General features: G+C 60.5%; 58 protein-coding genes, 1 tRNA gene, 1 pseudogene and 1 riboswitch (1 of these 61 only partly in view). Of the genes and pseudogenes, 26 read left to right on the forward strand and 34 right to left on the reverse strand.

Going from position 1 to position 55,160, the window contains the following annotated elements; genetic code table 11:
* The 6 genes from purQ to H4W29_RS33410 form a co-directional block, all read right to left on the reverse strand.
* Nucleotides 1-620 carry the 5' portion of a phosphoribosylformylglycinamidine synthase subunit PurQ gene (gene purQ, locus H4W29_RS33385; RefSeq protein WP_192733127.1) on the reverse strand. The gene continues 52 nt to the left of window position 1, outside the view, so the window shows 620 of its 672 coding nt (coding positions 1-620); the start codon lies at nt 618-620; its stop codon lies off the left edge, out of view.
* Nucleotides 617-1,171, reverse strand: a complete 555-nt coding sequence (locus H4W29_RS33390) for an RNA 2'-phosphotransferase (RefSeq protein WP_192733128.1) — start codon at nt 1,169-1,171, stop codon at nt 617-619. Before H4W29_RS33390 ends, purQ begins: the two co-directional genes overlap by 4 nt.
* Nucleotides 1,172-1,216: 45 nt before the next feature.
* Nucleotides 1,217-1,459: a phosphoribosylformylglycinamidine synthase subunit PurS gene (gene purS / locus H4W29_RS33395; RefSeq protein WP_192733129.1), complete on the reverse strand. Its 243-nt coding sequence runs from the start codon at nt 1,457-1,459 to the stop codon at nt 1,217-1,219.
* Nucleotides 1,460-1,475: 16 nt separating this feature from the next.
* A complete protein-coding gene (gene purC / locus H4W29_RS33400) occupies nt 1,476-2,240 on the reverse strand; it encodes a phosphoribosylaminoimidazolesuccinocarboxamide synthase (protein WP_007826228.1) in 765 nt (254 codons plus the stop codon).
* A 231-nt stretch (nt 2,241-2,471) separates the two neighbouring features.
* Complete coding sequence (locus H4W29_RS33405) at nt 2,472-4,826, reverse strand: putative bifunctional diguanylate cyclase/phosphodiesterase (protein WP_192733130.1); 2,355 nt, start codon at nt 4,824-4,826, stop codon at nt 2,472-2,474.
* 60 nt (nt 4,827-4,886) lie between these two features.
* Nucleotides 4,887-5,441 carry an RBBP9/YdeN family alpha/beta hydrolase gene (locus tag H4W29_RS33410; protein ID WP_192733131.1) on the reverse strand — a complete coding sequence of 185 codons (555 nt, stop codon included), beginning with the start codon at nt 5,439-5,441 and terminating at the stop codon, nt 4,887-4,889.
* Between the two features lie 160 nt (nt 5,442-5,601).
* On the opposite strand from H4W29_RS33410, the gene H4W29_RS33415 reads away from it, so the two are divergent.
* Both H4W29_RS33415 and H4W29_RS33420 read left to right on the forward strand, forming a co-directional pair.
* Nucleotides 5,602-6,405, forward strand: a complete 804-nt coding sequence (locus H4W29_RS33415; protein ID WP_192733132.1) for a DUF2189 domain-containing protein — start codon at nt 5,602-5,604, stop codon at nt 6,403-6,405.
* Nucleotides 6,406-6,523: 118 nt separating this feature from the next.
* Nucleotides 6,524-6,991, forward strand: coding sequence for a low affinity iron permease family protein (locus H4W29_RS33420; RefSeq protein WP_192733133.1), 468 nt, complete (start codon nt 6,524-6,526; stop codon nt 6,989-6,991).
* A gap of 44 nt (nt 6,992-7,035) precedes the next feature.
* Here the strand turns inward: H4W29_RS33420 and purB are convergent, their stop codons facing one another.
* The 5 genes from purB to H4W29_RS33445 form a co-directional block, all read right to left on the reverse strand.
* A complete protein-coding gene (gene purB / locus H4W29_RS33425; RefSeq protein ID WP_192733134.1) occupies nt 7,036-8,343 on the reverse strand; it encodes an adenylosuccinate lyase in 1,308 nt (435 codons plus the stop codon).
* A gap of 62 nt (nt 8,344-8,405) precedes the next feature.
* Nucleotides 8,406-8,891: a hypothetical protein gene (locus H4W29_RS33430; RefSeq protein WP_192733135.1), complete on the reverse strand. Its 486-nt coding sequence runs from the start codon at nt 8,889-8,891 to the stop codon at nt 8,406-8,408.
* Between the two features lie 2 nt (nt 8,892-8,893).
* On the reverse strand, nt 8,894-9,622 hold the full coding sequence (locus tag H4W29_RS33435) for a DUF2259 domain-containing protein (protein WP_192733136.1): 729 nt from the start codon (nt 9,620-9,622) through the stop codon (nt 8,894-8,896).
* Nucleotides 9,622-10,299 carry a ribulose-phosphate 3-epimerase gene (gene rpe / locus H4W29_RS33440; protein ID WP_192733137.1) on the reverse strand — a complete coding sequence of 226 codons (678 nt, stop codon included), beginning with the start codon at nt 10,297-10,299 and terminating at the stop codon, nt 9,622-9,624. The genes H4W29_RS33435 and rpe overlap by 1 nt, the downstream gene beginning before the upstream one ends.
* A 60-nt stretch (nt 10,300-10,359) precedes the next feature.
* Complete coding sequence (locus tag H4W29_RS33445) at nt 10,360-11,442, reverse strand: branched-chain amino acid ABC transporter substrate-binding protein (RefSeq protein ID WP_192733138.1); 1,083 nt, start codon at nt 11,440-11,442, stop codon at nt 10,360-10,362.
* A gap of 172 nt (nt 11,443-11,614) precedes the next feature.
* Here H4W29_RS33445 and H4W29_RS33450 point away from each other — a divergent pair, with 172 nt between their 5' ends.
* Nucleotides 11,615-12,109, forward strand: a complete 495-nt coding sequence (locus H4W29_RS33450; RefSeq protein WP_025668869.1) for a flavin reductase — start codon at nt 11,615-11,617, stop codon at nt 12,107-12,109.
* A gap of 10 nt (nt 12,110-12,119) precedes the next feature.
* On the forward strand, nt 12,120-12,437 hold the full coding sequence (locus H4W29_RS33455) for a TfoX/Sxy family protein (RefSeq protein ID WP_112547728.1): 318 nt from the start codon (nt 12,120-12,122) through the stop codon (nt 12,435-12,437).
* Here H4W29_RS33455 and H4W29_RS33460 read toward each other — a convergent pair whose 3' ends face one another.
* The 5 genes from H4W29_RS33460 to H4W29_RS33480 all read right to left on the reverse strand — a co-directional run bounded on the left by H4W29_RS33460 (nt 12,438) and on the right by H4W29_RS33480 (nt 17,228).
* Nucleotides 12,438-12,860 (reverse strand): NUDIX domain-containing protein, encoded by a 423-nt coding sequence (locus H4W29_RS33460; protein WP_192733139.1) that lies wholly within the window; start codon nt 12,858-12,860, stop codon nt 12,438-12,440.
* An 8-nt stretch (nt 12,861-12,868) separates the two neighbouring features.
* The gene (locus H4W29_RS33465) at nt 12,869-14,359 is read right to left on the reverse strand and encodes a DEAD/DEAH box helicase (protein ID WP_192733140.1); all 1,491 of its coding nucleotides are present in this window, start codon (nt 14,357-14,359) and stop codon (nt 12,869-12,871) included.
* 155 nt (nt 14,360-14,514) lie between these two features.
* Complete coding sequence (locus H4W29_RS33470) at nt 14,515-15,834, reverse strand: peptidoglycan DD-metalloendopeptidase family protein (protein ID WP_192733141.1); 1,320 nt, start codon at nt 15,832-15,834, stop codon at nt 14,515-14,517.
* Between the two features lie 105 nt (nt 15,835-15,939).
* Entirely contained in the window at nt 15,940-16,758 is an 819-nt protein-coding gene (locus H4W29_RS33475) for a ferritin-like domain-containing protein (protein ID WP_192733142.1), read from the reverse strand.
* Nucleotides 16,755-17,228, reverse strand: coding sequence for a peroxiredoxin (locus tag H4W29_RS33480; protein ID WP_192733143.1), 474 nt, complete (start codon nt 17,226-17,228; stop codon nt 16,755-16,757). The genes H4W29_RS33475 and H4W29_RS33480 overlap by 4 nt, the downstream gene beginning before the upstream one ends.
* A 118-nt stretch (nt 17,229-17,346) precedes the next feature.
* Between H4W29_RS33480 and H4W29_RS33485 the strand changes: the two genes are divergently transcribed.
* Both H4W29_RS33485 and H4W29_RS33490 read left to right on the forward strand, forming a co-directional pair.
* On the forward strand, nt 17,347-20,739 hold the full coding sequence (locus H4W29_RS33485; protein WP_192733144.1) for a hypothetical protein: 3,393 nt from the start codon (nt 17,347-17,349) through the stop codon (nt 20,737-20,739).
* A 16-nt stretch (nt 20,740-20,755) separates the two neighbouring features.
* Nucleotides 20,756-21,238: a GNAT family N-acetyltransferase gene (locus H4W29_RS33490; protein ID WP_192733145.1), complete on the forward strand. Its 483-nt coding sequence runs from the start codon at nt 20,756-20,758 to the stop codon at nt 21,236-21,238.
* Between the two features lie 59 nt (nt 21,239-21,297).
* Here the strand turns inward: H4W29_RS33490 and tyrS are convergent, their stop codons facing one another.
* A complete protein-coding gene (tyrS, locus tag H4W29_RS33495) occupies nt 21,298-22,554 on the reverse strand; it encodes a tyrosine--tRNA ligase (RefSeq protein WP_192733146.1) in 1,257 nt (418 codons plus the stop codon).
* 120 nt (nt 22,555-22,674) lie between these two features.
* Between tyrS and H4W29_RS33500 the strand changes: the two genes are divergently transcribed.
* Both H4W29_RS33500 and H4W29_RS33505 read left to right on the forward strand, forming a co-directional pair.
* A complete protein-coding gene (locus tag H4W29_RS33500) occupies nt 22,675-23,799 on the forward strand; it encodes an anhydro-N-acetylmuramic acid kinase (RefSeq protein WP_192733147.1) in 1,125 nt (374 codons plus the stop codon).
* On the forward strand, nt 23,796-24,323 hold the full coding sequence (locus H4W29_RS33505) for a GNAT family N-acetyltransferase (RefSeq protein ID WP_192733148.1): 528 nt from the start codon (nt 23,796-23,798) through the stop codon (nt 24,321-24,323). Before H4W29_RS33500 ends, H4W29_RS33505 begins: the two co-directional genes overlap by 4 nt.
* Here H4W29_RS33505 and H4W29_RS33510 read toward each other — a convergent pair.
* Entirely contained in the window at nt 24,316-24,993 is a 678-nt protein-coding gene (locus H4W29_RS33510) for an alpha/beta hydrolase (RefSeq protein WP_025668882.1), read from the reverse strand. The two genes, H4W29_RS33505 and H4W29_RS33510, sit on opposite strands and share 8 nt — an antisense overlap.
* A 216-nt stretch (nt 24,994-25,209) precedes the next feature.
* On the opposite strand from H4W29_RS33510, the gene H4W29_RS33515 reads away from it, so the two are divergent.
* The 9 genes from H4W29_RS33515 to H4W29_RS33555 all read left to right on the forward strand — a co-directional run bounded on the left by H4W29_RS33515 (nt 25,210) and on the right by H4W29_RS33555 (nt 33,394).
* Complete coding sequence (locus H4W29_RS33515; RefSeq protein ID WP_192733149.1) at nt 25,210-26,376, forward strand: cysteine desulfurase family protein; 1,167 nt, start codon at nt 25,210-25,212, stop codon at nt 26,374-26,376.
* A gap of 142 nt (nt 26,377-26,518) precedes the next feature.
* A complete protein-coding gene (gene sufB, locus H4W29_RS33520; RefSeq protein WP_192733150.1) occupies nt 26,519-27,988 on the forward strand; it encodes a Fe-S cluster assembly protein SufB in 1,470 nt (489 codons plus the stop codon).
* 57 nt (nt 27,989-28,045) lie between these two features.
* The gene (locus tag H4W29_RS33525) at nt 28,046-28,387 is read left to right on the forward strand and encodes a GIY-YIG nuclease family protein (protein WP_192733151.1); all 342 of its coding nucleotides are present in this window, start codon (nt 28,046-28,048) and stop codon (nt 28,385-28,387) included.
* Between the two features lie 102 nt (nt 28,388-28,489).
* Nucleotides 28,490-29,245 (forward strand): Fe-S cluster assembly ATPase SufC, encoded by a 756-nt coding sequence (sufC, locus tag H4W29_RS33530; protein WP_192733152.1) that lies wholly within the window; start codon nt 28,490-28,492, stop codon nt 29,243-29,245.
* Between the two features lie 23 nt (nt 29,246-29,268).
* Nucleotides 29,269-30,543, forward strand: coding sequence for a Fe-S cluster assembly protein SufD (gene sufD, locus H4W29_RS33535; RefSeq protein ID WP_192733153.1), 1,275 nt, complete (start codon nt 29,269-29,271; stop codon nt 30,541-30,543).
* A 12-nt stretch (nt 30,544-30,555) separates the two neighbouring features.
* Nucleotides 30,556-31,797: a cysteine desulfurase gene (locus H4W29_RS33540; protein WP_192733154.1), complete on the forward strand. Its 1,242-nt coding sequence runs from the start codon at nt 30,556-30,558 to the stop codon at nt 31,795-31,797.
* 10 nt (nt 31,798-31,807) lie between these two features.
* Nucleotides 31,808-32,182, forward strand: coding sequence for an SUF system Fe-S cluster assembly protein (locus tag H4W29_RS33545; RefSeq protein WP_007826160.1), 375 nt, complete (start codon nt 31,808-31,810; stop codon nt 32,180-32,182).
* Between the two features lie 90 nt (nt 32,183-32,272).
* Complete coding sequence (sufA, locus tag H4W29_RS33550; RefSeq protein ID WP_007826159.1) at nt 32,273-32,668, forward strand: Fe-S cluster assembly scaffold SufA; 396 nt, start codon at nt 32,273-32,275, stop codon at nt 32,666-32,668.
* A gap of 105 nt (nt 32,669-32,773) precedes the next feature.
* Nucleotides 32,774-33,394 carry a LysE family translocator gene (locus tag H4W29_RS33555; RefSeq protein ID WP_192733155.1) on the forward strand — a complete coding sequence of 207 codons (621 nt, stop codon included), beginning with the start codon at nt 32,774-32,776 and terminating at the stop codon, nt 33,392-33,394.
* A 14-nt stretch (nt 33,395-33,408) separates the two neighbouring features.
* Here the strand turns inward: H4W29_RS33555 and H4W29_RS33560 are convergent, their stop codons facing one another.
* Both H4W29_RS33560 and H4W29_RS33565 read right to left on the reverse strand, forming a co-directional pair.
* Nucleotides 33,409-33,714, reverse strand: a complete 306-nt coding sequence (locus H4W29_RS33560) for a flagellar basal body protein (protein ID WP_192733156.1) — start codon at nt 33,712-33,714, stop codon at nt 33,409-33,411.
* 124 nt (nt 33,715-33,838) lie between these two features.
* Nucleotides 33,839-34,423 carry a TetR/AcrR family transcriptional regulator gene (locus H4W29_RS33565; RefSeq protein ID WP_192733157.1) on the reverse strand — a complete coding sequence of 195 codons (585 nt, stop codon included), beginning with the start codon at nt 34,421-34,423 and terminating at the stop codon, nt 33,839-33,841.
* Between the two features lie 135 nt (nt 34,424-34,558).
* Here H4W29_RS33565 and H4W29_RS33570 point away from each other — a divergent pair, with 135 nt between their 5' ends.
* Nucleotides 34,559-35,527 (forward strand): SDR family NAD(P)-dependent oxidoreductase, encoded by a 969-nt coding sequence (locus tag H4W29_RS33570; protein WP_192733158.1) that lies wholly within the window; start codon nt 34,559-34,561, stop codon nt 35,525-35,527.
* A gap of 67 nt (nt 35,528-35,594) precedes the next feature.
* Here the strand turns inward: H4W29_RS33570 and H4W29_RS33575 are convergent.
* From H4W29_RS33575 to gcvT, 5 genes are all read right to left on the reverse strand, one after another.
* Nucleotides 35,595-35,670, reverse strand: a tRNA-Thr gene (locus H4W29_RS33575).
* A 292-nt stretch (nt 35,671-35,962) separates the two neighbouring features.
* Entirely contained in the window at nt 35,963-36,208 is a 246-nt protein-coding gene (locus H4W29_RS33580; protein WP_192733287.1) for a DUF982 domain-containing protein, read from the reverse strand.
* Nucleotides 36,209-36,349: 141 nt separating this feature from the next.
* Nucleotides 36,350-39,214, reverse strand: coding sequence for an aminomethyl-transferring glycine dehydrogenase (gcvP, locus tag H4W29_RS33585; RefSeq protein ID WP_192733159.1), 2,865 nt, complete (start codon nt 39,212-39,214; stop codon nt 36,350-36,352).
* On the reverse strand, nt 39,214-39,576 hold the full coding sequence (gene gcvH, locus H4W29_RS33590; RefSeq protein WP_029868842.1) for a glycine cleavage system protein GcvH: 363 nt from the start codon (nt 39,574-39,576) through the stop codon (nt 39,214-39,216). Before gcvH ends, gcvP begins: the two co-directional genes overlap by 1 nt.
* A gap of 23 nt (nt 39,577-39,599) precedes the next feature.
* Nucleotides 39,600-40,736, reverse strand: a complete 1,137-nt coding sequence (gcvT, locus tag H4W29_RS33595) for a glycine cleavage system aminomethyltransferase GcvT (RefSeq protein ID WP_192733160.1) — start codon at nt 40,734-40,736, stop codon at nt 39,600-39,602.
* A gap of 155 nt (nt 40,737-40,891) precedes the next feature.
* Nucleotides 40,892-40,983, reverse strand: a riboswitch (glycine riboswitch).
* 259 nt (nt 40,984-41,242) lie between these two features.
* On the opposite strand from gcvT, the pseudogene H4W29_RS33600 reads away from it, so the two are divergent.
* A pseudogene (locus H4W29_RS33600) lies at nt 41,243-41,710 on the forward strand (copper chaperone PCu(A)C); the annotation flags it as partial.
* A gap of 65 nt (nt 41,711-41,775) precedes the next feature.
* On the opposite strand, the gene H4W29_RS33605 reads toward H4W29_RS33600, so the two are convergent.
* Entirely contained in the window at nt 41,776-42,039 is a 264-nt protein-coding gene (locus tag H4W29_RS33605; protein ID WP_192733162.1) for a hypothetical protein, read from the reverse strand.
* Nucleotides 42,040-42,160: 121 nt separating this feature from the next.
* On the opposite strand from H4W29_RS33605, the gene crcB reads away from it, so the two are divergent.
* The 7 genes from crcB (at nt 42,161) to H4W29_RS33640 (ending at nt 47,791) form a co-directional block, all read left to right on the forward strand.
* The gene (crcB, locus tag H4W29_RS33610) at nt 42,161-42,538 is read left to right on the forward strand and encodes a fluoride efflux transporter CrcB (protein WP_192733163.1); all 378 of its coding nucleotides are present in this window, start codon (nt 42,161-42,163) and stop codon (nt 42,536-42,538) included.
* Nucleotides 42,539-42,631: 93 nt separating this feature from the next.
* Nucleotides 42,632-43,630: an RluA family pseudouridine synthase gene (locus tag H4W29_RS33615; RefSeq protein ID WP_183747028.1), complete on the forward strand. Its 999-nt coding sequence runs from the start codon at nt 42,632-42,634 to the stop codon at nt 43,628-43,630.
* A complete protein-coding gene (locus tag H4W29_RS33620; protein ID WP_192733164.1) occupies nt 43,627-44,280 on the forward strand; it encodes an HAD-IA family hydrolase in 654 nt (217 codons plus the stop codon). Before H4W29_RS33615 ends, H4W29_RS33620 begins: the two co-directional genes overlap by 4 nt.
* A 9-nt stretch (nt 44,281-44,289) precedes the next feature.
* Nucleotides 44,290-45,075 (forward strand): ATP12 family chaperone protein, encoded by a 786-nt coding sequence (locus H4W29_RS33625; RefSeq protein ID WP_192733165.1) that lies wholly within the window; start codon nt 44,290-44,292, stop codon nt 45,073-45,075.
* A 68-nt stretch (nt 45,076-45,143) separates the two neighbouring features.
* Nucleotides 45,144-45,596, forward strand: coding sequence for a calponin homology domain-containing protein (locus H4W29_RS33630; protein ID WP_192733166.1), 453 nt, complete (start codon nt 45,144-45,146; stop codon nt 45,594-45,596).
* Between the two features lie 138 nt (nt 45,597-45,734).
* On the forward strand, nt 45,735-47,267 hold the full coding sequence (locus H4W29_RS33635; RefSeq protein WP_192733167.1) for an acyl-CoA carboxylase subunit beta: 1,533 nt from the start codon (nt 45,735-45,737) through the stop codon (nt 47,265-47,267).
* 128 nt (nt 47,268-47,395) lie between these two features.
* Nucleotides 47,396-47,791 carry a DoxX family protein gene (locus H4W29_RS33640; RefSeq protein WP_192733168.1) on the forward strand — a complete coding sequence of 132 codons (396 nt, stop codon included), beginning with the start codon at nt 47,396-47,398 and terminating at the stop codon, nt 47,789-47,791.
* A gap of 57 nt (nt 47,792-47,848) precedes the next feature.
* On the opposite strand, the gene sugE is transcribed toward H4W29_RS33640, so the two are convergent.
* The 8 genes from sugE to lipB form a co-directional block, all read right to left on the reverse strand.
* The gene (sugE, locus tag H4W29_RS33645) at nt 47,849-48,163 is read right to left on the reverse strand and encodes a quaternary ammonium compound efflux SMR transporter SugE (RefSeq protein WP_192733288.1); all 315 of its coding nucleotides are present in this window, start codon (nt 48,161-48,163) and stop codon (nt 47,849-47,851) included.
* A 158-nt stretch (nt 48,164-48,321) separates the two neighbouring features.
* Nucleotides 48,322-48,765 (reverse strand): YaiI/YqxD family protein, encoded by a 444-nt coding sequence (locus H4W29_RS33650; protein ID WP_007826122.1) that lies wholly within the window; start codon nt 48,763-48,765, stop codon nt 48,322-48,324.
* A 10-nt stretch (nt 48,766-48,775) separates the two neighbouring features.
* On the reverse strand, nt 48,776-49,249 hold the full coding sequence (locus H4W29_RS33655) for a GNAT family N-acetyltransferase (protein ID WP_192733169.1): 474 nt from the start codon (nt 49,247-49,249) through the stop codon (nt 48,776-48,778).
* Nucleotides 49,249-50,376 carry an S-(hydroxymethyl)glutathione dehydrogenase/class III alcohol dehydrogenase gene (locus H4W29_RS33660; protein ID WP_192733170.1) on the reverse strand — a complete coding sequence of 376 codons (1,128 nt, stop codon included), beginning with the start codon at nt 50,374-50,376 and terminating at the stop codon, nt 49,249-49,251. The genes H4W29_RS33655 and H4W29_RS33660 overlap by 1 nt, the downstream gene beginning before the upstream one ends.
* Nucleotides 50,377-50,481: 105 nt before the next feature.
* Entirely contained in the window at nt 50,482-52,491 is a 2,010-nt protein-coding gene (locus H4W29_RS33665) for an acetyl-CoA carboxylase biotin carboxylase subunit (protein WP_192733171.1), read from the reverse strand.
* A 99-nt stretch (nt 52,492-52,590) separates the two neighbouring features.
* Nucleotides 52,591-53,295 carry a hypothetical protein gene (locus H4W29_RS33670; RefSeq protein WP_192733172.1) on the reverse strand — a complete coding sequence of 235 codons (705 nt, stop codon included), beginning with the start codon at nt 53,293-53,295 and terminating at the stop codon, nt 52,591-52,593.
* A gap of 97 nt (nt 53,296-53,392) precedes the next feature.
* On the reverse strand, nt 53,393-54,319 hold the full coding sequence (locus H4W29_RS33675; RefSeq protein ID WP_192733173.1) for a DMT family transporter: 927 nt from the start codon (nt 54,317-54,319) through the stop codon (nt 53,393-53,395).
* A 63-nt stretch (nt 54,320-54,382) separates the two neighbouring features.
* Nucleotides 54,383-55,108 (reverse strand): lipoyl(octanoyl) transferase LipB, encoded by a 726-nt coding sequence (lipB, locus tag H4W29_RS33680; protein WP_192733174.1) that lies wholly within the window; start codon nt 55,106-55,108, stop codon nt 54,383-54,385.
* Nucleotides 55,109-55,160 lie beyond the last annotated feature (52 nt).

Raw genomic sequence — 55,160 nt, forward strand, 5'->3', positions numbered from 1 at the left:
CCGCCGTGAGCGGCCTCGATCAGATTTTCCGGATGCGGCATCATGCCGAGAACATTGCCCTTGGCGTTCATGATGCCGGCAATGTCATTGACCGAACCGTTCGGGTTGGTGCCTTCGGCATAGCGGAAGACGACCTGGCCGTTGCCTTCGATGGCAGCGAGCGTTTCCGTGTCGGCAAAATAGTTGCCGTCGTGATGGGCGACCGGGCAGCGGATGATCTGACCCTTTTCATAGGCGCGGGAGAAATCCGTCTCGGCGTTGACGACTTCGAGCTTGATCTCGCGGCAGACGAATTTCAGCGAGGCGTTGCGCATCAGCGCGCCCGGCAGCAGGCCAGCCTCGACGAGGATCTGGAAGCCGTTGCAGACACCCAGCACCTTCACGCCCTCATTGGCCTTCTCGATGATCGCCTGCATGACCGGCATGCGAGCAGCGATCGCTCCGCAGCGCAAGTAATCGCCATAGGAGAAGCCGCCGGGAATGACGATCAGGTCGACATCAGGGATTTCCGTCTCCGTCTGCCAGATCGTCACCGGCTTGTGACCGGAGATCTTGGTGAGAGCGGCGATCATGTCGCGATCGCGATTGAGGCCCGGAAGTTGAACGACGGCTGATTTCATAGGGTCCCCGCGTCTGGCGAAAGATATTGAACTGGAACGCTTTCGGCGAGCCATACTCCATTGTCCGAGACAAAGAAAGAATGCCCCTCTGAAAACATGCGGGCTGCGTCTATACGCAGGATGATAGTGTCGCCCTTGCGGCGCGTGGCGACGATCTTGGCGGTTTCCACATCACCAGATAGATGAACGTGGTGCCGCTCCATCTTTTTCAGACCTTCACGCTCGATCAGCGGCCAATTCGCCAGTGACGTGCCGTGAAAGAGAATTGCCGGCGGCTCGACTGCCTTCAACGCCAGATCGATTTCGACACTGTGGCCCTGGTTGGCGCGAATTCTGTTATCGACAAGCGCAAAGCGCTTCTTCGGACTGTTCTCGATGATCCCGACAATATCGGCGCGAGTGACGTCGAATTTCGATGTCACCGCCTTTTCGAAATCATCGAAGGATACCCAGCCCTCAGCATCAAGCGTCAGGCCTGCGGCGTCAGGCGCATGGCGCAAAACATAGCTCATGAATTTCGAGACTTCCGTCTCCAGCTTTGCTTCCACCATGACGCCTTGTCCTCAAGGCCCGCCTAAGGGGCAGGCCCGTGATCGTCAGTCGATCGCGATCGCGTAGTTCTCGATGACCGTGTTGGCCAGCAGCTTATCGCACATGGCCTTGAGGTCCGCTTCGGCCTTGGCCTTGTCGGTGCCTTCGAGCTCCACGTCGAAGACCTTGCCCTGGCGGACATGGCCGACGCCGCCGAAGCCGAGGGCGCCGAGCGCGCCTTCGATGGCCTTGCCCTGAGGATCGAGAACGCCGTTTTTCAGCGTGACGGTGACGCGAGCCTTGATCACTTGTTTTTCCCTGCTTTTACTTGACCAAAACGGGGCCGGTGCCGCGCACGGGCTCGTTTTCATTGATGATGCCGAGACGGCGCGCAACTTCGGAATAGGCTTCCAGCAGACCGCCCATATCGCGCCGGAAGAGGTCCTTGTCCATCTTCTTGTGGGTCTCTATGTCCCAGAGGCGGCAGCTGTCCGGCGAGATCTCGTCGGCCAGGATGATGCGCATCATGTCGCCTTCGAAGAGGCGGCCGCATTCGATCTTGAAATCGACGAGCTGGATGCCGACACCGAGGAAGAGGCCGGTCATGAAGTCATTGACGCGGATGGCAAGCGCCATGATGTCGTCAAGCTCAGCCGGATTGGCCCAGCCGAAGGCTGTGATGTGCTCTTCGGAGACCATCGGATCTTCGAGCGCATCGGACTTGTAATAGAATTCGATGATCGAACGCGGCAGGACCACGCCTTCCTCGATGCCGAGGCGCTTGGCGAGAGAGCCGGCTGCGACGTTGCGCACGACGATCTCAAGCGGGATCATCTCCACTTCCTTGATCAGCTGCTCGCGCATGTTGAGCCGGCGGATGAAATGGGTGGGAATGCCGATCTTGTTCAGATGGCTGAAGATATATTCAGAAATACGGTTGTTGAGGACGCCCTTGCCATCAATGACTTCGTGTTTCTTCTTGTTGAAAGCGGTGGCATCGTCCTTGAAGAACTGGATCAGCGTGCCCGGTTCAGGCCCTTCATACAGAATCTTTGCCTTGCCCTCGTAGATACGGCGGCGACGGTTCATTGTGGTTATTCTCTAGTTGTTGGCGCCCTTGGGATGGCGCGCGTGGATCGATCTCGTGGCGTCCCCTTAAAGGAAAAGAGAGAGTTTCACAATCCGCCTGTCACTCCTTCCCCGGTTTCCGGCCTTGGGCGGGAAAACCGCAAAGAGAATCGAAATCTTGCCAAGTGGAGACTACCGCCTTTTTCTTTACGGTGGAATGAAGGCAAAATCTCGGAGGGGTTATACAGGTCTTTATCTGGAGGCTGTTTTGGAGGTGGGCCGGCCCACGGATCGGCGCAGATCCGTCTGCAACGCGCGAGCCTCGCCCTCCGGCTGCCGCCAGCTTTCGCCACGGATGAAAGCCGGGAACTTCAGGCCGGACATCGGCCGGGCGAGCGCATAGCCCTGCAGCATGTCGCAGCCGAGCTCCTGCAGGATGCGGACGTGATCGGCGGTCTCGACACCTTCTGCGGTAACGAGAATATTCAGCGAGCGACCAATCTCGATGATGGAGCGCACGAGCTTTCGCTGCTCGGCCGATTGCGGCAGGTGCCTGATCAGCTCGCGATCGATCTTCAGTGTTTTCGGGCTCAATCGCAGCAAGCTGACGATTGAGGCATGACCGGTGCCGAAATCATCGACCTCGATGTCGATACCGAGTTTCTTCAGCTTCTTGAGATTGGCGGAGACCGCTTCGTCGCAATCGTCAAGCGAGATCGATTCCAGCAGCTCGAAAGAGACCGTGCCGGGCTCGATCTTCAGCGAGCGCAGCTTCTTGCCAAGCTGCGGATCGGACAGTCTCCGGCCGGAGACATTGACGGAGATGCGGGGAATGGCGAAGCCTTCACGGATCCAGGCCTTCCGGTCGGCGATTGCTTGCTCCAGGATCAGCGCATCGATGGTCGAAACGACGTCGAGATCCTCTGCAATGTCGAGGAAGCGATCCGGCGCCAGCAGTCCGTGTTCCGGATGCTGCCAGCGTGCCAGCGTTTCGATGCCGGCGATATCGAGCGTGCGGGCATCGAACTGCGGCTGGTAGAAGGGCACGAATTCGCTACGCTCCAGGCCGATCAGGATTTCATCTGCAAGGCGCTTGGCCGTCAGGATCGTGCGGCGGGCGGCATTGGAGAAGAATTCGTAGCGGTTACGGCCGGAGCCCTTGGCCCGGTAGAGGGCGATATCGGCGTTGAGCAGAAGCTGCTTTTCGTCGAGCTTCGGGCCGCTATCGATGGCGATGCCGATGCTGGCGCCGAAGCGGCAATCATGCCCCTCGTATTTGATGGGTTTGCGCAGCTCGCGGATGATACGCTCGGCGACGGTCGCAATCTTCTTCGAGGGAGTATCGACGATGCAGAGAACGACGAACTCATCGCCGCCGATGCGGGCGACGAAATCGGTGGCGCGAATGGAGTCGCGCAGCACCTTGGCGGCGTGTTTCAGCATATGATCGCCGGCGCGGTGGCCGAGCGTATCGTTTATCTGCTTGAAACGATCGAGATCGATATGAAGAATGGCAAGCGCCAGACCCTCCTCGCGGCAATGGGCGGAGCGTCCCTCCAGCATCTTGTCGAGATACCGGCGGTTCGGCAGGCCGGTCAAATAGTCATGGAACGCCAGATGCTCGATGCTTTCCTTGGCGGCTTCGAGTTCGCGGTTGCGTGCTTCTGCAAGATCCTTTGCGCGCCGCAAGTCGTTGCGCAGCGCCACTTCCTCCGTCACGTCCCAATTGGCGCCGATCAGCTTACGGCAGCCATTGCCATCGATGAAGAAGGCCGAGCGGGCGCGGATGATGCGCTCGGCGCCATCGCCTCTGATGATGCGGAATTCCTGGTGAAAGCCGGTCTCGTTGTTGACGTTTCTTTCGACAGTTTCGCTGACGCGATCGCGATCATCAGGATGAACAGTGCTAAGCCAGGCATCGGCTGCGGAGAAACGATCGGCATCCTCCAATCCGTAGATGGCGATAAGGCGGTCGTCCCATTCGACGGTCCCATGATCGATATCGGCTTCGAAAACGCCGATATCGCTGATCTGCAAGGCAAGGTCGAGGCGGCGGGAGAGCTGCGCCAGCATCTCCGCGGTTTCCTTGCGCCCGGTGATGTCGGTGTCCGTGCCGACCACGCGCTGTGCAACGCCGTTCTCATCCCATTCGACCGGCGCGCCGCGGCACTCGATCCAGACCCAGTGGCCGTCCTTGTGGCGCTCGCGATATTCGAAGATATGATAGTCGGGGTCGCCGGCATTCTGGCGCTCGATGGCGTTGACGACGAAATCGCGATCGTCGGGATGGACGAGTTGCAGCCAGGCTTCGTAATCGCCGTCGGCCTCCTCATCAGGCGCCATGCCGCGAATGCTTTTCCAGGTCTGCGAATAAAATTTCTTGTCGAGGCGATAATTGTGGTCCCAGACGCCGAGGCCGGAGCCGACGAGGGCGTAGTTCCAGCGGCTTTCGCGCTCGGTGATATCTGAATCATCGGTGTAGCTTGCGACCCCGTCGACAGCCTGTTCGTCGCGATTGACATCGGCGGCGGCTTTGGGCGGATGGCTTTGCTTCACAGGGGCGCGCTCTCGCTTTTCTGGCGTCAGCGCAGTGTGCAGTCCTTCCATTAAGAAATGCTTAGAAAGCGATCGCTTAATTCACTGGAAATGCCGGATTTTTTGGCTTTCTCAGCCGGGCAGGCGGCTGAGAAACTGGGCAAAGACCATCGTGCCTTCCGGCCAGGGGCCGTGGCCGGATTCTGAGTTGATGTGACCGGACTCGCCGGCATCCACCAGGAAGGAACCCCAGCTGTTGGCAATGTCATCAGCATGCTCATAGGTGCCGAAGGGATCATTGCGGCTGGCGACCGTAATCGAGGGGAACGGCAGCGGATCGCGCGGGTAGGGGCCAAAGGTCATGAGATGCTTCGGGCGGATATCCGGATTGGCAACATCGGGCGGCGCTACGAAGAAGGCGCCGGCAACGCGCTTTTGAAACAGCGGAATTGCATGGATCACCGAGGGCACCCCGAGAGAATGGGCGATGAGCACCACGGGGCGTGTCGAGGCATTCACCGCTTCGGCGATGCGGACGCTCCAGTCCTCGCGCACGGGCTTGGACCATTCCGCCTGCTCGACGCGGCGCGCGGTGCTGAGTTTTGCTTCCCAGCGGCTCTGCCAATGGTCGGGGCCGGAATTGGTGTAGCCGGGAACGATGAGTATATCTGCGTCTGAAGCTTTCATAGTGCCGCCGATGTGAGAAAGCTTAACCGCGATGTCAAGGGAAAGAGCGACTTAGCTCAAAAAATTTGCTAAGGTCGCTTCATGCCGGTTGCGTTCTCGTGTCGGCCCCTTGTTGCCGACACTTCGCCTCCGGCTCATCTTGGCTGAGGAGGAGAAAGCCATGACGACATTTCATGTCATGACGGGTGCCAGCGAGAGCTTCACACGGCCCGTGATCAACAAGATCAGCATAGCCGACGTCTTCGACGCGCTCAGGCTCGGTTTCGAGGATTTCCGCGAGAAGCCTTCACATTACGTTTTCCTGTGTCTCATGTATCCGATCGCCGGTATCTTCCTGACGATGCTGAGCTCGGGCGCCAATCTTGCACCGATGATCTTTCCGCTGATGTCGGGCTTCGTGCTGATCGGCCCGATCGCCGCAATCGGCCTCTACGAAATCAGCCGCCGGCGCGAGGCCGGACTCGATTCCTCCTGGACACATGCACTCGATGTACGCCATTCGCCGGCTTTGCCGTCGATCATCGCCGTCGGCCTCCTGCTGTTTGGGATCTTCACCGTCTGGCTGGTCACGGCGCAAACGATCTATACGAGCCTTCTCGGCGAGGTCTTCCCGCGCTCCATGTCGCTCTTCCTGCAGCAAGTGTTCGGTACGCCGGAAGGCATGCAGCTCATCCTGTGGGGTAATCTGGTTGGCCTCGGCTTTGCGTTCGTCGTTCTGGCGATCACCGTCGTGACCTTCCCGATGCTGCTTGACAGGGACTGCGGGGCGGTGGCGGCGATGGTCGCCTCGATCCGGGCAACCTTCGTCAATCCGGTACCGATATTGCTCTGGGGCCTGATCGTTGCCGCGTCGCTCGTCATCGGCACAATCCCGCTTTTCGTCGGCCTGGCACTCGCCATCCCGATCCTCGGCCATGCGACCTGGCATCTTTATCGGAAGCTGATTGCCCGCGAAGCCATGTAATGGCGGTATTCCCGGGGCATCGCGAATTTGCGCGATACCCCGGAATTTCAATAGAGCCCGGAACCTCGGAACCTTGCTTGGAGTTTGTCTTGAGCCGACTTCGAAGGAGGATTTCCAGGTGACCTTACGCCACGTGTTTGCGCACTTCGCAACCAGGATATCGGAGTGGGCGGGCAAGCCGGTGACCTTCATTCTGGCGCTTATCGCCGTGATCATCTGGGCTGCTCTCGGCCCTGTCTTCGACTACTCGGAAACCTGGCAGCTGGTGATCAACACCGGCACAACGATCATCACCTTCCTGATGGTCTTCCTGCTGCAGAATGCGCAGACACGCGATACGCGGGCCATCCAGGCGAAGCTCAACGAAATCATCCTGACGAGCCATGCCGAGAACCGCTTCATCGGCATCGAAAATCTCGATGAAGAAGACCTCATGCACCTCGACCGGCTGGTGGCCAAAGCGGCCAAGGGACGGGGTTCGACAGAGATTTGCGAGATATCGGATGAGCCGGTCGACACTTCGATCGGCAAGCCGGAGAAAAAGAAGCGCACTGCGCCGGCTACCGCTTCACGGAAGCGAAAATGAAAACGGCGCCTCGCGGGCGCCGTCTCTGACATCTGTTATGCCGATCAAGCCTGGCCGAAGACGCGGCGGAAGATCGTGTCGACGTGCTTGGTGTGATAACCGAGATCAAATTTTTCGCGCAGATCCGCCTCCGACAGTGCGGCGCGTACTTCGGCATCGGCCAACAGTTCTTCGAGGAAGTCCTTGCCCTGTTCCCAGACCTTCATGGCGTTGCGCTGCACGAGGCGATAGGCATCCTCGCGGGAGACGCCGGCCTGCGTCAGCGCCAGGAGAACGCGCTGTGAATGGACAAGGCCGCGGAACTTGTCGAGATTCTTCATCATATTCTCGGGATAGACCACGAGTTTTTCGATGACGCCGGCGAGACGGTTCAGCGCGAAATCCAGCGTGATCGTCGTGTCCGGACCAATGGCACGCTCGACGCTCGAATGGCTGATGTCGCGCTCATGCCAGAGCGCCACGTTTTCCATTGCGGGAACGACCGACATGCGCACCAGGCGGGCAAGACCGGTCAGGTTTTCGGTCAGAACCGGGTTGCGCTTGTGCGGCATGGCCGAGGAGCCCTTCTGGCCCGGCGAGAAGAACTCTTCCGCCTCGAGCACTTCGGTGCGCTGCATGTGGCGGATTTCGATCGCGACGTTTTCGATCGACGAGCCGATGACGCCGAGCGTGGCGAAGAACATCGCATGGCGGTCGCGCGGGATGACCTGCGTGGAAACCGGCTCCGGCACGAGGCCGAGGGCTGCGCAGACATGCTCTTCGACGACAGGATCGATATTGGCGAAGGTGCCGACAGCGCCGGAGATAGCGCCGGTCGCGATTTCCGCTCGGGCGGCAACGAGGCGGGCGCGGTTGCGGCTCATCTCGGCATAGAAGCGAGCAAAGGTCAGGCCCATCGTCGTCGGCTCGGCGTGGATGCCGTGGCTGCGGCCGATGCGGATCGTATCCTTGTGTTCGAAGGCGCGCGTCTTCAGCGCTGTCAGAACACGGTCCATGTCGGCGAGCAGGATATCGGCAGCGCGCACGAGCTGGATGTTGAACGTGGTGTCGAGTACGTCGGAGGAAGTCATGCCCTGATGAACGAAGCGTGCGTCCGGGCCGACGATTTCCGCAAGATGCGTCAGGAAGGCGATGACGTCATGTTTGGTGACGGCCTCGATCTCATCGATACGGGCAACGTCGAAAGTCGCCTTGCCGCCCTTTTCCCAGATGGTGGCGGCCGCCGACTTCGGGATCACACCGAGGTCTGCCAGCGCGTCGCAGGCATGCCCCTCGATCTCGAACCAGATGCGGAACTTGGTTTCGGGAGACCAGATGGCGACCATATCGGGCCGGGAATAACGAGGGATCATGGGCGAGCGCCTTCATTTCGTGACAGTAGCTGCGGCCCCTGTAGCAAAGACGGCCGGCAATCTCAACGCATGCGTTTGGCAAGAGCCAGGCTGGTGGCAAAAAGACAGATCAGTCCGAGGGGTAAAAACAGCCCCAGACCAAGAACGAGGAACTGATAAACGGCGCTGGCGCCGGTAAAGACAAACTGGAACATCCAGATGACCGAGCCGAACGGCGAATGCCAGCGGGAATAGAAAATCCGGTAGTCCATGGCGAAGAGAAAGGCCGTCATCAGGACCGTGCCCACCGTCAGCACCAGGAAGAATGCGGCAAAACGCGACTCCACCTGATGACCGAGCGCAAGATAGCGCCCGGCAAGCAAGTTGAAGGGCCAGGAGAGCAGCCCGCCGCCGAAATAGAGGATGGAGAGATCGAGCACATGGCTCGTCTCCCATCCATTGCGCAGATAGAGGCCGGCCATGGCGGAGAGCAGCATCTGAACGCCCCAGAGCGGGGCGCCGATGAAAAGCTCAGGGTAGGAAGGCCATGCCGCCCGCAGACGGTTCATTCTCAGGGGTGAACCGGAACGGCGATCCAGCGGCCATTGCGGCCGTCCGGAGAGGCGCTCAGCGCCAGGATGAGGGCGATATGGACAGGCTTGCCCGATTCCGGCTGATAGACGAGGGCGCCGCCCATGCGATATTCCACGGTACAGCCGCGATCTGCCGGCAGCGACTTGTCCTCATGCACCAGCTGGCGGTTCGGCGCACCATCTTTCTCGATGAGCTGCAGGGTGAAGCCGATGACGCGGTTGACGCCCTTGCAGCTTTCCGGCTTGGCGACTTCGGCATCGCCGAGCAGCAGCGAATAGGCGCCCCGCGCCGGGCCGTCACTTGCAATCGTCGTGTAACGGATCGTTTTCATCGGCGAGCCGAGCTCGGTCGGCGGATTGAAGGCAGCAATCAGGCCGGGATTGGTCAGAAGGTCGTACTTGTCCATCTGCTGGCGGGCTGCCGTCAGATTCTGGCGGCGCGCCTTAGACAGATCGGCATCCTTGTCGGTCAGTTCCAGATGAAAAGGCGTGCCCTCGAGATCGGCACCGGTATCGGTATCGATGAAATAGGTCTCCGAATAGGGGGTCTTGCCATCCTTCATGCCGAATTCCTGGAAGGCAAAGACCTTGCCGTCGGCGGAAAAGCCGACAGGCTGCATATTGGCGATATCGCCGGCTGAGGCCGTGGCAGCCATGCCGGTCAGCAGGGCGGCGAGAAATCCGCCCATGAACATGCGCTTCGTCATCAGCGAGCCCCCTCAGCCGCGTTGCGAAGGGCGGAAATGGCCTGACGATAGGCCTCGACCGAGCCGCCCTTGAAAATTGCCGATCCGGCGACGAGCACATTGCCGCCGGCCTTTGCCACGGCAGGCGCGGTGTCGACCGTCACGCCGCCGTCCACCTCAAGTTCTATCGGGCGGTCACCGATGAGTGACTTTGCCGCGGCGATCTTGTCTACCATTGCCGGAATGAATTTCTGGCCGCCGAAACCGGGGTTGACGGACATAATGAGAATGAGGTCGACATCGTCAAGCACGTTCTCGACCACCGAGAGCGGCGTTGCCGGATTAAGCGTGACGCCGACCTTCTTGCCGAGATGGCGGATCGTTTGCAGCGAGCGGTGCAGGTGCGGTCCGGCCTCGGCATGCACGGTTATGCGGTCACAGCCCGCCTTTGCGAAGGCCTCCAGATAGGGATCGGCAGGCGAGATCATCAGATGGCAGTCAAAGGTCGCATCCGTATAGGAGCGCAGCGACTTGATGACATCAGGGCCGAAGGAAATGTTCGGCACAAAATGACCGTCCATGACGTCGAGATGGATCCAGTCGGCGCCGGCCGCGGTGACGTTGCGCACCTCTTCGCCGAGCTTTGCAAAATCTGCCGCCAGGATCGACGGTGCGATGCGAATGGGCAGTGTCGTCATGGGTCTCGGTCTCCATTTCAACCGGTGGCGGGCGAGCCGCTCACGGCAAATTTCAATAGGTCAGTCCGTCCCGTCGGCCGGCGGGACGAAAGCGTCGCCGCGCCATTCGAGAAGGCGATAGGGATTTTGCGACAGTTCATGGGCCGGCGTGAAGGTGACTGGGCCGATCGGCGTATTGAACTGCGTTCCGATCAGCTTTTCGGCCACCGGCTTGCCTTCGGCCACGGCCGCCTGCACGGCCTGATCGGCAATCAGCGCGGCTGCGGCTGCCGGCAGGACATAGCCTTCCGGTTCGATTCCCGCTGCTCGCAAGGCCTCGACGGTCGCAGTCGCGTCCGGCAGAAGCGCATATTCGGGAATGGCGACGGCGCGTACGCCATCCGCCAGCACGAGCGGCTGGTTTGCGGCGCGCATCGCATCGCCGCTCAGAATGTCGAGCGGTATGTTTTCAGCCTTGGCGTCACGGGCGATGATGGCGACATCGTTCCTGTCACCGCCGATGAAGACCTTGGTGGCGCCGGCCCGCTTCAGGCGGCGCACGAGGCCGATCTGCTGTTCCTGTCCCGGTCGGTAGGTGTCGGTAAAAACAGGCTTCAGGCCATTTTCTTCCAGTGCGTTGCGCACGGCTTCCGTCAGTTCGCGGCCGTGGATCGTGCCATCCTCGATGAGGGCGATCGGAGAGGCCGTCCATTGCTGCAGAATGATCTGAATGATCCTGGCGGCTTCATCACTATCCTGCGGACCGAGGCGGAAGAGGGGCCAGCCGTTCTTCAGCGAATCTTCCATCAGGATTCGCGAGCGCACCGACACGGTGATAACAGGAATATTGGCGTCCTTCAGCTTCGGCAGGGCGCCTTCCAGCGTCTCGCTGCAGAGGAAGCCGATGGCGATCTGGACCTTGGCGGCGATCAGCGCATCGGCGACCGCCTGGCCGCTATTGTCCTGGCAGGTCTCATTGACGGGAACGACCGTATTACCCGCCCGCTGGATCTCAAAATTCGCGCCGGCGGAAATCTGGGCGCCGAGCGAGGCGAAAGTGCCGTCCTGCGGCGCCACGACGCCGATCGTCACGCCGGCCGCGCGGCCTTCGGCCGTCAACGCCATGAGCGACAGAAGGGCGGCTATGACACGCAGGCTCATCATGAAAGGTGCAGGTCTCTCGTCTTGTCCATGCCCTTTTATCCGCACGGCAGCAATCGTCAAAGAAAAACAAGCGTGTTCTGCAGCTTTTAGAGCGTGCCATTGTAGAAAAGGTAACCGATGCCCGCCATATTGGTGAAATAACAAAAACAAGACACTGATTGTGGAGAAGCATGTGTTGAACAGGCAGCATATCGATCCCGGCCTCTATCGCGATGCCATGAGCCGCTATGCCGGCCATGTGCAGCTCGTGACGACGGCGCTTGGTGAAGCCCGCCGTGGCGTCACCATCACGGCTGCCTGCTCGGTATCCGACAATCCGGCTTCTGTCCTCGTCTGCCTCAACAACACCAATGAGAAGAACGAGATCTTCTGGCGCAGCGGCATCTTCGCGTTGAATTCGCTCGGCGCCCACCATCAGGGTGTTGCCGATGCCTTTTCAGGCCGCACGCATCTGGAAAATGGGGATCGCTTCTTGAGCGCCCGCTTCGAAACGCTGGCAACGGGCGCGCCCGTGCTTGCCGATGCGCTTGCCGTCTTCGACTGCCGGGTGACCGACATCAAGGAAATGCCGACCCACAACGTCATCTTCGGCGAGGTCGCTGCCGTTCGCTTCACCGAGATCCACCCGGCGCTTCTCTATTTGAACCGTGGTTATCACACGATATAGGCTCAGCAGAATGGACAATGCCGGCATCGAGGAAATGTTTCAATCGCTTGGCCCCGTCACCATCAAGCGCATGTTCGGCGGCAAGGGCATCTACCATCTCGGCCGTATCCTGGCACTCGAAGTGCGCGACGAAATCCTGCTGAAGGCCGATGAAGAGAGCGCTCCGGAGTTTGCCGCGGCAGGTGCCAGCCAATGGTTCTACGAAGGCAAGAAGGGCGCTCCGGTGAAGATGCCCTACTGGAGCATTCCCGACGAGGCTTATGACGACCCCGATGTCATGGCGCGCTGGGTGCGGCTTGCCTATGAGGCCGCGTTACGGGCCGAATAATCAGCGCAATTGCCCGGCCGGAAGAGCTGATATAGCCACTCTGGTGAAAGCCGACAGCGGCTCCGGCAGATCGGCAAGTCCGAACCAGCCGAAATCCGAGAGCTTGTCCGGTTCCGTCAGTTGTGGCTCGCCAGTCACTTCGCGGGCGATATAGAGAAGGGAAATCCAGTGCTGGCGGTCGGCTTCGATAAGCTGCTCGGTAGAGCCGATCTGCTCGACGCGGCCGACGGTGAGGCCCGTTTCTTCTTCGGCTTCGCGGCGCGCGGCTTCTTCGGCGGGCTCCATATGGTCGACCTTGCCGCCGACGATATTCCAGTAGCCGGCTTCAGGCGGACGCACTCGCTTGTAGAGAAGGATCTTGCCGTCGCGCAAAATCACCAGGCCTACACCGAGGCCGGGGAAATCGATGCCGGGTCTGCCCATTGAGGGTCTCAGATCTTGGCGTTGGCCGCGATCAGCATGAAGGCAGGGATGTCGTCGCCGAATCCGACCGGTGTCGGGCCATCGTCGTGATCACGGTGGCGGCGACGTTCGCGATTGTCATCATTTGCCGGATAGGGCCGATTGCCGCGCGCATTGTTCTGCGACTTCTGTTCTGCTTTGCGCTCGTTCTTCACGCTGTCGGCCTTTGCTGCTGCTTCCACGACTTCGCCACCATTATCTTCGGCGTTGATATCAGATTTATGACTCGAAGACCGGCGATCGCGGCCACGATCCTTATCCCGCTCACGACCCTTTCCGCGGCGGGGAGACCGCTCGCTGTCGCGGCTTTCTTCAGCCGGCGGCAGGGCGGAGAGATCGCCGTTCAGCCATTCGACCTTTTCGCCGATCAGCTTTTCGATCGCGTCGGCATGTTTCTGGTCGCGGCGGGTGACAATGGTGAAAGAAGCCCCAGAACGACCGGCGCGGCCGGTACGGCCGATACGGTGAACATAGTCTTCCGAATGGATCGGCACGTCGAAATTGAAGACGTGGCTGACATCGGGAATATCGAGGCCGCGGGCGGCGACGTCAGAGGCAACGAGCAGCTTGATGTTGCCATCCTTGAAGTTGGCAAGCATCGTCATGCGCGAGCGCTGGTCCATATCGCCATGCAGGGCGCCGACGGAAAAACCGTGACGTTCCAGCGAGCGGAAGAGATCGGCGACATCCTTCTTGCGATTGCAGAAGATGATCGCGTTCTTGAGGTCTTCCTGGGCACGAATGAGATCGCGCAGGACGGCGCGCTTCTCGTAATCCTTATCGTGAGAGGCGACGAAACGCTGCGTGATGGTCTTGGAAGCCGATGCGGGCTTGGCGACCTCAATGCGCTCCGGGTTCTGCAGGAAACGGTCCGCAAGCTTCTGGATCTCCGGCGGCATGGTGGCCGAGAAGAACAGCGTCTGGCGAGTGAAGGGGATCAGTTTGGCGATGCGTTCGATATCGGGGATGAAGCCCATGTCGAGCATGCGGTCGGCTTCGTCGATGACGAGGATTTCGACACCGCTCATCAGGAGCTTGCCGCGCTCGAAATGGTCGAGAAGGCGGCCGGGGGTGCAGATCAGCACGTCTGCGCCGCGCTCCAGCTTGCGGTCCTGATCTTCAAAGGAAACACCGCCGATAAGGAGGGCGACGTTGAGACGGTGGTTCTTGCCGTATTTTTCGAAGTTTTCGGCAACCTGGGCGGCCAGTTCGCGGGTCGGCTCCAGGATCAGCGTGCGGGGCATGCGGGCGCGGGCACGACCTTTTTCCAGAAGCGACAGCATGGGAAGAACGAAGGAAGCCGTCTTGCCGGTGCCGGTCTGGGCGATGCCGCAGATGTCGCGACGCTCAAGCGCGAAGGGAATTGCTCCGGCCTGAATGGGAGTAGGGATCGTGTAGCCCGCATCGGTAACAGCGGAGAGCACTTTGGGGCTCAAACCAAGTTCAGCAAATGTCGTCAAAGGGAAAACTGTTTCCGTTTCGTTCGGCCGGTCTCTGGCGAGTCGGCAGGATTGCATGCCGCAATGGTGGGCGACATATTCCGAAACGGCCGACAAGTCAAGGAATAGCGTCTCCACCCCAGGTAGCGAGGTGAAGCGTTCGTTACCGCGACCGGCTATTTTATATAAGTGGCAAGTTTAAGGCCGGCATTCATGAAATAGATCGGATCGACGGCGCGCCCATCCTGGCGCACCTCATAATGCAGGTGGGTGCCTGTTGAGCGACCCGTGCTGCCGGCGAGACCAATGACATCGTTGCGGTCGACCGTATCGCCGACCTTGACCAGAATTTCCGACATATGGCCGTAGCGCGTCGAAATGCCGTTGCCATGATCGACCTCGACCATGTTGCCGTAGCCGCCGGTCCAGCCGGCTGCAATCACCTTGCCGGGCGCGGTCGGGCGGATCCTTTCCCCCGGCGAGAAGCGGAAGTCGATGCCGGAATGAAGCGCAAGCCGGCCGAGGAATGGATCGCGCCGGTTGCCAAAGGGGCTGGTGACTTCCTTGCCGATGGCCGGATTGCGGAAAGGCAGGGATTCGGCGGTGCTGCGCACCGCTTCCAGACGTGTCAGCGCGCCATCGAGCTGGATCAGCGAATTGTTGAAATCGTCGTTGCTTTCCGGTTCCACATATGGGCCGCCGACTGCGTCTTCGTCTTGCTTGGCGGCGATCGTCTCGGCCGGAACGGCGATATGGAAGCGGTCGAGCACGCCTTCGATCGTATTGGCGGCGTTGCCGGCGTCGCTCGTCAGCTGGTCGATGCGGTTTTTCTGATCCTGCTCGACGGTCTTCAGCGAGAGCGTGACCTTGGAAAAGATGCGGTCTGCGCGATCGCCGACGGTTTCCTCTGACGGAACATAGGCGAGGGTGGAATTATCAGGCACTCCTGCATCGGCCGGCTGATTATCACCTGCCAAAAGCTTACCGATCGCCTTCGCGCCGCCGTTCAGCGAAGCACGCTTGTCCTTGACGTCAGGTGCATAGGATTGTGCCCGTGCATCGGCTGCAGGAGCGTCCTTGCCCGTCAGGCCGGAGCTTTCGGCGCGGTCGAGCAGATTATCAAGCTTACCGTGGCGCGAGGTCAGAGCCATCTGCTGCTCCATCAGCTTGTCGACCTTGTCCTCGACCACCTGCTGATCGAGTAGCTGGCGGGAGGTGATACGGTCGACCTGGGCGCGCAATGCCGCGATGCGGTCTTCATAGTCATGCTGCATACGGGCCTGGCGGGCCATGGTCGCGCCGATCAGGTCATCGCGTAGCACGAGGTAGGAGGTGGCCAGCAAATAGCCGATTGAAAAGACGCCGATTAAGCAGAAGACGAGGGCGGCCATCCAAGGCTTCACCGTCATGTGACGCACCTTGTCGCCACTGGCAAGAATGAGGACGTGTTCCTGTGCCCTCTTGCCGAATACCCGACTGTGATGTCCGTTCGTCACCGAGGGTCCCCCGAAGATTCGCTTTTAGCGCCTGCCCCATTGGGAGATGATTACATACTTTTATGGTTAACAGTCAGTTTACACCGGCAAGCGAGAGCTTACCAATCAGCTCTGGCTGGTGGACGTCAGCGCGCGGTAAAAGGAGGGGGTCAGGCCGGCTTCGGCGCGCGCTACATCGTTGAACGGCGCCTTTAGCGGACCGCGAAAATTGGCCCGCACCAATTCCTGAAACGCCCTTGCGGGATCACGCTTTTCGCGGGCGCAGAGGAAGCGGAACCATTTGGCGCCGACGGCGACATGGCCCTTCTCGTCATTGTAGATGACGTCAAGCACCGCCGCACTTTCGAGGTCACCGGTTTCGCGCATCTTGGCCTGCAGGGCAGGCGTAACATCGAGGCCGCGCGCTTCGAGAATGAGCGGCACGACGGCCAGGCGCGCCGTCAGGTCGTTGCGGGTCGAATGCGCCGCCTGCCAGAGGCCGTCATGGGCGGGCAGATCGCCATAGTCGGCGCCGAGATCGTTGAGGCGCTTGCGCACCATGCGGAAGTGCTTCGCCTCCTCGAAGGCCACCTGCATCCAGCCGTCGAAGAAGGAATTCGGTACATGCGCCGACGCGAATCGCGCCACGATGTCGAGCGCCAGATCGACGGCGTTGAGCTCGATATGGGCAATCGCGTGCAAGAGGGCGACGCGGCCGGGCACGGTATGCAGCGAGCGCTTCTCAACCTGGGTCGGCGGCACCAGCAGAGGCTTTTCCGGCCGGCCGGGACGCTCGGGCAGCGGCGCGTCCAAGGGCGAACGCAGCGAGATACGACGTGCGAACCACCTGGTAGCGCTTTCCTGCGCGAGCTCCGTCTTGCGGTCGAGATCTGCCGAACGGATCGCATCGATCGCGCCACCGCGCAGCGAAGTGATCGCCGTCACGCGGCAAGATTCCGGACGGCTTCGAGCACCGTTGCCGCATGGCCCGGCACCCTGACCTTCTGCCATATGGTGGCGATGGTGCCGTCCCTGCGGATCAGGAAGGTCGTGCGCTCGACGCCCATGAAGGTGCGGCCATACATCTTTTTCTCCTTCCACACGCCATAGGCCTGCAGCACCGTTTTCTCTTCGTCCGAGGCAAGCGCCACCGTCAGCTTGTGCTTCTTGATGAAGCGGTCGTGGCAGGTGGCCGAGTCAGGCGACATGCCGACAATGGCGGCGCCGACGGCTGCAAACTCATCGGCAAGCGCGGTAAAATCCAGAGATTCGGTCGTGCAGCCCGTCGTGTCGTCCTTGGGGTAGAAGAACAGGACCACCGGCTTGCCGTGATAATCAGAGAGAGAAATGCGCCCGCCGCCGTCGCGCGGGAGGCTGAAATCAGGAGCACGGGAGCCAATACCGGGTGCGGACATCTCAAAACTTTCTTTTGCCGGGTTTAGGAGAGATACTATATCAGGCAGGTTATATAGTGGATGAAACGGCGTCCCGCCCAGAGCCATTCAAATCAGATTCAGGAGTTTCCCAAGGCGCATGTCAGCCATCCGCGGCGAAAAGGTCACGTTCAGCAAGAAGGACATCGTCGCCTTGCACAGCCTGCCTTCAGCGCAGGTGGAGGACCCTCTTATCGTGCATTGCCCGCCGCCACGCTCCCGCATGCGCGGCACGGCGAAGGCCACGGGCGGATTCTGCGCGGTCATCCTGTTCATCCTGGCGGCGATCGTCTTTACCATCGAAAGCGGGATCATCGACGCACCGCTGTCGCAGCAGGCGCAGTCGGCGCTGAACAGCGCGCTCGGGCCGCGCTATCGCGCCGAGGTCGGTTCCACCGTCATTCGCTTCACCTCCGGTCTTCGGCTGGCACTCGAGGCGAGGGACGTCAACATGATCGACCAGCAGAGCGGCCAACATCTTTCCACCACATCCTCCATGCGGATGGCGCTCGATCCGCTGCAACTCTTCCGCGGTCGCATCGCCATATCATCGGTCGAAGCCGACGATATCGCCCTCGACACCTCGCTGCTTCCATCCACCGCCCCCATCAAGCTTGATGATCTGCGCGTCGATGCCATTCCGGCGGCAATGGAGACGATCTTTTCCCACCTCGACCTGTTCGAAAACTTCGTCGAACGTGGCGCTACGGACTCGGTCCGCATATCCGGTATCGATATCAAGCTTGCGGATACGGCAAACGGGCCGCTTTCGCTCGTCGTCGACAATCTCGCCTTCGAACATGCCGGGCCGAACTCGCTGCAGCTCAGCGGCCAGATTTCCATCAACGGCGAGGCGGCCGATCTCAATGTGATCACTGAGCAGGCGGGCGGGCACGCAACCCGGCTCGTCGCCACACTGTCGCATGCTGACCTGACGCCCTTTGCGCTGAAGCGCAACGAGCAGGGCGAGATCCGCCAGGGCCTCAACACCTTCGGCGACCTCACCATTTCCGCAGTGAGAGCTACCGACGGCGTCAAGCCATCGCTCAATGCGGCTCTCAAACTCGATCCGGGCTTTATTTACGTCGACGGCGATTCTCAGGAACTGACGGACGGGCAACTCAATCTGGCCTACGATTTCGACAAGCAGTCGTTGGAGATCGCCAAATCGCAGCTGCATCTCGGCGCGACCGTGCTGCCGTTCAACGGCGCGCTGATCGACCTCGACAAGCTTGATCCGAATGCAGGCAAGGGGTTCGGTATCGACGCGCTGATCAGCGGCGGCACGGCCGCACCCAATTCCGGCGAGCAGCCGCTGTCCTTCGACCTGCAGGCGACCGGACGCTATCTCGTCGCCGGCCGTGAATTCCAGTTCACGAACATGGTGGCTTCCTCTCCGCTCGGCTCCCTCTATGGGGCGCTGCACATCCGGCTGAACGACAAATCACCGGAGATCAGTTTTGCCGGCCAGTCGCAGCAAATGCAGACGACGGCGGTCAAGCAGCTCTGGCCTTTCTGGATGGCGTCCAAAGCGCGGGTCTGGGTGCTGGCAAACCTCTTCGGCGGCGTGGTGACCGATGCGTCTATTTCGGTCTTCATTCCGCCGGGCCGGCTGGACGAGGCAGCGGGAGGACGCGGCCTGCGGCTCGACGAAAACCAACTCCGCATCGCCTTCGACATCGCCGGTACGCGCCTGAATGTCGCCGGCGAGATCCCACCGGTGCGCGATACGGCAGCCCATTTCGACCTGACGGGCGGGAGAGCGACGATCTCACTCAAGAGCGGCATCTCCTATTTCCCATCTGGGCGTTCAGTGACGGTGCAGCCGGGCACCTTCGTGATGCCGTCAGTCTACGACAAGCCGCTGATGGCGGATGCCGACATTTCCGTTTCAGGCGAAGCGGATGCGGTGGGCGAGCTTCTGACCTACAAGCCGATCAAGGTGTTGCAGCGCGCAGGCTTTGTGCCTGATGACCTCAAGGGCATCATCGACGCGCATGTGCAGGCGCATTTCGGACTTCTGTCCTCGCAGAACCCGCCGCCGCCCGAATGGGAGGCGCAGATGAAACTCACCGATGTCGCGCTTGCAAAGCCGTTCTCGGGACGAGTCATCACCAATCTCGACGGCATGCTCGATGCCGATCCGCAGCAAGTGAAAGTCAAGGGCAAGGCCGACATCGATGGCGTCTCCGCCGATATCGATATGCTGGAACCCGTCGACAAATCTTCCGGCATCGAGCCGCAGCGCGTGATTACGGCAACGCTCAACGGCGACCAGCGCGACAGGCTGCTGCCTGGCCTATCCGGAATCCTCGGCGGCAGCGTCAAGATGGTGCTGACGCGCGTCGACGAAGACCGGCAGGACGTGCAGCTCGATCTCAGCAAGGCGTCGCTCGATCTGCCCTGGATCGGTTGGTCGAAGGGCAGCGGCATCCCGGCCAATGCCGAATTCGAGGTTTCCGGCCCGCCTGACAATACGCAGGTCAAGAATTTCCGTCTGAAGGGTGATGGCTTCGGGGCGACCGGGGCACTCATGATCGGCAAGAACGGCTTGATATCGGCGGATTTCGATAGCGTGAAACTGTCTTCCGTCGATGATTTCGGATTGTCGCTGAAGCGCAGCAAGGGCGGCTTCGATATTTCCGTATCCGGCGCCAGCGCCGATGCGCGACCGATCATCGCCCGGCTGAAATCGGATTCGGGCGGCGATAGTGACGGCAGCGACAACAGCAGCGTGAGCGTCAAGGCGAAGCTGCAGAAGATCGTCGGCTTCAACGACGAGCAGATCGGCAATTTCCAGGCGCAGATCGCCATGAGCGGCAGCCGGCTGCAATCGCTGAATTTCTCCGGCATTACCGATAGCGGCGAGGCGGTCGTCAGCCAGATGCAGGGCGGCGGCGTCATCAACGTCACCAGCGGCGATGCCGGCTCCGTCTCACGCTTTGCCGATCTCTACCAGCATATGCAGGGCGGGCTTCTCAATCTGGCTATCCGTCTCAATGCGGGTGGCGGCTGGGATGGCTCGCTCGACGTGCGTCGCTTCTCGATCGTCAACGAGCAGCGCCTGCGCTCGATCGTTTCCACACCTGTCGGTTCTGACCAGCGCACGCTCAACGAAGCCGTCAAACGCGACATCGATACCTCCTCACAGCACTTCCAGCGTGGCTTTGCCCGTGTCGTTTCGCGCGGCGGCGCAATTTCCATCGAAAACGGCGTGCTGCGCGGCGACCAGATCGGCGCCACCTTCCAGGGTGTCGTGCGCAATGCGAAGGGCAACATGGACATGACCGGCACCTTCATGCCGGCCTATGGCCTCAACCGGCTGTTTGCCGAGCTGCCCCTGATCGGCGTCATCCTCGGCAATGGTTCGGACCGAGGCCTGATCGGCATCACCTTCAAGCTGACAGGCAAGTTCGACCAGCCGAATCTGCAGATCAACCCGCTCTCGGTGATCGCGCCCGGCGTGTTCCGCCAGATCTTCGAATTCCAGTAAGTCGTTGGGGGTTTCGGTGCAGAACTCCATCCTGATCCGGCCTTATACGCCCGAGGATAGCGACGCGACGATCGAGATCTTCCTCCGCGCCATCCGCGAAGTCTCGTCACGCGATTATTCGCCTGCACAGATCAATGCCTGGGCGCAGGTGGAAGATCCCGCCAAGTGGGCCGAGCGCCGGATAAGCCGCCCGGCCTGGATCGCAGACATTGACGACAAGCCGGTCGGCTTCTCCGATCTCGTCGCCGATGGTTGCCTGGACATGATGTTCGTGCATCCGGAATTTCAGGGGCTCGGTGTTGCAAGCCGGCTGCTGGCGCGTGTCGAGCAGGAGGCGCTGGTATCAGGCATGGAGCGGATCTACACGCATGCGAGCCTGACGGCGCGACCATTTTTCGAGCACAAGGGGTTCGTCGTGGTCACTCAACAGATCGTCGAAAAGCGCGGGCAGAAGCTCGACAATTTCGTGATGGAGAAGTTCTACCCGCCTTCATCCTGAACAGGCAAAGAAAAAGCCGGCGGGAAGGCCGGCTTTTCTCCTGGTATCGCTGGCGCGGTTTACGCTGCGCGGCGGATCAGGATGTGCTTCTTCTTGCCGAGCGACAGCTTGATGACGCCATCGGCGGTGATTTCGCCGCTGCCGATCATCTTGCGTTCGTCGCTGACGGCCTGGTCGTTGATGCGCACCGCGCCGCCCTGAACATGACGGCGGGCTTCTCCGTTCGAGGCGGCAAGACCGGCGCGGACAATCAGCGACAGGAGGCCAATGCCGGCGTCGAGCTCGGAGGCGGGAACCTCGACCGACGGCAGGTTGTCGGAAAGGCCGCCTTCTTCAAACGTCTTGCGGGCCGTCTCGGCTGCCTGCTCCGCGGCTTCGCGGCCATGCAGGATCGCGGTGACCTCGGTCGCCAGGATCTTCTTGACCTCGTTGATCTCGGAGCCGGCAAGTGCCGAAAGGCGGGCGATCTCATCCATCGGCAGCGTCGTGTAGAGCTTGAGGAAACGCGAAACGTCCGCATCCTCGGTGTTGCGCCAATACTGCCAGAAATCATAGGCCGAGAGCATGTCGGCATTCAGCCAGACGGCCCCGGTCGCAGACTTGCCCATCTTGGCGCCGGAAGAGGTGGTCAGCAGCGGCGAGGTCAGCGCATAGAGCTGCTTGGTCCCCATGCGGTGACCAAGGTCGATGCCGTTGACGATGTTGCCCCACTGGTCCGAACCGCCCATCTGCAGGCGGCAGTCGTAGCGCTTGGCAAGCTCGACGAAGTCGTAGGCCTGGAGGATCATGTAGTTGAATTCCAGGAAGGAGAGCGACTGTTCGCGGTCGAGGCGCGTCTTCACGCTATCGAAGGACAGCATGCGGTTGACCGAGAAATGCTTGCCGACATCGCGCAGGAACTCGAGATAGTTCAGCGAGCGCAGCCATTCGGCATTGTTGATCATCAGCGCGTCCTTCGGACCTTCGCCGTAATTCAGGTAGTTCGAGAAGACGCGCTTGATGGAGGCGATGTTGCCTTCGATCGTATCGACCGTCATCAGCTGGCGGGCCTCTTCCTTAAACGAGGGGTCGCCGACCATGCCGGTGCCGCCGCCCATCAGCGAGATGGCGCGATGGCCGGTCTTCTGCATCCAGTGCAGCATCATGATCTGGATGAGCGATCCGGCATGCAGGCTGGGTGCGGTCGGATCGAAGCCGATATAGGCCGTCACGGTTTCCTTGGCGAAAAGATCGTCGAGGCCGCTTTCATCGGAAATCTGATGAATGAAGCCGCGCTCTTGCAGCGTGCGGAGGAAATCGGACTTGAACTCAGGCATGGGCTTCGTCTCTTGAACGTCGAACGGGAATGGGATTGACGCTTGTTGAAGTGTCGCGGCGCGTTTAGCACTGTTTTTCCGAAAGTGCATCCGGGAATCGCATGAAAGGCTCGCGGCGCAATGGATATCGTCAGGACAGCGATCGGCTTGATGAGCGGCACCTCGATGGACGGCATCGATGTGGCACTTCTGCGGACGGACGGGCGAGGCTTCATCGAACGCGGTCCGTTTCTGGGCGTGCCCTATGATGGCGGTTTTCGCGAGCGGCTGAAGCGGGGGCTCGATCTGGCGCGGCCGCTGACGGATCGCACCGCAAGACCGGATGAATTGCGCGACATCGAGATAGAACTCACCGAACGTCATGTAGATGCCGTTACGGCATTTCTCGACAAGTTCAGTCTGAGCAGGGACGAAATCGACCTGCTCGGCTTCCACGGCCAGACGGTGCTGCACAGGCCGGACGATGCGCTGACCATCCAGATTGGCGATGGAGCGCTTCTGGCGCAACGTACGGGCATTTCCGTCGTCTATGACATGCGCGCCAACGACATGGTGCATGGAGGACAGGGCGCACCGCTCGTACCAGCTTACCATGCGGCGCTTGCCGGCCGCTTCCAGAAGGAGGGGCAGACGACCTGCTTCGTCAATATCGGCGGGATTTCCAACCTTACCTATATCGGCGCGGAGGGGCGCATAGCCGCCTTCGACAGTGGCCCCGGCAATACGCTGATCGACCAGTGGGTGGAGATGCAAACCGGCAAGACCTACGATCCCGGCGGCGAGATTGCCGGGCGCGGGAAGGTTATGCCGGATATTGCCGCCCGTTATCTCGGCAGCCCCTTCTTTCAAGGCAATATTCGCCGCTCGCTCGATCGCGGCGATTTCAAGCCGCTTGCGGACGGCGAGGCGAGCCTTGAGGACGGCGCGCGCACGCTGGCGTATGTCGCGGCCGCCTCGATCGTCAAGTCGGCCGGCTACCTCCCAGAGAGCCCGTCCGTCTATATCGTGTGCGGCGGTGGACGGCTGAACGGCACGATCATGGCCGAGTTCGCCGACATGGCCGGAAAGAAGGGGTCCACTGTCATGAGCGCCGAACAGGCAGGGTTCGATGGCGATGCGATGGAAGCGGAAGCCTGGGCCTATCTTGCCGTGCGGTCGCTGGAAGGATTGCCGCTGACCTATCCGGGTACGACGGGTGTCAGCCAACCGGTCACCGGCGGCGTCGTGGCGGAGCCTGCGCGATGAGTGGCGAAATCATCTTCGAAACGCCGCGCCTGATCGCCCGGATGTGGGGCGAGGGCGAGGCCGGGCTGATCCACGACCTGCATTCGACGATCGAGACGACGCGTTATATGTCCGGCGGAGCGCCCTGGTCGCGGGAAAAGGCCGAGGAGCGGCTGCGATCCTATTTTGCCGAGCAGGCACGCGACGGCACGACGAAATACAAGATCCTCGGCCGCGAGGACGGCCGCTACATCGGACGCGCCGGAATCTCGCTCTTTCATACCGGCGAATATGAAATGGGTTATGCCTTCTATTCCCGGGAGTGGGGCAAGGGCTATGCAACGGAAATCGCGACGGGTCTTGCCGACTGGTTCTTTGCCAGGGCTATTGCGCCGCATTTCGTCGCCTTCACCCACCCGGATAATCTTGCCTCCCAGCACATACTAAAAAAGATCGGCATGCGGGAGCGCGGGCCGATCTTTATCGAAAATGTTCAGGGCGTGGAATTCGAGATGACGGCCGCCATGCGGCAGACCGTTACCTGATCCGCTTGGCTGCCGGTTCCGGCACGAGTTCGCCGTTCAGGCGGCGGTCGAGATAATCCTCGCACTCGGCCATCAGCGTGTCGACCTGACCGTTGAAGAAGTGGTTGGCGCCCGGCACCGTGCGATGGGTGATGAGGATGCCCTTCTGCGTCTTCAGCTTCTCGACGAGGCCATTAACGTCCTTTTCGGGAGCAACCTTGTCCGCCTCGCCATTGATGATCAGGCCGGAGGACGGGCAGGGCGCCAAGAACGAGAAGTCATAGGTATTCGGCTGCGGCGCAATCGACATGAAACCTTCGATTTCCGGACGGCGCATCAGAAGCTGCATGCCGATCCAGGAGCCGAAGGAGTAACCGGCGACCCAACAGGTCTTCGAATCGGGATGCAGGCTCTGCACCCAGTCGAGCGCGGAGGCGGCATCCGAAAGCTCGCCGGCACCATGGTCGAATTCGCCCTGGCTGCGGCCGATGCCCCGGAAATTGAAGCGCAGTGTCGTAAAACCGCGCTTCTGGAACATGTAGAAGAGCTGGTAGACGATCTGGTTGTTCATCGTGCCACCAAACTGCGGATGCGGGTGCAGAATGACGGCGATCGGTGCGCTTTTTTCCTTGGAGGGCTGGTAGCGGCCTTCAAGACGGCCGGCTGGGCCGTTGAAAATAACTTCGGGCATCGGTACTCCGGTTTTATTTCGCGTTCACGCCACGTTTGGCGACATCATGACTTGACGACAGTTGTCAGCTTTTCTAAAACGCAGTTTAGAACAATTCGAAACTTGCATGGCGATCCACGCAGCGTGGAACGTGTCATAAGGCAAGCCCGGCGGAAATTTCAAGAAAAATGCACCGCCGCGCTCGAAGCAAGCTCGTCAAGCGCAGGACCGAAGACAATGGCGCCGCCACGCCTTTATCTCGATTGGAACGCAACATCGCCGATGCACCCTGCAGCGCGTGACGCGGTCATGCGCGCCGTGGACGTCTTCGGCAACCCCAATTCCGTGCATGGCGAAGGCCGTGCCGCGCGCGCCGCAATCGAGGGTGCGCGCCGCAAGATCGCGCTTTTGTCAGGCACTGATGCCGCCAATGTGGTCTTCACCAGCGGTGCCACCGAAGCCGCCAATATGGTGCTGACCCCCGATTTCAGCATGGGCCGCACGCCGCTGAAGCTCGGCCGTCTCTATCATTCGGCTGTCGAGCATCTGGCCGTGCGCGAAGGCGGTCGTTTCCCAAAAGACAAGACGACCGAAATACCGGTGACCGAGGCCGGCATCGTCGATCTGAAGGCACTCTCCGCACTTCTCGACGCCCATGACAAGTCGACGGGCCTGCCGATGGTGGCGATCATGTTCGTCAACAACGAGACGGGCATCGTCCAACCGGTCGAGGAAGCGGGCAGGATCGTGCACGCTCATGGCGGGCTCTTCGTGGTCGATGCCGTGCAGGCGGCCGGCCGGCTGCCGATTGAGATCGGGCGAATCGGCGCCGATTTCATGATCATTTCCTCCCACAAGATCGGCGGGCCGAAGGGCGCGGGCGCGCTGATCGCCCGCGGCGAGGCGCTGATGCCGAAAGCGCTGATCCGCGGTGGCGGGCAGGAGAAGGGTCACCGCTCGGGGACGCAGAATTCGCTGGCGCTGATCGGCTTCGGGGCAGCTGCTGAAGCCGCGCTGCAGCATCTTGAGGAGCGCAATGCCGCGATTGCCGTCCTGCGCGACCGGCTGGAAGCCGGCATGCGCACGGCAGCACCCGATGTCATCATCCACGGTGCAGGCGGTCCGCGCGTCGCCAATACCATCTTCTTCACACTTCCCTGCATGAAGGCCGAGACCGGGCAGATCGCCTTCGATCTCGAAGGCGTGGCACTTTCGGCGGGCTCTGCCTGCTCTTCCGGCAGGGTCGGCGAAAGCCACGTGCTGACGGCAATGGGCCGCGATCCGAAGCTCGGGGCGCTGCGCATATCGCTCGGCTTTTCGACGACGGAAGAAGACGTAGACAGGGCGATTGCCGCCTTTGCCAAGATAGCCTCCCGGCGAAAGCTGGCGGGCGAGGCGGCCTGATTGCCTCACAAACTTGCGGAAACGCAAATTTCCACTTGCCATCAGGGCTGAAAAGTCCCTTTTGGCCACTTATATCTGGGGCAAGTCAATTGCCCCACTGACAAGCTGCCGGACCTTTTCTCCGGCGAGATTGGAGAGTGACATGCCTGCTGTCCAGGAAACGGTCGATCGCGTCCGCCAGATCGACGTGGACCAGTATAAATACGGCTTTGAAACCGTCATCGAAATGGACAAGGCGCCCAAGGGCCTTTCCGAAGACATCATCCGCCTGATCTCCTCCAAGAAGCAGGAGCCGGAATGGATGCTCGAATGGCGTCTCGAAGCCTACAAGCGCTGGCTGACGATGGATGAGCCCACGTGGGCGCGCGTCGACTATCCGAAGATCGATTTCAACGCGATCCATTATTACGCCGCGCCGAAGAGCACGCCGGGTCCGAAATCGCTTGACGAAGTCGATCCTGAGATCCTCAAGGTCTATGAGAAGCTTGGTATTCCGCTGAAGGAACAGGAGATCCTGGCCGGCGTCGAGAAGCCGAAGATTGCCGTCGATGCGGTATTCGATTCCGTCTCCGTCGTGACAACCTTCAAGGAAGAGCTGAAGAAGGCCGGCGTGATCTTCATGTCGATCTCGGAAGCGATCCGCGAACATCCCGAGCTGGTACAGAAGTACCTTGGCTCTGTCGTTCCGACGACCGACAACTATTATGCGACGCTAAACTCGGCGGTCTTCACCGACGGCTCGTTCGTCTTCGTGCCGAAGGGCGTGCGGTGCCCGATGGAGCTTTCCACCTACTTCCGCATCAACGAGAAGAATACCGGCCAGTTCGAGCGCACGCTGATCATCGCCGAGGAAGGCGCTTACGTGTCCTACCTCGAAGGCTGCACAGCACCCCAGCGCGATGAAAACCAGCTGCACGCCGCTGTGGTCGAACTGGTTGCGCTCGACGATGCCGAAATCAAGTATTCGACGGTCCAGAACTGGTATCCGGGCGACAAGGACGGCAAGGGCGGGATCTACAACTTCGTCACCAAGCGTGGCGATTGCCGCGGCGATCGTTCGAAGATCTCCTGGACGCAGGTCGAGACCGGTTCTGCCATCACCTGGAAGTATCCGTCCTGCATCCTGCGCGGCGACGATAGCCGCGGCGAGTTCTACTCGATCGCCGTTTCCAACGGCCATCAGCAGATCGACAGCGGCACCAAGATGATCCATCTCGGCAAGAACACGTCGAGCCGCATCGTTTCCAAGGGCATTGCCGCCGGCGTTTCGCAGAATACCTATCGCGGCCAGGTTTCGGCTCACCGCAAGGCTTCGAACGCTCGCAATTTCACCCAGTGCGACTCGCTTCTGATCGGCGACAAGTGCGGCGCCCATACGGTGCCCTATATCGAGGCGAAGAATTCGACGGCGCAGTTCGAGCACGAGGCGACGACTTCGAAGATCTCCGAAGACCAGCTGTTCTATTGCCTGCAGCGCGGCATCCCGACGGAGGCTGCGATCGCGCTGATCGTCAACGGCTTCGTCAAGGAAGTCCTGCAGGAACTGCCGATGGAATTCGCCGTCGAGGCGCAGAAGCTGATCAGCATCTCGCTGGAGGGTAGCGTCGGCTAATTACGGCTCCGTCATCCTCGGGCTTGTCCCGAGGATCTGCTATGGCCGGAGATAGTGATGAGTGGTTTCGTCTACATGATGTCCGACAAGCCACGAGGTGTGATCTACATCGGCGTCACAAGCGATTTGCACGGACGCATTTGGGAACATCGCAACGAAATCCAGAAGGGTTTTACGCAGAAATACAGAGCAAAGAACCTCGTCTGGTTTGAAAACCATCCGAACATCGTGTTGGCGATCCAGCGGGAAAAATCTCTGAAGCGTTATATGCGCGAATGGAAAATCAAGCTCGTAGAGGAGCTCAATCCGACCTGGATGGACCTTTACGAGCGGATCGATGAAATGGAGAATATCTATCGACCACATCCCAATACACGGGAGTGGAGCGATTACAATTGAAGGCTTAGATCCTCGGGACAAGCCCGAGGATGACGGATCGAGACCGGTGAGAACGGTCAACCAAAGCGGCACTTGAACCCGCTGTATGAACAGGAACCAAAGATGCTTGAAATCAAGAACCTTCATGCCCGCATCGCCGAAGACGGCACTGAGATCATCCGTGGCCTGGACCTGACCGTGAAGGCCGGCGAAGTTGCCGCCATCATGGGTCCGAACGGCTCCGGCAAGTCGACGCTCTCCTATGTGCTGTCCGGCCGTGAAGACTATGAAGTGACCGAGGGCGACATCCTTTATAATGGCGAGAGCATTCTCGAGCTCGATCCGGCCGAGCGTGCGGCCAAGGGCATCTTCCTCGCTTTCCAATATCCGGTCGAAATCCCGGGTGTTGCCACCATGCAGTTCCTGAAGGTGGCGATGAACGAGCAGCGCAAGGCGCGCGGCGAAGACGAGCTGACGACGCCCGACTTCATGCGCCGCGTCAAGGACGCTGCCGCCAAGCTGCAGATCAACACCGAGATGCTGAAGCGCCCGCTGAACGTCGGTTTCTCCGGCGGCGAAAAGAAGCGCGCCGAAATCCTGCAGATGGCGCTGCTTGAGCCGAAGCTTTGCGTGCTCGACGAAACCGATTCCGGCCTCGATATCGATGCCCTGAAGGTAGTGGCCGATGGTGTCAACGCACTGCGTTCGCCGGACCGCGCCGTTATCGTGATCACCCACTACCAGCGCCTGCTCGACTATATCGTACCGGATACCGTGCACGTTCTCTACAAGGGCCAGGTCATCAAGTCCGGCGACAAGACGCTGGCCCATGAACTGGAAGCCAACGGTTACGCCGACATCATCGGCGCCGCAGCCTGAGCGTGGCGGAAAGGACGACGTCCATGAATATGCAAACGACGAGCCGTCTGACTGCGGCCGAAGCGGCGCTGATCGAAGCCTTCAACGAGAAGATCGGCGAATTGCCGGGCAATGGCGCAGTCACCGCGCTGCGCGACCGGCTGCTCGACGACCTGAAGAAGCAGGGTCTGCCGACGCGCCGCATCGAGGCCTGGCACTACACGGACCTGAAGAACCTGCTGCGCAACGTTCCGGTCCAGGCAGGCGATGCTGGCTCTGAAGCGCTGGAACCGCTGGTCGAGGGTTCTCCGGTTCTGTCCGTGATCCAGGGCAAGGCCGCCGGTAAGTCCTCGGCCGGTGACCTCTCTGTTTCTCTCTATTCCGAAAAGCTGATCGATGGTTCGGCCGCTACCCGCCTCGACGCGCTGAGCAATGACGACGCTGTAGGCCGCATCAATGGCAGCTTCGTCAAGGACGGCTATGTCGTCGACGTGCCCGATGGCACCGAGCTCGAAGAGCCGCTGGAAATCCAGTTCATCCATGCGGGCGGCGATATTCATACGCGTCTGCCGGTCACGTTCGGTGCCAATGTGAAGGGCGTCGTTATCGAGCGTCACCAGTCGGTGACGGATAATGCAGCACTCGTGTCGCATGTCAGTGACATCACGGTGGGGCAGGGCACGGAGCTGACCTGGATCATCCTGCAGCAGCAGGGGGCCGAGGATACGCATCTCGGCCAGATCCGCGTCGATCTCGGCGCTGACGCCAAGCTGAAGCTCTTCGTCATCAATGCCGGCGGCAAGCTGGTGCGCCAGGAACTGAATATCAAAGTAACGGGCGAGGGCGCCGATCTGACGCTGCGCGGCATCAACCTGCTCGGCGCCGACACGCACACCGACGTAACGATGGTGCTTGGCCACGACGTGCCGCACACCGGCTCGACGGAAGTCATCCGCAACGTCGTCTTCGATCGCGCCAAGGGCGTCTTCCAGGGCATGATCCGGGTCGCGCCCGATGCCCAGAAGACCGATGCCAAGATGGCCTGCAACACGCTGCTGATGTCCGACGACGCCGAATTCTCGGTCAAGCCCGAGCTCGAAATCTTCGCCGACGACGTGCAGTGCGGCCATGGTGCGACGGTTGCCGATATCGACCATAACCATCTCTACTATCTGATGGCGCGCGGTATTCCGGAGAACAAGGCGCGCGCCATGCTCGTCAACGCCTTCGTTGCTGAGATCGTTGAGGAACTGGAAGACGAAGCCCTGGTCGAGGCGCTGGAAGGCGTCATTTCGGCCTGGCTGGAAAAGCACGCCTGATCGGATATCGCCATGGACAAGATCGTGCCGGCAACCGCCTATGATGTCGAAGCCATCCGCAGGGATTTCCCGATCCTTGCGGAGAAGGTGCATGGCAAGCCGCTGGTCTATCTTGACAACGGCGCCTCCGCACAGAAGCCGCAGGCGGTGATCGACGCGATCTCGCATGCCTATAGCCATGAATATGCCAATGTGCATCGCGGCCTTCACTACCTCTCGAATGCGGCGACGGAAGCCTATGAAGCGTCGCGCGAAAAGGTCCGCCGCTTCCTGAACGCGCCTTCGGTTGATGACATCGTCTTCACCAAGAACTCGACCGAGGCGATCAACACCGTCGCCTACGGTTGGGGCATGCCCAAGATCGGCGAGGGCGATGAGATCGTACTGACGATCATGGAGCATCACTCCAATATCGTGCCGTGGCATTTCATCAGGGAGAGGCAAGGCGCCAAGCTCGTCTGGGTGCCTGTTGATGACGAGGGCGCTTTCCATATCGAGGATTTCGAGAAGAGCCTGACCGACAAGACCAAGCTCGTCGCGATCACCCATATGTCGAATGCGCTCGGCACCATCGTTCCGGTCAAGGAAGTTTGCCGCATCGCCCATGAGCGCGGCATTCCGGTACTGATCGACGGTTCACAGGGTGCTGTGCATCTGCCTGTGGACGTGCAGGATATCGATTGCGACTGGTACGTCATGACCGGCCACAAGCTCTACGGACCCTCGGGCATCGGCGTGCTCTACGGCAAGAAGGACCGGCTGAAGGAGATGCGGCCATTCCAGGGCGGCGGCGAGATGATCTTCGAAGTCAGCGAAGACATCGTCACCTATAACGATCCGCCGCATCGGTTCGAAGCCGGCACGCCGCCGATCGTGCAGGCGATCGGGCTCGGCTATGCACTCGACTATATGGATAAGGTAGGCCGCGAGAATATCGCAGCCCACGAGGCGGGCCTGACGGCTTACGCAGAAGAGCGGCTGAAGGCAGTCAATTCGCTGCGTGTCTTCGGCAATGCGCCGGGCAAGGGCGCCATCTTCTCCTTCGAGCTTGCGGGCATCCATGCCCATGACGTCTCTATGGTGATCGACCGCCAGGGTGTCGCCGTTCGCGCCGGCACGCATTGCGCCATGCCGCTCTTGAAACGCTTCGGCGTGACCTCCACATGCCGTGCATCGTTCGGCATGTATAATACCCGCGCCGAGGTGGATGCGCTTGCAGATGCGCTCGACTATGCGCGCAAGTTCTTTGCTTGAGGAAGAAGCCATGAGCCTGAATGAAGAGAAGATCGACGTGCGCGAAGGCATCGTGCATTCCAGCATTCCCGAAGCGGAACTGGCGCGTCTCAGCGACGACGTGATCGGCGCTCTCAAGACCGTATACGACCCGGAAATTCCGGCTGACATCTTCGAGCTCGGCCTCATCTACAAGATCGACATCGAAGACGACCGCATGGTGAAGATCATGATGACGTTGACCGCACCCGGTTGTCCGGTTGCCGGCGAAATGCCGGGCTGGGTGGAAAATGCCGTCGGCGCCGTCGAGGGCGTGTCGGGCGTCGAGGTCGCCATGACCTTCGATCCGCCGTGGACGCCGGACCGTATGTCCGAGGAGGCGCAGGTCGCCGTTGGCTGGTATTGATCGGCCGGTATTGATCCGTTTACTCGCGGCGACTACATTGAATCACCAAGCACCGGATCTTGACCCCGGTTGTGGAAGGAGATTGAGCCCATGGGCTTTGCAGTAATGAGCATGACGGAAGCCGCCGCAGAGCGCGTGAAGGCTATCGTCGGCAATGGCGGGCCGGATGCCAAGGGCATTCGCGTCGGCATCAAGAAAGGTGGCTGCGCCGGGATGGAATATACCATCGACATGGTGACGGAACCCAATGCCAAGGACGACCTGATCGAGCGCGACGGCGCCAAGGTCTGGATCGAGCCGTCGGCCGTTCTCTATCTGCTCGGCACCGAACTCGGCTTCGAAACAACGACGCTGCGTTCCGGCTTCATCTTCACCAATCCGAACCAGACATCGGCCTGTGGTTGCGGTGAATCCGTCGAGCTGAAGCCCGCCGATCTGGCAGCCCTTGCCGCGCGCGGCGACGCCGTGGTTCCGGCGCAGCACTAGCAGTTTTTCATTGAAATTGCCTGACGGCCGCCATAATTGGCGGCCTTTTGATTTTGACGAGCCTGTCCGAGACCGGCAAGCGACCAAGAAGAAGAAAAGCGGACAATGCTCTTTCTATTCCTGAAAGGCGCCCTGCTAGGCGTCATCATCACCGCGCCTCTCGGGCCGATTGGAACGCTCTGCATCAACAGAAGCCTCGAGAAGGGGTTCTGGTACGGTTTTTCCGGCGGGTTGGGAACGGCGCTGGGCGATGCGACCTACGCGCTGGTCGCAGTAGCCGGGATTGCCGTCTTTTCCGAAACCATGTCGATGGCCACCATTCCGCTGGCGCTTGGCGGCGGGCTGATGCTGCTCTGGCTCGGGTGGCGGGGACTGAAGAACAAGGGAAAGATTAAGGCGGCAAAGATCAAGGCGGCCGACTTCCTGCACACAACCATCTCGACCTTCCTGCTAACCATCTCCAATCCGGCGACGATCCTCTCCTTCGGGGCGCTGTTTGCCGGCCTCGGTCTGACCGAAGAGACGCGTCGCTTCAGCTCGGCGATGATCGTCTCAGGCGTCTTCATGGGATCGCTGTTGTGGTGGTTTTGTCTGAGCGGTGCCGTCAGCCTTGCAAGAGACCGGCTCTCGACCGATTTCACGGCCAAAGTCGGCCGCGCGACGAGTTATATGCTGATCGCCTTCGGCGCGGTGGCGCTCGGTTCGGTGGCTTATTCGATCGTATAAAGCAGGAGAGCGCTTTAATCGCGCTTGATGCTCATCAGCACATCCCAGAGATCGGCGCCGGTTTCGAAGACCGCAGCATTGGCCTTGTAGCTCCGTTCTGTTTCGACAAGGTCGGTCAGTTCGGTCGCGAAATCCACGTCCTGGTCCGTCTCGCTGACACTTGCCTGAACGCCGGTGGGTTCAACAGACTGAAAGCTGGTGTTGAGCCGGCCGTAGCCCGGTGTGCTCGCATTGGCGACATTGTTGGCGATCGCGCCCGCGCGCTTCGTCTGCGCCAGCATTCCCGAAAGCGCCGTATGCGTGATTGCAGAAATGCTCATCGACCGTTTCCCTGTTTCCGGACATCAAGCGTTGTACCGGCAAGGATTTAGGGAATGCTGAACGGCTTCGGTTAGCGAAAGGCGAGGGGATCTGCGGCGGCTGTGCCGCAATGGCACGGAAGTCTCAGCGGCCGGCTCTCATACCTGCAATCAGGATATCGATGAGCTGCCGTGCCGCTTGCTTCCAAGCCGGGCCGCTGCTGATGCTTGCGCCACCGGCAATCGCCCGAAGAAGGTCGAGCGGGTCCATGGTCAGGCGGATCTCGCCGGCCTCAGTGGCGCGGTCGATCAGCAGATTGACGGCATCGGTGATCGGGGTAACGGAATCGGCGTAGAGCTCGGACGTGCCTCCAACGAGCGAATCCAGCAGCTCGGACATGCCGTGTTTCGTCACGACATAATCGACGAACTGCACCAGCCACAGGCGAAGCGCTTCGACAGGCGGATGCGTTTCGGACAAGCTCCCGGCCGCAGCTGCAAGCTGGGCAGTCTCATTGCGATAGACGGCGGAAATCAGCGCATCGCGTGTTGGGAAATGGCGATAGAGCGTACCAATGCCAACGCCGGCGAGGCGGGCGATTTCCTCCAGGGTGGCGCCGGAGCCTTTGTCGGCAAAGACGGTCTTTGCCGTTTCCATCAACAGAAGGCGGTTGCGTTCGGCATCCGCACGCGGCTTTCGGACGGTGGACCCGCCACTTTTTTCGGCCATTTCCGTTGAAGTCCCCTTGATAAGCGGAGGCACCCTCCGTATTTAACTGGAGGCATCCTCCTTTTATTCCATTTGAGGCCGGCGGGCAATGGTCCACCAGTCCGGAGCGGTGCGTCCATGATCAAGGAGATAATCATGAGTGGACTTTTTGGCGCGACATCGACCACCGACGAGGTGCTTGCCGACGTCGATCTCAAGGGCAAGCGTGTTCTGGTGACGGGCGTTTCGGCCGGCCTTGGCGTGGAGACCGCACGGGGGCTGGCAGCCCATGGGGCGCAGGTGGTGGGTACGGCACGTAACCTTGCAAAAGCGAAGGCGGCAACGGAAGTCGTTCGCGCCGGTGCGGCCGATGGAGGCAGCCTTGAGATCGTCGAGCTCGATCTTGCTTCTCTGGCAAGCGTACGAGCCTGCGCCGATGCGCTCATTGCGGATGGGCGGCCCTTCGATGTCGTCATTGCCAATGCCGGCGTCATGGCCGCTCCCTTCGGTCACACCGCCGACGGTTTCGAAACACAATTCGGCACCAATCATCTTGGTCATTTCGTGCTGGTCAACCGGATCGCGCCGCTCGTCAAATCCGGCGGCCGCGTGGTGATCGTCGCATCCTCAGGCCATCGCATGGCACCTTTCAGCCTCGACGACCTCAATTTCGAGAGCAGGGCTTACGAACCCTGGGCCGCCTATGCCCAGTCAAAGACCGCAAATATCCTCTTCGCGGTGGAACTCGACCGTCGCCTTGGGGAGCGCGGCATCCGGGCAACGGCACTGCATCCCGGCGGCATCCAGACGGAGCTCGACCGTCATCTCGATCCTGGCATGATCGAAGGCATGATCACTCAGATCAATGCTGCACTCGCCGCCGAGGGAAAGCCACCCTTCCAATTGAAGACGATCCCACAGGGCGCGGCGACTTCGGTCTGGGCAGGTTTTGTCGCTCCTGCAGACACGGTTGGCGGCAAATATTGCGAGAATTGCCACGTCTCCGAAGTGACGGACGCGGAGATCAGTCCGGTCTCCGAAGGCGTGCGCTCCTACGCGCTCGATCCCGAGACAGCCAGGGCATTGTGGGCGAAAAGCGAGGAAATGGTTGGCGAGCGCTTCTAAGCTTTAGACCGGCGCGCTTCGGCACTGGAAGCTGCAGCACAAAAAAGAGAGCAGGGGACTGGGAAACTGGTGCCCCTGCCGAGGAATCGAACCTGGATCGGCTGCAAACCAGACAGCTGCTCTTACGTTGAGCTACGAGGGGCGTAGTATCTCTATACCAGAAATGACGTTCGCAGGCGAACGGAGCTTCGATAGACGGTTAGAGGGTAAGGTTAATCTCCGCATAAGAGAGATCAGGAGAAGGGCGCCCGGTACAGGGGCAGGCAACCCTTCTCCCGGCTGGTTTTGCAGTGTCCAGCTATGTTGATACGCACAGAACCGGAAATGGTTCACCGGTACCGATGAAAGTCCCGAAAAAGTCCGGCAGCTTTTTTCGCCGTCAGGAATGCGTAGCCGCAATCATCCGTCTCTGCGGCTCTTTGCCGATCGCCTCGCTCAGGCCTTGACGTCGAGGCCCGCTTCGACTGCGGCGGCGATAAATGCCTTGCGCGCATCCTCACCGGTGCGCTTGCCCTTGATGACGTCGGCGCAGACCAGCAGTGCCTGGTCGAGTGCGGCACCGTCTTCCGTCGGCCAGTCCTCGATCATCGCCCAGGAGGCCGCCTGGGTGGTATCGATGTTCATGTATTTGCCGGGCTCCTCGAGGGCGATGAGCACAGGCTTCGACCAGGGTGCCTGCATTCTGGCTTCGCTTTGATCCTGGGGCATGAGTGTGGCCTTCCTTCGTGCATTTCTATCAAAATTAGGAAAGCCCCTCCCGTGATGGAAGGGGCTTCAATTGTCCAGCCCTTTGCTTGCGCTCAGGGAATCTGGCCTCAAGCTTTACTCGGCCGCTTCGGCGTAAGCCTCGACGGGCGGGCAGGTGCAGATCAGGTTGCGGTCGCCATAGACGTTGTCGACACGGTTGACCGGCGACCAGTACTTGTCCACGCGGAAAGCGCCGGGCGGGAAGCAGGCCTGCTCGCGCGAATAGGGACGATCCCATTCGCCGACGAGGTCTTCGACCGTATGGGGAGCGTTCTTCAGCGGGTTGTTCAGCTTGTCCGAACGGCCTTCCTCGATGTCGCGGGCTTCCTGACGGATTGCCAGCATCGCTTCGCAGAAGCGGTCGAGTTCTGCCTTGGTTTCGGATTCCGTCGGCTCGATCATCAGCGTGCCGGCAACCGGCCAGCTCATGGTCGGCGCATGGAAGCCGCAGTCGATCAGGCGCTTGGCAACGTCATCGACGGTCACGCCGGCGCTGTCGACCAGCGGGCGAGTGTCGATGATGCATTCATGCGCCACACGGCCGGCAGCCGACTTGTAGAGCACGTCGTAGGCGCCCTTGAGCCGAGCCGCGATATAGTTGGCGTTGAGGATCGCCACCTTCGTTGCCTGCGTCAGGCCTTCGCCGCCCATCATCAGGCAGTAGCTCCAGGAGATCGGCAGGATGGAGGCCGAACCGAAGGCTGCTGCCGAAACCGCACCCGAACGACCGTCCGTTTCCGGATGACCGGGCAGGTGAGGCGCCAGATGCGACTTGACGCCGATCGGGCCCATGCCGGGGCCGCCGCCGCCATGCGGAATGCAGAAGGTCTTGTGCAGGTTGAGGTGCGAGACGTCGGAGCCGATGTCACCGGGGCGGGATAAGCCGACCATAGCGTTCATGTTGGCGCCGTCGAGATAGACCTGGCCGCCGTGCTTGTGCACGAGGTCGCAGATCTCCTTGACGGTTTCTTCGAACACACCATGCGTCGACGGGTAGGTGATCATGCAGCAGGAGAGGTTGTCCGCATACTGCTCCGCCTTGGCGCGGAAATCGTCGAGGTCGATATCGCCGTTTTCACGCACCTTGACGACGACGACCTTCATGCCGACCATCTGGGCGGACGCCGGGTTGGTGCCATGCGCCGAGGTCGGGATCAGGCAGACGTCGCGGTGACCCTGGCCATTGGCAATGTGGTAATTGCGGATGGTGAGCAGGCCGGCATATTCGCCCTGCGCGCCGGAATTCGGCTGCATGGAGAAAGCGTCGTAGCCGGTAACTGCGCAGAGCTTTTCCGTCAGGTCATCGATCATTTCGCGGTAGCCGAGCGCCTGGTCGGCCGGCACGAACGGATGGATGTCGGAAAATTCCGGCCAGGTGATCGGCAGCATTTCGGCAGTCGCGTTCAGCTTCATCGTGCAGGAGCCGAGCGGGATCATGGAGCGGTCGAGCGCGAGATCCCGGTCGGAGAGCCGGCGGATGTAGCGGGTCATTTCGCTTTCGGCGCGGTTCATGTGGAAGATCGGATGCGTCAGGTATTCGCTGGTGCGCAGCAGATCCTTCGGCAGACGATAGGACGGCTCGAAATCGGCAATCCGGAAATTGCCGCCGAAGGCGCGCCAGACAGCCTCGAGCGTTGCCGGACGGGTGCGCTCGTCGAGCGACATGCCGATCTTCGTTTCGCCGACCTTGCGCAGGTTGACACCTTCGGCGACGGCTGCGCGCAGGATGAGGCCCTGCATGTGGCCGACATCGACGGTGATCGTGTCGAAGAATGTGTCCGGCTCAACCTTGTAGCCTAGCTTTTCCAGGCCCTTGGCCATGAGAACGGCCTTCTGGTGAACCTGCTGGGCGATTGCCTTGATGCCCTTCGGGCCGTGGAAGACAGCATACATGGAGGCCATGACGGCGAGCAGAACCTGCGCGGTGCAGATGTTCGACGTCGCCTTTTCGCGGCGGATATGCTGTTCGCGGGTCTGCAGCGACAGGCGGTAGGCGCGATTGCCGCGCGCATCGACGGAAACGCCGACGAGGCGGCCGGGCATGGAGCGCTTGATGGCGTCCTTGACCGACATATAGGCGGCATGCGGACCGCCGTAGCCAACGGGAACGCCGAAGCGCTGCGAGGAGCCGATGGCGATATCAGCGCCCATTTCACCGGGCGACTTCAGAAGCGTCAGCGAAAGGATATCCGCAGCAACGACGGCGATCGCGCCCGTCTGGTGCAGGCGGGAGATCAGGCCAGTGTAATCATGCACATGGCCGTGCGTACCCGGATACTGGAAGATCGCGCCGAAGACATCGACGGGATCGAGATCGGTGAAGGGATTGCCGACGATGACGCTCCAGCCGAGCGGTTCGGCGCGGGTGCGGATCAGCGCGATCGTCTGCGGATGGCAGTCGGCATCAACGAAGAATGCCTTGGCCTTTGACTTGGAGACGCGCTCAGCCATGGCCATGCCTTCGGCAGCAGCAGTTGCCTCGTCAAGCAGCGAGGCGTTGGCGACGTCGAGGCCCGTCAGGTCGCAGATCATCGTCTGGTAGTTCAGGAGCGCTTCGAGACGCCCTTGAGAGATCTCCGGCTGGTAAGGCGTGTAGGCCGTATACCAGGCCGGGTTTTCCAGGATGTTGCGCTGGATGACCGGCGGTGTGATCGTGCCGTAATAGCCCTGGCCGATGAGCGAGGTCAGAACCTTGTTCTTGTTGGCGGTTTCGCGCAGCTTGTCGAGCGCCTCGCGCTCCGTCATCGGCGCGCCCCAGAGGAGCGGCGCCTTCTGGCGGATGGCTGGCGGCACGGTCGCGTCGATCAGCGCATCGAGGCTCTTGTAGCCGATGGTGCCGAGCATATCCGACATTTCAGACGGCGAGGGGCCGATATGACGACGATTGGCGAAGTCATAGGGCTGATAGTCGGTGAACTGGAATTCGGTAGGCGTCGTCATTACGCAGTCAGCTCCTTGTAGGCCGCTTCATCGAGCAGGCCATCGGCGTCGGAGAGATTCTTGAGCTTGAGCTTGAAGAACCAGCCGGCACCCTGCGGATCAGAATTGACGAGCGACGGGTCGGCGACAATCGCCGGATTGACCTCGACGATCTCGCCGTCGAGCGGGCAGTAGACATCCGAAGCTGCCTTGACGGATTCGACGGTTGCGGCGTTGCCATCCTTGGAGAAGGTGGCGCCGACCTCAGGCAATTCCACGAAAACGAGGTCACCGAGCTGCTCGACAGCGTAGGTGGTGATGCCGACGGTCGCGACATCGCCTTCGAGCTTCAGCCATTCATGTTCCTGGGTAAATTTCAGCATGGAAAAATCCTCTCGCAATAGGGTCAGCGTTTGTAGGTCGGCGTGATGAAGGGAAGAGCAGAGACGGTCACCGGCAGGTACTTGCCGCGCACTTCGGCATAGACCTGTGTGCCTGCTGCCGTGTGGGAAACCGGCACGTAACCCATGGCGACGGGGCCTTCGACGGAGGGGCCGAAACCACCAGAGGTGACTTCACCGATCTCTGTCTTGCCCTCGGCATCGGCATAGAGCTTGGCATGGCCGCGCACCGGCGCCTTGCCCTCGGGCTTCAGGCCGACGCGCTTGCGGGTTGCACCCTTGTCTAGTTCGCCGAGAATGCGGTCTGCACCCGGAAAGCCGCCAGCGCGGGCGCCTCCGGTGCGGCGTGCCTTCTGCATGCCCCATTCAATGGCCGCTTCGACCGGTGAAGTGGTCGTGTCGATATCGTTGCCATAGAGGCAGAGGCCGGCTTCGAGGCGCAGCGAGTCACGGGCGCCAAGGCCGATCGGCTCGACATCTGGATGCTCGAGCAACCGGTTGGTGACATCTACGGCCTTGTCGGCGGGAATGGAGATTTCAAAGCCGTCTTCCCCGGAATAGCCGGAGCGCGAGACGAGACAGGAAACGTCGTGCAGGCGGCAGTGGCGCACGTCCATGAACTTCATGGCGGCAACATCGGCCCAGAGTTCTGCGAGCGCTTCGACGGCGCGCGGACCCTGGAGGGCAATCAGCGCGCGGTCGAGGACAGTGATCTCGCAGGTGTCGGAGAGATGCTTCTGCAGGTGCGCGATATCGGCTTCCTTGCAGGCGGCGTTGACGACGACGAAGAGGTGGTCGTCGAGATGGGTGATCATCAGGTCGTCGAGGATGCCGCCATTCTCATCCGTGAAGAAACCATAGCGCTGGCGTCCTTCGGCAAGACCGAGAATATCGACCGGTACGAGGCTTTCGAGTGCGAGCGCCACATCCTCATACTGGCCGGACTTCGCCTTGATGATGACCTGCCCCATATGGGAGACATCGAAAAGACCGGCGGCGGTGCGGGTCTGCAGGTGCTCCTTCATGACTCCGGTCGGATATTGCACCGGCATGTCGTAACCTGCGAAGGGCACCATGCGGGCGCCGAGCGACAGATGCAGCGCGTGAAGCGGGGTTTTCTTGAGGGCAGCAGTATCGTCCAAACGACGCCTCCGGGGTTTGCGCCGGAAATTCCGGGCGCGGGCTCAAAACTGAAGGCGCGGCTGCGCCTTGTCTCCTTGAGCCCCCTCTGTCCCTGTGCCTGAGATTGTTATCCCTTCGGCGGGCGTTTCGAGAACGCCTCTCTCCAGAGTTCCGTCTGCCCCTTGTGGTCCTTTCGCCTGAGAGTTTCCGGGGCGGTTGCTCCTTCGGCACCGGCATTGTGTGCCGGATTCTCCCAACAAGGTTGCGGCAATTATCCGGGGGTGGCAGGCCTTGGCAAGCGAAATGTCGCGACTGCACAAATTTTTGTCGCGGCTCTGAAAAGCCGGTTGCGGTCCGCGTCAAATGGGCTTTTGCATTCTCAGGCGGAATTGGCTATCGGCAGCCGAGAGCCTTTCCTGGTCAGATTGAGACATTCTGACCAGGAAAGGCTTTGAGAGCGAGGAGATATTCGATGAAGATTGTGAGGACATCAGCTTTGGCGGCGCTGCTTTGCGCTTGCGGCTTTGCCGGATCCGCTGCCGGCCAGGACCACCAGCACATGCAGGGCATGGACATGGGCTCCATGAGCATGGCTGCTGACGGCGACGTTGTGAAAGTCGGCGATCTCGAAGTCTCCGGTGGCTTTGCCAAGGCGATGCTGCCCGGCCAACCCGTTGGTGGCGGCTTCTTCACAGTGAAGAACAACGGCTCGACCGATGACCGCCTTGTGTCGGTCACGTCGTCCAATGCCGGCGCGGTGCAGCTTCACGAGATGGCCATGAAGGACAATGTCATGAAGATGCGAGAGCTGAAGGATGGCATTGCGGTTCCCGCAGGCCAGACCGTGGAGCTTTCGCCCGGCAACCTGCATCTGATGTTCCAGAAGGTAAAGACGCCCTTCAAGCAGGGCGACAAAATTCCTGTTACCCTGACCTTCGAAAAGGCCGGCAAGATCGATCTGGTGCTGAACGTGCTGTCGGCGCAGGGCAAATAAGCGCTGAGAAACAAAAGCCCGCGACCAAAGTCGCGGGCCTTGCTCCTCCCAGCAATATTTAAATCTCAGACATCCTCATAGGACTGCAAGGCCTGCTGCAAGCCGGCCTGTGGCTGCCGATACCCCTTGGTCATGAGATCAAGCGCGACTTCGGTATTCTGGATGATGTTGGTCGTTTCCTCGGGATCTTCGCCGCTGTGATTGAGTTGGCGTTCCGCGATCTTTCGGGCCTCGCGCGCGGCCGTACCCGTCGCCACGCGCTGCGGAATGCGCAGGGATTCGAAGGCGAGGGCAGCAGTACTTGCCGATATGGAAACAAGCTGTGTCATGCGCCCGTCATAACGGTGCGATCTTCGCGTTCGGCTTAAGAAAATCATTCGCATTTTACCGGACGGTAAGAATTCCGCAGATGCGATTGGAATCAGGGCGGAATCGCAATAAACCGTAGGCATGTTCCAGGCTCTGCTCGTCGCGGTCGGCGGCGCAATCGGTTCGCTTCTGAGATATTATGTCGGCCTGGGCTCTCTGCGGCTCATGGGGCCTGGCTTTCCTTGGGGCACGCTCATCGTCAACGTCGTCGGCAGCTTCATCATCGGTGTGTTTGCCGAGATGATCATGCGCCGCTTCAACGCTTCTGTGGAACTACGGCTGCTGCTGATCACAGGTTTTCTTGGCGGCTTCACCACCTTCTCCGCCTTCTCGCTGGATGCGATCACGCTCTTCGAGCGCGGCGAGGTCTTTGCCGGCGGCATCTATATCGCAGCAAGCGTCGGACTTTCGATGGCGGCCGTCATGGCCGGTCTCGGCCTGATGCGCGCGCTCATCTGATTTCGATTCCGATTTCCGTTTTCTGAAAAATGCTCTAAAGGCAGCGGCAAGAGAAGCGCCTTTGATCGCGCCCATATTTTCCGAAAGAATTCCATGGCAGGTATAGAACACATCAAGGTGGAGCCCGATGAAGCGGGCATGCGGCTCGACCGCTGGTTCAAGATCCACTATCCGGGTCTCGGCTTCGGCCCGTTACAGAAGCTCTTGCGCTCCGGCCAGGTCCGCGTCGATGGCGGCCGCGTAAAATCGGATGCGCGCGTGCAGCCCGGCCAGATGGTGCGTGTGCCGCCGCTCGATGTCGATGCCAAGGTTAAGTCCGGGCCGATCGCCGGCAAGGACCTGAAGCATTCCGGTGACTTCGAACTCCTGTCGCGCATGGTGCTGCATGAGGACGACAAGGTGATCGTGCTCAACAAGCCGGCCGGACTCGCCGTGCAGGGCGGCTCGGGTGTGGCCCGCCATATCGACCAGATGCTCGAAGCCTGGACCAGCCCGAAAGGCGAGAAACCCCGCCTTGTCCACCGCCTCGACCGCGATACGTCTGGTGTGCTTGTCATCGCCCGCACGCGTGGTGCTGCCCAGAAGCTGACGGCCGCTTTCCGCGAGCGCGACACCAAGAAGACCTACTGGTCGCTGGTCAAGGGCGTGCCGCGAAAGCGCGAAGACAAGATCTCGACCTGGCTCGTCAAGGAACAGACCATGGATGGCGACCGCATGCGGATTGCCAAGCATGGCGAGGATGGTGCCGATCATGCGGTGTCTTATTACCGCATCGTAGAGACGGCAGCGCAACGTCTCGCCTGGCTGGAGATGGAACCCTATACGGGGCGCACGCACCAGCTTCGTGTCCATGCGCTGCATATCGGCCATCCGATCATCGGCGATCCCAAATATTTCGATGAGGATCCGAACTGGGATTTCCCCGGCGGCATCCAGAAGCGGCTGCATCTGCATGCCCGCCATATCGATATTCCACACCCCTCCGGCGGGCGGCTGCGCGTAACGGCCCCTCTGCCACCGCATATGGTGCAGAGCTGGAACCTGCTCGGTTTCGACGAGAACTCAGCCCCCATCCTGGATGACGAAGAATGAAGCTTGCGCTTTTTGATTGCGACGGCACGCTGGTCGACAGCGCTGGGCTGATCCACGAAACCATGCGCCGAACCTTCGCAAAGTTCGGCAAACCGGAACCTCGGTTCGAGGACACTAAGGCGATCATCGGCCTGTCGCTCGATATCGCCATTGCCCGCATGCAGGGCAAGCCGCATGTCGAGCAGGAAGATATCGACATGACGGCACATTACAAATCGCTGTTTTCGGTCGTGCGTCAGGATCTCGATTATCGCGAGCCGCTCTTTCCCGGCATTCGCGAGATGATCGATGCGCTCACCGGGCGCGGGGATCTGCTGATCGGTGCGGTGACCGGCAAGTCCCGGCGCGGGCTGAAGCTCGTGATGGAGACGCATGGCTTCGAGAGGCATTTCGTCGTTGCGCGCACCGCCGACGATTGCCCCTCCAAGCCACATCCAGCCATGGTGAGCGAATGCTGCGATGAAACCGGCATGAATGCGGCCGATGCCATTGTCATCGGTGACGCGATTTACGATATGCAGATGGCAAAGGCCGCCGGCGCCAAGGCGATCGGCGTTGCCTGGGGCTATGCCAGCGTGGATGAGCTGATCGCCAACGGCGCCGATGCGATCGCCTATCATCCTGATGAGATTTTGCGCCATTTTTACTGAGGTGAGCCCATGCGCGACCTGCTGAACGACCTTTCCGAAGGCCTGAGCCATCCCGATCCGATCCGCCGCGCGCAGATTCAGATGAAGAAGCCGCTGCCTAAGCGCTTCTATCAGGCGGTTTCCGTCGCACCGCATGAGGATGGTTTCGCGATCGAGTTGGACGGCAAGCTCGTGCGCACGCCGGCCCGCCAGATCCTGGCCGTGCCCAGCGAAGCGCTGGCAAAGCTCGTGGCCGCCGAATGGGACGCGCAGAATGAGGTCATCGATCCCTCGCTCATGCCGGTAACGCGCCTCGTCAACACGGCGATCGACGGTGTGGCAACAGACACACAGGCCGTCTTCGAGGATATCCTGCGCTTTTCGTCGAGCGATCTGCTCTGCTACCGCGCCGATGGTCCGGAAAAGCTGGTCGAGCGACAGACGGAGCGCTGGGATCCGGTGCTCGACTGGGCAGCCGCCGATCTCGGCGCACGTTTCATCCTTGTCGAAGGCGTTATGCATCACGAGCAGCCGCGCGAGGCGATCGCCGCTTTCGGCTCGGCATTGCGCCGGCACGACAGTGCGCTCGAGCTTGCAGCTCTCCACACGGTGACGACGATTACCGGTTCGGCGCTGCTGTCGCTTGCCATTGCCGAAGGCGAGATCACGCCTGACGAAGCCTGGTCGCTCGCCCATCTCGACGAGGATTGGACCATCGAACATTGGGGAAGCGACGAAGAAGCCGAGCAGCGCCGGGCCAAGCGTTTTGAGGATTTCAAAGCAGCAACGGATGTTTTTTTCGCGCTAAGGGCCTGAATCATATTGCCTTGTTGGGCTTTATGACCAAATCTGCGACTCCGGACGGGGATTTGCAGGAATTTGGAATGGCGTGGCTGAGGTCGAGATTTTGCCTGATGGCGCTTGTTTGCGTGGCCCTGACGGCCTGCGCCAGTCTCATGCCGAAGAAGCAGGAAAAACCTGTCTATGACGTGCGCAGCGCCGTAGTGTTATCCAGCACGACCATGTCGGCGGAACTGCTTTCCGGCATCAGCGACCGCGTCAATGCCGCCATTCGCGCGACGGTCCGCACAAGTGAATTGCCGCGAGTGGTGCTGACGATCCGCATCGTTTCCGTCACAAAGAGCCTCGGCTTCCAGAAGGACCGCAATGTCGCGGAGGTGAGGATCGATGCCGCTTCCGTGGAAGACGGATCTGTGATCGCCGTGACCTCCTTCGAAGTTACAAGCTTGACTGCCGACCCTCATCTGGCCGACGACATTCTGGCAGAAGATATCGCCGCGCGCGTGCGCTCCGCCTTCGCACTCAGCGGACGCTAGAGCATTTCCGTTTTTCTTCGAAACACGAAATGCTCTATCTCTTTGTGTTAACGCAATTCCGGATGCAAAACCGCTGCACACTTTTGCTGGAATTGCTCTATCCGTAAAATCGGCCGTCAACGGCGGCGAGGGGAGATCATGAAGGATATTCTGGAAGAGCTCGAACGCCGCCGTGGCATCGCCCGTCTCGGTGGCGGACAGGCGCGCATCGACGCACAGCACCAGCGTGGCAAGCTGACGGCGCGCGAACGCATTGATCTCTTTCTCGACGAAGATTCCTTTGAAGAGTTCGACATGTTCGTGGAACACCGCTCCACCGATTTCGGCATGGACAAGAGCCGCATTGCCGGCGACGGCGTGGTGACCGGCTGGGGTACGGTCAACGGCCGTACCGTCTTCGTCTTCGCCAAGGATTTCACCGTCTTCGGCGGCTCGCTCTCGGAAGCCCATGCCGAGAAGATCATCAAGGTGCAGGATATGGCGCTGAAGAACCGCGCGCCGATCATTGGCATCTATGATGCGGGCGGCGCGCGCATTCAGGAAGGTGTCGCGGCCCTCGGCGGCTATGCCGAGGTCTTCCAGCGCAATGTGCTGGCTTCGGGCGTTATTCCGCAGATCTCCGTCATCATGGGACCATGCGCTGGCGGCGACGTCTATTCGCCTGCCATGACCGACTTCATTTTCATGGTGCGCGATACGTCCTACATGTTCGTGACCGGTCCCGATGTGGTGAAGACCGTCACCAACGAGACTGTTACAGCCGAAGAACTGGGCGGCGCGAGCGTGCATACGACGCGCTCCTCGATTGCCGACGGCGCCTATGACAATGATGTCGATACGCTCCTGCAGGTGCGCCGGCTTATCGATTTCCTGCCGCAGTCAAACACATCGCCGGTGCCGGAGATCGAATGTTACCAGTCGGTGACCGATACCGACAATTCGCTGGATACGCTGATCCCAGCCAATGCCAACAAGCCCTACGACATCAAGGAACTGATCCAGAAGGTGGCGGATGAGGGGGATTTCTTTGAGATCCAGGCGAGCTTCGCCAAGAACATCGTCTGCGGCTTCGGGCGCATCGAAGGTTCGACTGTCGGCTTCGTCGCCAACCAGCCGATGGTGCTCGCCGGCGTGCTCGACAGCGACGCCTCGCGCAAGGCGGCGCGCTTTGTGCGCTTCTGTGACTGCTTCAACATTCCGATCGTCACCTTCGTCGACGTGCCGGGCTTTCTGCCAGGCACGGCGCAGGAATATGGCGGACTCATCAAGCATGGCGCCAAGCTGCTCTTCGCCTATGCCGAGGCGACGGTGCCGAAACTGACGGTCATTACCCGCAAGGCCTTCGGCGGCGCCTATGACGTGATGGCGTCGAAACATCTGCGCGGCGACTTGAATTATGCCTGGCCGACAGCCCAGATCGCCGTCATGGGCGCCAAGGGCGCCGTCGAGATCATCTTCCGCAAGGATATCGCCGATCCCGAAAAGATTGCCGCGCATACGAAAATGTACGAGGATCGCTTCCTGTCACCGTTCGTGGCGGCCGAGCGGGGCTATGTCGACGAGGTAATCATGCCGCATTCGACACGGCGCCGGCTGGCTCGCGGCCTGAAGATGCTGCGGAACAAGGATCTCAGCAATCCCTGGAAGAAGCACGACAACATCCCGTTGTGAACGAATAAAGGAGCCTCTTCAGGTGTTTATCCACTGTCGAAGTTGTGAACGCCTGTCAGCAAACTGTGTCTTCAATCCCTATTAGAGACACGATAACGCTCGGCAGCACACCCTTAAGGAGAGTCTTTATGTCAACTTTCGAGCGTCTATCCGCCTACCGCCCCTATGGTCTGGCCGCTCTCAGAATCATGACCGCGCTTCTGTTCATCGAGCACGGCACGATGAAGCTTTTCGGTTTCCCGGCAGCGCAGGGCGACGGCCCACTATCCACTTTGTTCCTGATTGCGGCACTGCTGGAAACCTTTGGCGGTATCCTTATTCTCATCGGCTTCGCAACACGGCCGGTGGCCTTCCTGCTGTCGGGCGAAATGGCGATCGCTTATTTCATGGCGCATATGCCGCACAGCTTCTTCCCGGCCCTCAACCAGGGCGACGGCGCGATCCTGTTCTGCTTCATCTTCCTCTACCTGTTCTTTGCCGGCGCCGGTGCGTGGTCCGTCGACAACAGAAACGCATCGGCCTAACAGAAGAGGCTGCGGGTTTTGCGCCCGCAGCCTCTTCTTCATTTCAGATATTTCTTTTTAGGCCGTCATTTTGAGGCCGGCAATGCCGGCGACGATCAGCGCAATGCAGATCAGACGAGAGGCGTTTGCCGCATCGCCCAGAAGCCAGATGCCGAGCAGCACCGTGCCGACCGTGCCAATACCGGTCCAGACCGCGTAAGCGGTGCCAATCGGCAGGCTTTTGACGGCAAGACCGAGCAGGATGATACTCACCACCATGGAAATGACCGTCAGAATCGTCGGCATCGGACGGGTGAAGCCATCGGTATATTTCAAACCGATTGCCCAACCGCACTCAAAAAGGCCAGCGAGAAAAAGCAGGAACCAGGCCATCATATTCTCCTTGTCAGAGCGAGGCCGTCCCCGCGACTTTGCGATCCGGACTGATCCGAGCGCCGCAGTCGTCTGCGTCACACGCTATATGTGCGAGGGAACGGCTGACTTCAAGCTAGGAATTGGCATAGCTGCCATGCCACCCGATTTCCGATGGATCAGGCGTTCTTCGCTCGGCGGCAGAGACGGTCGAAGGTTTCCAGGAAACGCGAACGGTCCTTCGGGCTGAAGGATGCGTTGTAGCCCTTGCTCTCGCCGGTTTCACGCAGATGGGCTCCGAGATCGCGCATAGCACTTGCCATGCCAATATTGGTTTCATCAAAGACGCGACCGGTCGGGCCTGTCACGAAGGAGCCCTTGGCAACGCAACGGACCGCAAGCGGCACATCGGCGGTGACGACGACATCTGTCGGGCCGGTATTGTCGGCGATCCAGTTGTCGGCAGCGTCGAAGGCGTTGGAGACGATGACGTTGCGCACCATCGGATCGCGCGATGGGCGCAGGCCCGAATTGGCGACGAAGGTCACTTCCATGCCGAGGCGTTCGGCGACTTTGAGGATTTCGGGTTTGACCGGGCAGGCGTCGGCATCGACATAGATCATGGCGATATCCTCACGCCGGCTGGGTAGCCGACTGGCGGACCATGTCGAGATGAGGAATGCCGTCTTCCAGATATTCCTCCGATGTTTTCACAAAACCGAAGGATTCGTAGAAGCGGCGCAAATGCGCCTGCGCCGAAAGCGCGATGGGATTTTCCGGATATAGCCGCTCGCAAACGGCGATCGATTCGGTCATCAGCGCTTCGCCAAGCCGCTTGCCGCGATGGGCGGGCGAGACGACCACGCGGCCGATCTTCACCGGATCCTGCGCTTTATAAGGCTTTAGGAGCCGTGTGGAGGCGATGAGTTCGGCGCCCTCCATGAGCCGCAGATGCAGGGCATCGATATCCTTGCCGTCCAGTTCCGGATAGGGGCAGTTCTGCTCGACGACAAAGACGTCGACACGCATTCTCAAGAGGTCGTAGAGCTCCCGCGCGGAGAGCTCATCGAGACTTTTGAGGTCAGTCGTATAGGCAACAGCAGTCATCAATAGACCACGACGCCGCGGATGCTTTCACCCTTGTGCATGAGGTCGAAGCCCTTGTTGATGTCTTCGAGCGGCATGGTGTGGGTGATCATCGGATCGATCTGGATCTTGCCCTCCATGTACCAGTCGACGATCTTCGGCACGTCGGTGCGACCACGGGCGCCGCCGAAGGCCGTACCCATCCAGTTACGGCCGGTGACGAGCTGGAAGGGACGCGTCGAAATCTCCTGGCCGGCGCCGGCGACGCCGATGATGACGGACTTGCCCCAGCCTCGGTGGCTGGCTTCCAGCGCCTGGCGCATGACCTTGGTGTTGCCGGTGCAGTCGAAGGTGTAATCGGCGCCGCCGATCAGGTCGCCGTGGCGCTTCGTCATGTTGACGAGATAGGGCACGATGTCGTCGCCAACTTCCTTCGGGTTGACGAAATGCGTCATGCCGAACTTCTCGCCCCATGCCTTGCGGTCAGGGTTGATATCGACACCGATGATCATGTCAGCACCGGCAAGACGCAGACCTTGGAGAACGTTGAGGCCGATACCGCCAAGACCGAAGACGATGGCGGTTGCGCCCATCTCGACCTTGGCCGTGTTGATGACGGCACCGATGCCGGTCGTCACCCCGCAGCCGATGTAGCAGATCTTGTCGAACGGCGCGTCCGGATTGACCTTGGCAACGGCGATCTCCGGCAGGACTGTGAAGTTGGAGAAGGTCGAGCAACCCATATAATGGTGGATCTTGTCCTTGCCGATCGAGAAGCGTGAGGTGCCGTCAGGCATCACGCCCTGGCCCTGTGTGGCGCGGATCGAGGTGCAGAGATTGGTCTTGCGCGAGGTGCAGGAGTAGCATTCGCGGCATTCCGGCGTATAGAGCGGAATGACATGATCACCCTTCTTCACGGAGGTGACGCCCGGGCCGACATCCACGACGATGCCGGCGCCTTCATGGCCGAGGATTGCCGGGAAGAGGCCTTCCGGATCGGCGCCGGACAGGGTGAAATCATCGGTGTGGCAGATACCCGTCGCCTTGACCTCGATCAGAACTTCGCCGGCCTTCGGGCCTTCGAGCTGAACGGTCATGACCTCGAGCGGTTTTCCTGCCTGAACGGCAACGGCGGCGCGAACATCCATCTTCGATCTCCTCTGATTTGCGTGGCGGACTCTTGCACGCTCAGCGAGGATGGCTCAAGCACAAAAAAGGCTTAGAAAATCGGTTCGGGTCGCCGGGCCTATACGTCAGGCGAATTCCATGATGACGGCATCGACCGCGAGACTCTCGCCGGGCGCGGCCTTGATCTTGCCAACGACGAGATCACGCTCGGCGCGCAGCACGTTTTCCATCTTCATGGCTTCGACGACGGCAAGCGTTTCCCCCGCCTTGATCTCCTGACCTTCGGTGACGGCAATGGAAACGACGAGGCCCGGCATGGGGCAGAGCAGCAGCTTGGACGTATCCGGCGGCAGCTTGACGGGCATCAAGCGATCGAGCTCGGCATGGCGGGGCGTAAAGACACGCGCCTTGACGGACAGGCCCTGCCAGTCGATGCGCAGGCCGTTCAAGATCGGGCGGATCTGTGCCGTCACCTGTCGGCTCGCGATCCTGCCGCGCCAAACCGGATCGCCCGGTCTCCAGTCGGTGATAACGGTTTCCGTGCGGCCGCCGATTTCCATTTCCATTTCGAAGGGAATGGTCACGAGGCCATCGACCAGTTTGACCGGCACATAATTGCCGCCAAGCTTGACGATCCATTCTTCGCGCAGCGGGCCGCTCGGGTGGCGCAGGCGATCGGCGAAGCCTTCGCGCCTGACGGAATCGATCAGAGAAGCCGACAGCGCGATGGCGGCAAGAGCTGCCTCCTCCGAGGCATCCGGCGCCATTGGCGCAAAACCTTCCGGATATTCCTCTGCTATGAAGCCGGTGGAGAGACGCCCTTCGCGCCAGCGCGGATGTTTCATCAGTGCCGACAGGAAGGGAACATTGTGCTCGATGCCATCGACCACGAAGGCGTCCAGCGCCTGGCCCATGGCTTCCACCGCCTGCAGGCGGCTCGGCGCCCAGGTGCAGAGCTTGGCGATCATCGGGTCGTAGTACATGGAGATCTCGGCACCTTTGAAGACGCCGGTATCGTTGCGGATAATCACATCGCCGTTGCGGCCTTCCGCCGGCGGGCGGTAGCGCGTCAGACGGCCGATCGAAGGTAGGAAGTTGCGGTAGGGATCTTCCGCATAAAGGCGGCTTTCGATCGCCCAACCCTTCAGCTTGATGTCCTTCTGGGCGAAGGGCAGCTTCTCGCCGGCGGCGACGCGGATCATCTGCTCGACAAGGTCGATGCCAGTCACCAGTTCCGTCACCGGATGTTCGACCTGCAGGCGGGTGTTCATTTCGAGGAAATAGAAATTGCGGTCGCGGTCGACAATGAACTCTACCGTGCCGGCGCTCTGGTAATCGACGGCCTTTGCCAGCGCCACCGACTGGGCGCCCATGGCGGCCCGGGTCTTCTCATCGAGGAAGGGCGAGGGCGCTTCCTCGGCGACCTTCTGGTTCCGGCGCTGGATGGAGCATTCGCGCTCGCCGAGAAAGACGACATTGCCGTGGGCATCCGCCAGAACCTGGATTTCGATATGGCGCGGATCGACCACGTATTTCTCGATGAAGACGCGGTCATCACCAAACGAGCTTTTGGCTTCGGAGCGGGCGCGGTCGAAACCGTCACGCACTTCCGCTTCGTTCCAGGCAATGCGCATGCCCTTGCCACCGCCGCCGGCCGACGCCTTGATCATCACTGGATAGCCGATCTCCGCCGCGATCTTTTCAGCGTGCACCGCGTCCTCGATCACGCCGAGATAGCCGGGAACGGTGGAGACCTTGGCGGCATTGGCGAATTTCTTCGATTCGATCTTGTCGCCCATCGCCGTGATGGCCTTGGGCTTCGGGCCGATGAAAATGATGCCTTGCTCTTCAAGCGCCGCGCAGAAGGAGGCGCGTTCCGACAGGAAGCCATAGCCGGGATGCACGGCCTCGGCGCCGGTCTCCTTGCAGGCGGCGATGATCTTCTCGGCGACGAGATAGCTTTCGGCAGCAGGCGCTGGGCCGATATGGACGGCCTCATCGGCCATCTCGACATGCAGGGCATCCCGATCCGCATCCGAATAGACCGCAACGGTGGCAATGCCCATGCGGCGCGCGGTTTTGATCACGCGGCAGGCAATCTCGCCGCGATTCGCGATCAGGATTTTCTTGAACATCGAGACTCCACCCAGGAAATGCGTTCCGGAGTTTTACGCATAAAAAGCCGGAACACACAATTGGGCTGAAAATCAGAGGCAGTTTGAAGGCTTGGGAGATCAGGCGACTGCGGCAGCGACGACCGGTTCTTCGTCGATGATGCGCAGCCAGCGGCTGCGTCTCGGCTGAACATAGTCCCTGAGTTCGACCGCAGCCATGATCTCGCCCCAGCGCTGATGATTGGCGCCTGATAGCGTTGTCGTCTCGATGCGCTGCAGAACGCCGTATTCGATCGACGAAACGCCGATGACGCCGCCTTCGCTGACGCTCCTCAAGACGCGCATGACGTAATCCACATCCTGCCGCGTGATGCTCCTCCGGTCGGTGGCACGGGTCAGCTTGTAACCGCCGATATCCTCTGATAGCGCCAGACGGAGCTGGTCGAGCGCTAGCGCCCGCAGCTCATCGGGCACGTGGGCGCTGAGTTCCATGACGTGCAGGATAAGCTCGAGCTCGAGCGCCGAATTGACGACGCCATCGGTCGTGAACATGCGCATGATCCATGCGACATTGATCTCGTCCAGCGAGCCCTGCGGATAGGTGTAATCGACGATGAAGCCTGCCAGCTGTTCAATGAAGAACGTGTTCCATTCGGCGCATTTTTCGGGGCAGGAACTATTGAGCGCCAACATCACCACGACATGATCGGATGTCCGGATGCCCTCCGGAAAGGTGTGTTTGCGCAAAAGCACAATGTCTTCGGCCGTCAGCCGGTGCTTACCGGCGATGACACACGCCGGAAAAGCGAGACGGAACTCACTCATGTTTTATCTCCAGACTTCATCATGAAGCCGGAAATGATTTTATCGCCGCCGAATTGAAGATCCCTCAAGAAGGAGAGTTAATCGTAGATGCGGCATTTCATGCGGATTTTAGTGATCGCGCCTGCAGACGCTCCCGCCAGATGATAAAAAGCCCCGATGCAACGATGATGGCGATGCCGATCCACTTGGAAACATTCGGAAAATCACCGAAGAGGGCATAGCCGAGCACAGTCGCCGAAATGATCTCGAAATATTGGAACGGCGCGAGCAGTGACAGCGGCGCCAGGCGGAAAGCCTTAACGACCAGCATGTGCGCATAGCCTGAGATCGTACCAAGGATCAGCAACAGGACGAGGCCGAGCCAGGAGGCGGGCAGGGAGGGCGTGAAGTCGGCATTGCCGAGGCTGCTTCCGACAAACATTGCGCCCGCCATGAAGATTGTGCCGCCGATGCCTGACATGGTCTGCATGGTCAGCGGCGAATCCGCCTCGCCGATTGCGCGGTTAAGGAAGAGGTAGAGCGAGAAGAGGAAGGCGCAGAAGACCGGCAGCAGTGCTTTCAGGCCGAAGATCTCGTAGCTCGGCTGAATGACGATCATGGCGCCGCCGAAGCCGACGACGATTGCCATCCAGCGCCGCCAGCCGACCTTGTCGCCGAGGAACAGCGCCGAGAGCGCCGTCAGCATGAAGGGCTCGACGAAATAGATGGCGAAGACATCGGCGAGCGGCATGTATTTGACGGCGACGAAGAAGAGCAGGCTCGCCGCACCATGCAGCGCGCCGCGAAGCAGGTTCATCCACGGGCGCTTGGCCGACAGAGCCTGTGTGCCGAACACGGCAAAGAGGATCGGCAGGGTGCAGACGAGCTGGAAGAAGAAGCGGTAGAAAGTTACCTGTCCGGGCGACATGCCCTCAAAGGTCGCCATATATTTCGCGATCGCATCCATCGTCGGCAGGATGGCCATGGCGCCGGCCATGATGGCCATGCCCTGGAGGGGATTCTGTGCGGAGGGAGATTCGGGCATGGTGGCTGCTTCTTGCGGATGATGTCATCAACCACAGGAAGCCCGGGCAATCAAGGACGGCGATCAGGGACAGTGTGCGGCATCGTTGACGGTTTCGCCGAAGATCTCTCCGAAGGCGGCGCGCAGGCGGATGTCGGCGTCGACCATTGTCACGAGCAGGCCAAGATCGACGAGGCTGGTGACGCCATAGGCAGAAATGCCGCAGGGCACGATGCCGCCGAAATGATCGAGATCGGGATCGACGTTGAGCGACAGGCCGTGGAAGGTCACCCATTTGCGCAGGCGGATGCCGAGTGCCGCAATCTTGTCTTCAGCCATGGTGCCGTCAGGCAGCAAGGGTCTCTCCGGCCGGCGGACCCAGACGCCGACGCGATCTTCGCGGCGTTCACCGCGCACATTCATCGAATCGAGCGTGCGGATGATGACTTCTTCGAGTGCGGCCACGAAGGCGCGCACGTCCTGCCTGCGGCGTTTGAGATCGAGCATGACATAGGCGACGCGCTGGCCGGGGCCATGATAGGTGTATTCGCCGCCGCGGCCGGTGGCAAAGACCGGAAAACGATCCGGCTGGACGAGATCCTTCGCGTCGGCGCTGGTACCTGCCGTATAGAGCGGAGGATGTTCCAGCAACCAGACGAGCTCGTCGCCGCCTTCGGAAATCGCTGCGACTTCCCGCTCCATCGTCCCCACCGCTTCATCATAGGGAATAAGTCCGTCTGAGATGCGCCAGCGCACGGGGCGTGAGCCGAGTTTGGGGAGCATGGAAAAATCGAGATCGGTGCGTAGCATGGCAGTCCTTGGCGCAATCCGCATAAATGGAGAGGGCGGGCGCGGGCTTCTA

It is taken from the genome of Rhizobium viscosum (genome assembly GCF_014873945.1).
In the GTDB taxonomy this organism is placed as follows: domain Bacteria; phylum Pseudomonadota; class Alphaproteobacteria; order Rhizobiales; family Rhizobiaceae; genus Rhizobium; species Rhizobium viscosum.

Coding starts and splice junctions, on each gene's coding strand:
- H4W29_RS33390 (WP_192733128.1), bottom strand. CDS start 1,171: ATGGTGGAAGCAAAGCTGGAGACGGAAGTCTCGAAATTCATGAGCTAT.
- purC (WP_007826228.1), bottom strand. CDS start 2,240: ATGAACCGTCGCCGCCGTATCTACGAGGGCAAGGCAAAGATTCTGTAT.
- H4W29_RS33405 (WP_192733130.1), bottom strand. CDS start 4,826: ATGGAAGGACTGCACACTGCGCTGACGCCAGAAAAGCGAGAGCGCGCC.
- H4W29_RS33410 (WP_192733131.1), bottom strand. CDS start 5,441: ATGAAAGCTTCAGACGCAGATATACTCATCGTTCCCGGCTACACCAAT.
- H4W29_RS33415 (WP_192733132.1), top strand. CDS start 5,602: ATGACGACATTTCATGTCATGACGGGTGCCAGCGAGAGCTTCACACGG.
- purB (WP_192733134.1), bottom strand. CDS start 8,343: ATGATCCCTCGTTATTCCCGGCCCGATATGGTCGCCATCTGGTCTCCC.
- H4W29_RS33430 (WP_192733135.1), bottom strand. CDS start 8,891: ATGAACCGTCTGCGGGCGGCATGGCCTTCCTACCCTGAGCTTTTCATC.
- H4W29_RS33435 (WP_192733136.1), bottom strand. CDS start 9,622: ATGACGAAGCGCATGTTCATGGGCGGATTTCTCGCCGCCCTGCTGACC.
- rpe (WP_192733137.1), bottom strand. CDS start 10,299: ATGACGACACTGCCCATTCGCATCGCACCGTCGATCCTGGCGGCAGAT.
- H4W29_RS33445 (WP_192733138.1), bottom strand. CDS start 11,442: ATGATGAGCCTGCGTGTCATAGCCGCCCTTCTGTCGCTCATGGCGTTG.
- H4W29_RS33455 (WP_112547728.1), top strand. CDS start 12,120: ATGGACAATGCCGGCATCGAGGAAATGTTTCAATCGCTTGGCCCCGTC.
- H4W29_RS33460 (WP_192733139.1), bottom strand. CDS start 12,860: ATGGGCAGACCCGGCATCGATTTCCCCGGCCTCGGTGTAGGCCTGGTG.
- H4W29_RS33480 (WP_192733143.1), bottom strand. CDS start 17,228: ATGTCCGCACCCGGTATTGGCTCCCGTGCTCCTGATTTCAGCCTCCCG.
- H4W29_RS33485 (WP_192733144.1), top strand. CDS start 17,347: ATGTCAGCCATCCGCGGCGAAAAGGTCACGTTCAGCAAGAAGGACATC.
- tyrS (WP_192733146.1), bottom strand. CDS start 22,554: ATGCCTGAGTTCAAGTCCGATTTCCTCCGCACGCTGCAAGAGCGCGGC.
- H4W29_RS33500 (WP_192733147.1), top strand. CDS start 22,675: ATGGATATCGTCAGGACAGCGATCGGCTTGATGAGCGGCACCTCGATG.
- H4W29_RS33505 (WP_192733148.1), top strand. CDS start 23,796: ATGAGTGGCGAAATCATCTTCGAAACGCCGCGCCTGATCGCCCGGATG.
- H4W29_RS33510 (WP_025668882.1), bottom strand. CDS start 24,993: ATGCCCGAAGTTATTTTCAACGGCCCAGCCGGCCGTCTTGAAGGCCGC.
- H4W29_RS33515 (WP_192733149.1), top strand. CDS start 25,210: ATGGCGCCGCCACGCCTTTATCTCGATTGGAACGCAACATCGCCGATG.
- sufB (WP_192733150.1), top strand. CDS start 26,519: ATGCCTGCTGTCCAGGAAACGGTCGATCGCGTCCGCCAGATCGACGTG.
- H4W29_RS33525 (WP_192733151.1), top strand. CDS start 28,046: ATGAGTGGTTTCGTCTACATGATGTCCGACAAGCCACGAGGTGTGATC.
- sufC (WP_192733152.1), top strand. CDS start 28,490: ATGCTTGAAATCAAGAACCTTCATGCCCGCATCGCCGAAGACGGCACT.
- sufD (WP_192733153.1), top strand. CDS start 29,269: ATGAATATGCAAACGACGAGCCGTCTGACTGCGGCCGAAGCGGCGCTG.
- H4W29_RS33540 (WP_192733154.1), top strand. CDS start 30,556: ATGGACAAGATCGTGCCGGCAACCGCCTATGATGTCGAAGCCATCCGC.
- H4W29_RS33545 (WP_007826160.1), top strand. CDS start 31,808: ATGAGCCTGAATGAAGAGAAGATCGACGTGCGCGAAGGCATCGTGCAT.
- sufA (WP_007826159.1), top strand. CDS start 32,273: ATGGGCTTTGCAGTAATGAGCATGACGGAAGCCGCCGCAGAGCGCGTG.
- H4W29_RS33555 (WP_192733155.1), top strand. CDS start 32,774: ATGCTCTTTCTATTCCTGAAAGGCGCCCTGCTAGGCGTCATCATCACC.
- H4W29_RS33560 (WP_192733156.1), bottom strand. CDS start 33,714: ATGAGCATTTCTGCAATCACGCATACGGCGCTTTCGGGAATGCTGGCG.
- H4W29_RS33565 (WP_192733157.1), bottom strand. CDS start 34,423: ATGGCCGAAAAAAGTGGCGGGTCCACCGTCCGAAAGCCGCGTGCGGAT.
- H4W29_RS33570 (WP_192733158.1), top strand. CDS start 34,559: ATGAGTGGACTTTTTGGCGCGACATCGACCACCGACGAGGTGCTTGCC.
- H4W29_RS33580 (WP_192733287.1), bottom strand. CDS start 36,208: ATGCAGGCACCCTGGTCGAAGCCTGTGCTCATCGCCCTCGAGGAGCCC.
- gcvP (WP_192733159.1), bottom strand. CDS start 39,214: ATGACGACGCCTACCGAATTCCAGTTCACCGACTATCAGCCCTATGAC.
- gcvH (WP_029868842.1), bottom strand. CDS start 39,576: ATGCTGAAATTTACCCAGGAACATGAATGGCTGAAGCTCGAAGGCGAT.
- H4W29_RS33605 (WP_192733162.1), bottom strand. CDS start 42,039: ATGACACAGCTTGTTTCCATATCGGCAAGTACTGCTGCCCTCGCCTTC.
- crcB (WP_192733163.1), top strand. CDS start 42,161: ATGTTCCAGGCTCTGCTCGTCGCGGTCGGCGGCGCAATCGGTTCGCTT.
- H4W29_RS33615 (WP_183747028.1), top strand. CDS start 42,632: ATGGCAGGTATAGAACACATCAAGGTGGAGCCCGATGAAGCGGGCATG.
- H4W29_RS33620 (WP_192733164.1), top strand. CDS start 43,627: ATGAAGCTTGCGCTTTTTGATTGCGACGGCACGCTGGTCGACAGCGCT.
- H4W29_RS33625 (WP_192733165.1), top strand. CDS start 44,290: ATGCGCGACCTGCTGAACGACCTTTCCGAAGGCCTGAGCCATCCCGAT.
- H4W29_RS33630 (WP_192733166.1), top strand. CDS start 45,144: ATGGCGTGGCTGAGGTCGAGATTTTGCCTGATGGCGCTTGTTTGCGTG.
- H4W29_RS33635 (WP_192733167.1), top strand. CDS start 45,735: ATGAAGGATATTCTGGAAGAGCTCGAACGCCGCCGTGGCATCGCCCGT.
- H4W29_RS33640 (WP_192733168.1), top strand. CDS start 47,396: ATGTCAACTTTCGAGCGTCTATCCGCCTACCGCCCCTATGGTCTGGCC.
- sugE (WP_192733288.1), bottom strand. CDS start 48,163: ATGGCCTGGTTCCTGCTTTTTCTCGCTGGCCTTTTTGAGTGCGGTTGG.
- H4W29_RS33650 (WP_007826122.1), bottom strand. CDS start 48,765: ATGATCTATGTCGATGCCGACGCCTGCCCGGTCAAACCCGAAATCCTC.
- H4W29_RS33655 (WP_192733169.1), bottom strand. CDS start 49,249: ATGACTGCTGTTGCCTATACGACTGACCTCAAAAGTCTCGATGAGCTC.
- H4W29_RS33660 (WP_192733170.1), bottom strand. CDS start 50,376: ATGGATGTTCGCGCCGCCGTTGCCGTTCAGGCAGGAAAACCGCTCGAG.
- H4W29_RS33665 (WP_192733171.1), bottom strand. CDS start 52,491: ATGTTCAAGAAAATCCTGATCGCGAATCGCGGCGAGATTGCCTGCCGC.
- H4W29_RS33670 (WP_192733172.1), bottom strand. CDS start 53,295: ATGAGTGAGTTCCGTCTCGCTTTTCCGGCGTGTGTCATCGCCGGTAAG.
- H4W29_RS33675 (WP_192733173.1), bottom strand. CDS start 54,319: ATGCCCGAATCTCCCTCCGCACAGAATCCCCTCCAGGGCATGGCCATC.
- lipB (WP_192733174.1), bottom strand. CDS start 55,108: ATGCTACGCACCGATCTCGATTTTTCCATGCTCCCCAAACTCGGCTCA.